At 71.7% G+C, this 56408-nt stretch carries 55 protein-coding genes (2 of these 55 only partly in view); 27 read left to right on the forward strand and 28 right to left on the reverse strand.

The features are described 5' to 3' along the window. From HDA43_RS17735 to HDA43_RS17825, 19 genes are all read right to left on the reverse strand, one after another. Positions 1-181, reverse strand: the 5' portion of a protein-coding gene (locus tag HDA43_RS17735) for a hypothetical protein (protein ID WP_179822171.1). Its footprint begins 26 nt before the window's first position; only the first 181 of its 207 coding nucleotides appear in the window; its start codon is at positions 179-181; its stop codon lies beyond the left edge, outside the window. Positions 182-247: 66 nt separating this feature from the next. Continuing rightward, complete coding sequence (locus HDA43_RS17740; protein WP_179822174.1) at positions 248-2077, reverse strand: CDGSH iron-sulfur domain-containing protein; 1830 nt, start codon at positions 2075-2077, stop codon at positions 248-250. A gap of 45 nt (positions 2078-2122) precedes the next feature. Continuing rightward, complete coding sequence (locus HDA43_RS17745) at positions 2123-3541, reverse strand: IS701 family transposase (RefSeq protein WP_281395127.1); 1419 nt, start codon at positions 3539-3541, stop codon at positions 2123-2125. Between the two features lie 327 nt (positions 3542-3868). Beyond that, a complete protein-coding gene (locus HDA43_RS17750; RefSeq protein ID WP_179822185.1) occupies positions 3869-4600 on the reverse strand; it encodes a MinD/ParA family ATP-binding protein in 732 nt (243 codons plus the stop codon). Positions 4601-4605: 5 nt separating this feature from the next. Further along, positions 4606-5841 (reverse strand): PP2C family protein-serine/threonine phosphatase, encoded by a 1236-nt coding sequence (locus HDA43_RS17755; protein ID WP_179822187.1) that lies wholly within the window; start codon positions 5839-5841, stop codon positions 4606-4608. Then, positions 5829-6269, reverse strand: a complete 441-nt coding sequence (locus HDA43_RS17760; protein WP_179822190.1) for an ATP-binding protein — start codon at positions 6267-6269, stop codon at positions 5829-5831. The genes HDA43_RS17755 and HDA43_RS17760 overlap by 13 nt, the downstream gene beginning before the upstream one ends. A gap of 26 nt (positions 6270-6295) precedes the next feature. Beyond that, positions 6296-6613 carry an STAS domain-containing protein gene (locus HDA43_RS17765; RefSeq protein WP_179822192.1) on the reverse strand — a complete coding sequence of 106 codons (318 nt, stop codon included), beginning with the start codon at positions 6611-6613 and terminating at the stop codon, positions 6296-6298. A 26-nt stretch (positions 6614-6639) separates the two neighbouring features. After that, positions 6640-8733 carry a glycogen debranching protein gene (locus HDA43_RS17770; protein ID WP_179822195.1) on the reverse strand — a complete coding sequence of 698 codons (2094 nt, stop codon included), beginning with the start codon at positions 8731-8733 and terminating at the stop codon, positions 6640-6642. Continuing rightward, positions 8730-9086, reverse strand: coding sequence for an STAS domain-containing protein (locus HDA43_RS17775; RefSeq protein ID WP_179822198.1), 357 nt, complete (start codon positions 9084-9086; stop codon positions 8730-8732). Before HDA43_RS17775 ends, HDA43_RS17770 begins: the two co-directional genes overlap by 4 nt. Positions 9087-9100: 14 nt before the next feature. After that, positions 9101-10930, reverse strand: a complete 1830-nt coding sequence (locus HDA43_RS17780) for an AGE family epimerase/isomerase (RefSeq protein ID WP_179822200.1) — start codon at positions 10928-10930, stop codon at positions 9101-9103. Next, a complete protein-coding gene (locus tag HDA43_RS17785) occupies positions 10920-11336 on the reverse strand; it encodes a VOC family protein (protein ID WP_179822202.1) in 417 nt (138 codons plus the stop codon). Before HDA43_RS17785 ends, HDA43_RS17780 begins: the two co-directional genes overlap by 11 nt. After that, positions 11333-11926 (reverse strand): DJ-1/PfpI family protein, encoded by a 594-nt coding sequence (locus tag HDA43_RS17790; protein ID WP_218911759.1) that lies wholly within the window; start codon positions 11924-11926, stop codon positions 11333-11335. The genes HDA43_RS17785 and HDA43_RS17790 overlap by 4 nt, the downstream gene beginning before the upstream one ends. Next, on the reverse strand, positions 11919-13517 hold the full coding sequence (locus HDA43_RS17795; protein ID WP_179822205.1) for a GMC family oxidoreductase: 1599 nt from the start codon (positions 13515-13517) through the stop codon (positions 11919-11921). The genes HDA43_RS17790 and HDA43_RS17795 overlap by 8 nt, the downstream gene beginning before the upstream one ends. Continuing rightward, a complete protein-coding gene (locus HDA43_RS17800) occupies positions 13514-13894 on the reverse strand; it encodes a nuclear transport factor 2 family protein (RefSeq protein WP_179822207.1) in 381 nt (126 codons plus the stop codon). The genes HDA43_RS17795 and HDA43_RS17800 overlap by 4 nt, the downstream gene beginning before the upstream one ends. After that, positions 13891-14334, reverse strand: a complete 444-nt coding sequence (locus tag HDA43_RS17805) for a nuclear transport factor 2 family protein (RefSeq protein WP_218911760.1) — start codon at positions 14332-14334, stop codon at positions 13891-13893. Before HDA43_RS17805 ends, HDA43_RS17800 begins: the two co-directional genes overlap by 4 nt. Before the next feature lie 4 nt (positions 14335-14338). Then, positions 14339-15967 carry a thiamine pyrophosphate-binding protein gene (locus HDA43_RS17810; protein WP_218911761.1) on the reverse strand — a complete coding sequence of 543 codons (1629 nt, stop codon included), beginning with the start codon at positions 15965-15967 and terminating at the stop codon, positions 14339-14341. Positions 15968-15970: 3 nt separating this feature from the next. Next, positions 15971-16795 carry a type 1 glutamine amidotransferase domain-containing protein gene (locus HDA43_RS17815; RefSeq protein WP_179822210.1) on the reverse strand — a complete coding sequence of 275 codons (825 nt, stop codon included), beginning with the start codon at positions 16793-16795 and terminating at the stop codon, positions 15971-15973. A 97-nt stretch (positions 16796-16892) separates the two neighbouring features. After that, positions 16893-17231, reverse strand: a complete 339-nt coding sequence (locus HDA43_RS17820) for a nuclear transport factor 2 family protein (protein ID WP_179822213.1) — start codon at positions 17229-17231, stop codon at positions 16893-16895. Between the two features lie 169 nt (positions 17232-17400). Beyond that, positions 17401-18540 carry a low temperature requirement protein A gene (locus HDA43_RS17825; protein ID WP_179822215.1) on the reverse strand — a complete coding sequence of 380 codons (1140 nt, stop codon included), beginning with the start codon at positions 18538-18540 and terminating at the stop codon, positions 17401-17403. 194 nt (positions 18541-18734) lie between these two features. On the opposite strand from HDA43_RS17825, the gene HDA43_RS17830 reads away from it, so the two are divergent. The 7 genes from HDA43_RS17830 (at position 18735) to HDA43_RS17860 (ending at position 26031) form a co-directional block, all read left to right on the forward strand. Then, positions 18735-19481 (forward strand): type 1 glutamine amidotransferase domain-containing protein, encoded by a 747-nt coding sequence (locus HDA43_RS17830; protein WP_179822217.1) that lies wholly within the window; start codon positions 18735-18737, stop codon positions 19479-19481. 5 nt (positions 19482-19486) lie between these two features. Then, positions 19487-19948 (forward strand): (2Fe-2S)-binding protein, encoded by a 462-nt coding sequence (locus HDA43_RS17835; protein ID WP_179822219.1) that lies wholly within the window; start codon positions 19487-19489, stop codon positions 19946-19948. Then, complete coding sequence (locus HDA43_RS17840) at positions 19945-22323, forward strand: xanthine dehydrogenase family protein molybdopterin-binding subunit (RefSeq protein WP_179822222.1); 2379 nt, start codon at positions 19945-19947, stop codon at positions 22321-22323. The genes HDA43_RS17835 and HDA43_RS17840 overlap by 4 nt, the downstream gene beginning before the upstream one ends. A gap of 2 nt (positions 22324-22325) precedes the next feature. Continuing rightward, positions 22326-23153: an FAD binding domain-containing protein gene (locus HDA43_RS17845; RefSeq protein WP_179822224.1), complete on the forward strand. Its 828-nt coding sequence runs from the start codon at positions 22326-22328 to the stop codon at positions 23151-23153. Positions 23154-23363: 210 nt separating this feature from the next. Continuing rightward, a complete protein-coding gene (locus HDA43_RS17850; RefSeq protein WP_179822226.1) occupies positions 23364-23657 on the forward strand; it encodes an antibiotic biosynthesis monooxygenase family protein in 294 nt (97 codons plus the stop codon). 198 nt (positions 23658-23855) lie between these two features. After that, a complete protein-coding gene (locus HDA43_RS17855) occupies positions 23856-25130 on the forward strand; it encodes a phytase (RefSeq protein WP_179822228.1) in 1275 nt (424 codons plus the stop codon). Positions 25131-25503: 373 nt separating this feature from the next. Further along, on the forward strand, positions 25504-26031 hold the full coding sequence (locus tag HDA43_RS17860) for a DUF4158 domain-containing protein (protein ID WP_281395393.1): 528 nt from the start codon (positions 25504-25506) through the stop codon (positions 26029-26031). Here HDA43_RS17860 and HDA43_RS17865 read toward each other — a convergent pair. From HDA43_RS17865 to HDA43_RS17880, 4 genes are all read right to left on the reverse strand, one after another. Continuing rightward, entirely contained in the window at positions 26012-27232 is a 1221-nt protein-coding gene (locus HDA43_RS17865) for an alpha/beta hydrolase family protein (protein ID WP_246424023.1), read from the reverse strand. The two genes, HDA43_RS17860 and HDA43_RS17865, sit on opposite strands and share 20 nt — an antisense overlap. 130 nt (positions 27233-27362) lie before the next feature. Further along, positions 27363-28373, reverse strand: coding sequence for an ABC-2 membrane transporter-related protein (locus HDA43_RS17870; protein ID WP_179822230.1), 1011 nt, complete (start codon positions 28371-28373; stop codon positions 27363-27365). Next, complete coding sequence (locus HDA43_RS17875; RefSeq protein ID WP_179823397.1) at positions 28373-29281, reverse strand: ABC transporter ATP-binding protein; 909 nt, start codon at positions 29279-29281, stop codon at positions 28373-28375. The genes HDA43_RS17870 and HDA43_RS17875 overlap by 1 nt, the downstream gene beginning before the upstream one ends. A 2-nt stretch (positions 29282-29283) precedes the next feature. Continuing rightward, the gene (locus tag HDA43_RS17880; protein ID WP_179822233.1) at positions 29284-29751 is read right to left on the reverse strand and encodes a GntR family transcriptional regulator; all 468 of its coding nucleotides are present in this window, start codon (positions 29749-29751) and stop codon (positions 29284-29286) included. 224 nt (positions 29752-29975) lie between these two features. On the opposite strand from HDA43_RS17880, the gene HDA43_RS17885 reads away from it, so the two are divergent. After that, positions 29976-30917, forward strand: a complete 942-nt coding sequence (locus tag HDA43_RS17885) for a tyrosine-type recombinase/integrase (protein WP_179822235.1) — start codon at positions 29976-29978, stop codon at positions 30915-30917. A 112-nt stretch (positions 30918-31029) separates the two neighbouring features. Here HDA43_RS17885 and HDA43_RS17890 read toward each other — a convergent pair whose 3' ends face one another. After that, positions 31030-32202 carry an ABC transporter substrate-binding protein gene (locus tag HDA43_RS17890; protein WP_179822237.1) on the reverse strand — a complete coding sequence of 391 codons (1173 nt, stop codon included), beginning with the start codon at positions 32200-32202 and terminating at the stop codon, positions 31030-31032. A 208-nt stretch (positions 32203-32410) separates the two neighbouring features. On the opposite strand from HDA43_RS17890, the gene HDA43_RS17895 reads away from it, so the two are divergent. The 15 genes from HDA43_RS17895 to HDA43_RS17965 all read left to right on the forward strand — a co-directional run bounded on the left by HDA43_RS17895 (position 32411) and on the right by HDA43_RS17965 (position 48491). After that, positions 32411-33154: a GntR family transcriptional regulator gene (locus HDA43_RS17895; protein WP_312873352.1), complete on the forward strand. Its 744-nt coding sequence runs from the start codon at positions 32411-32413 to the stop codon at positions 33152-33154. A 174-nt stretch (positions 33155-33328) separates the two neighbouring features. Beyond that, complete coding sequence (locus HDA43_RS17900) at positions 33329-34300, forward strand: Gfo/Idh/MocA family protein (RefSeq protein ID WP_179822239.1); 972 nt, start codon at positions 33329-33331, stop codon at positions 34298-34300. Then, positions 34297-35136: a TIM barrel protein gene (locus tag HDA43_RS17905; RefSeq protein ID WP_179822242.1), complete on the forward strand. Its 840-nt coding sequence runs from the start codon at positions 34297-34299 to the stop codon at positions 35134-35136. The genes HDA43_RS17900 and HDA43_RS17905 overlap by 4 nt, the downstream gene beginning before the upstream one ends. Further along, on the forward strand, positions 35133-36155 hold the full coding sequence (gene iolC / locus HDA43_RS17910) for a 5-dehydro-2-deoxygluconokinase (RefSeq protein WP_179822246.1): 1023 nt from the start codon (positions 35133-35135) through the stop codon (positions 36153-36155). Before HDA43_RS17905 ends, iolC begins: the two co-directional genes overlap by 4 nt. After that, entirely contained in the window at positions 36148-37023 is an 876-nt protein-coding gene (locus HDA43_RS17915; protein ID WP_179822249.1) for a Cgl0159 family (beta/alpha)8-fold protein, read from the forward strand. The genes iolC and HDA43_RS17915 overlap by 8 nt, the downstream gene beginning before the upstream one ends. Next, on the forward strand, positions 37020-37868 hold the full coding sequence (gene iolB / locus HDA43_RS17920) for a 5-deoxy-glucuronate isomerase (RefSeq protein ID WP_179822251.1): 849 nt from the start codon (positions 37020-37022) through the stop codon (positions 37866-37868). Before HDA43_RS17915 ends, iolB begins: the two co-directional genes overlap by 4 nt. After that, positions 37865-39703, forward strand: coding sequence for a 3D-(3,5/4)-trihydroxycyclohexane-1,2-dione acylhydrolase (decyclizing) (iolD, locus tag HDA43_RS17925; RefSeq protein WP_179822254.1), 1839 nt, complete (start codon positions 37865-37867; stop codon positions 39701-39703). Before iolB ends, iolD begins: the two co-directional genes overlap by 4 nt. Beyond that, positions 39703-40683: an inorganic phosphate transporter gene (locus HDA43_RS17930; RefSeq protein ID WP_179822256.1), complete on the forward strand. Its 981-nt coding sequence runs from the start codon at positions 39703-39705 to the stop codon at positions 40681-40683. Before iolD ends, HDA43_RS17930 begins: the two co-directional genes overlap by 1 nt. Further along, a complete protein-coding gene (locus tag HDA43_RS17935) occupies positions 40680-41339 on the forward strand; it encodes a DUF47 domain-containing protein (RefSeq protein ID WP_218911762.1) in 660 nt (219 codons plus the stop codon). The genes HDA43_RS17930 and HDA43_RS17935 overlap by 4 nt, the downstream gene beginning before the upstream one ends. A gap of 180 nt (positions 41340-41519) precedes the next feature. After that, a complete protein-coding gene (locus HDA43_RS17940; RefSeq protein WP_179822261.1) occupies positions 41520-43346 on the forward strand; it encodes an ABC transporter permease in 1827 nt (608 codons plus the stop codon). Continuing rightward, positions 43347-44492, forward strand: coding sequence for an ABC transporter ATP-binding protein (locus HDA43_RS17945; RefSeq protein ID WP_179822264.1), 1146 nt, complete (start codon positions 43347-43349; stop codon positions 44490-44492). After that, complete coding sequence (locus tag HDA43_RS17950; RefSeq protein ID WP_179822266.1) at positions 44489-45253, forward strand: HAD family hydrolase; 765 nt, start codon at positions 44489-44491, stop codon at positions 45251-45253. Before HDA43_RS17945 ends, HDA43_RS17950 begins: the two co-directional genes overlap by 4 nt. After that, positions 45244-46047, forward strand: a complete 804-nt coding sequence (locus tag HDA43_RS17955) for an inositol monophosphatase family protein (protein ID WP_179822269.1) — start codon at positions 45244-45246, stop codon at positions 46045-46047. The genes HDA43_RS17950 and HDA43_RS17955 overlap by 10 nt, the downstream gene beginning before the upstream one ends. Then, positions 46044-46829, forward strand: coding sequence for a Cof-type HAD-IIB family hydrolase (locus tag HDA43_RS17960; RefSeq protein WP_218911763.1), 786 nt, complete (start codon positions 46044-46046; stop codon positions 46827-46829). The genes HDA43_RS17955 and HDA43_RS17960 overlap by 4 nt, the downstream gene beginning before the upstream one ends. Positions 46830-46982: 153 nt before the next feature. Then, positions 46983-48491: a CoA-acylating methylmalonate-semialdehyde dehydrogenase gene (locus HDA43_RS17965; RefSeq protein WP_179823401.1), complete on the forward strand. Its 1509-nt coding sequence runs from the start codon at positions 46983-46985 to the stop codon at positions 48489-48491. Between the two features lie 50 nt (positions 48492-48541). Here HDA43_RS17965 and HDA43_RS17970 read toward each other — a convergent pair whose 3' ends face one another. Beyond that, positions 48542-48874: a hypothetical protein gene (locus HDA43_RS17970; protein ID WP_179822274.1), complete on the reverse strand. Its 333-nt coding sequence runs from the start codon at positions 48872-48874 to the stop codon at positions 48542-48544. 129 nt (positions 48875-49003) lie between these two features. Next, the gene (locus HDA43_RS17975) at positions 49004-49582 is read right to left on the reverse strand and encodes a sugar O-acetyltransferase (protein WP_179822277.1); all 579 of its coding nucleotides are present in this window, start codon (positions 49580-49582) and stop codon (positions 49004-49006) included. 103 nt (positions 49583-49685) lie between these two features. On the opposite strand from HDA43_RS17975, the gene HDA43_RS17980 reads away from it, so the two are divergent. Together HDA43_RS17980 and HDA43_RS35985 are read left to right on the forward strand one after the other, a co-directional pair. Further along, positions 49686-51524 carry an ABC transporter ATP-binding protein gene (locus HDA43_RS17980; protein WP_312873355.1) on the forward strand — a complete coding sequence of 613 codons (1839 nt, stop codon included), beginning with the start codon at positions 49686-49688 and terminating at the stop codon, positions 51522-51524. Between the two features lie 70 nt (positions 51525-51594). Beyond that, positions 51595-51720, forward strand: coding sequence for a hypothetical protein (locus HDA43_RS35985; RefSeq protein WP_281395140.1), 126 nt, complete (start codon positions 51595-51597; stop codon positions 51718-51720). Positions 51721-51799: 79 nt separating this feature from the next. Here HDA43_RS35985 and HDA43_RS17990 read toward each other — a convergent pair whose 3' ends face one another. Both HDA43_RS17990 and HDA43_RS17995 read right to left on the reverse strand, forming a co-directional pair. After that, positions 51800-52993: an MFS transporter gene (locus HDA43_RS17990; RefSeq protein ID WP_312873357.1), complete on the reverse strand. Its 1194-nt coding sequence runs from the start codon at positions 52991-52993 to the stop codon at positions 51800-51802. 109 nt (positions 52994-53102) lie between these two features. Further along, a complete protein-coding gene (locus HDA43_RS17995) occupies positions 53103-53528 on the reverse strand; it encodes a carboxymuconolactone decarboxylase family protein (protein WP_179822281.1) in 426 nt (141 codons plus the stop codon). A gap of 136 nt (positions 53529-53664) precedes the next feature. Here HDA43_RS17995 and pdxR point away from each other — a divergent pair, with 136 nt between their 5' ends. Both pdxR and HDA43_RS36435 read left to right on the forward strand, forming a co-directional pair. Next, positions 53665-55062, forward strand: a complete 1398-nt coding sequence (gene pdxR / locus HDA43_RS18000) for a MocR-like pyridoxine biosynthesis transcription factor PdxR (RefSeq protein ID WP_179822284.1) — start codon at positions 53665-53667, stop codon at positions 55060-55062. Between the two features lie 156 nt (positions 55063-55218). Beyond that, positions 55219-56408, forward strand: partial view of a helix-turn-helix transcriptional regulator gene (locus HDA43_RS36435; RefSeq protein WP_179822287.1) — the beginning only. 1507 nt of this gene lie beyond the right edge of the window; 1190 of the gene's 2697 nt are visible here — the first part of the coding sequence; it begins with the start codon at positions 55219-55221; its stop codon lies beyond the right edge, outside the window.

The raw sequence follows: 56408 nt of genomic DNA on the forward strand, positions 1-56408 counted from the left end.
CCTTCAGCCGCATGAAGTCGGCTTCGTTCATCTCCGTGTCACCGGCGGATCCGGTGCCGGACGCGGTCTCCGCGGCCGGGCCTCCGGTCCGCCGCTCCTCCGCCTGCTCGCCTTCCTCCCGGGCGGCGTCCAGCAGGTGTTCGGTGTCGGTCTTCGGCTGGTTCTCGTCTGGAGTGCTCATGGCCTGGCCATACCCACGGCGTCCGGGCGGAACCGGGGTGACCTGGGGGGTCGCGGGGACGGCGTCCTACTCGGCCATGCCGGTCTCGGTCCACCGCTCGAAGGCGGTGATCCACTCCGCCGGCCACGCCCCGTCACACGGCATGCTCCCACCGCGCAGCCGCTTCAGGATCTCCTCCGCGTGCGTCCGCACGTCCTCGCAGGACCACAGGTCGAACGCGAACCGCATGGCGTTGCGGTCCTGCGGCCGGAACAGGGATCTGATGTGGGCGCCGTAGGAGACGGCCTCGCCGTCGGCGGGCAGCGTCACCGGCTCCTTCTCCTCCGGTACGGCGAGGGCCGAGGGTCGGGCTCCCGGGGTGGCGTCGCACACCCACCACCAGCGGGGCACCGGCATGTGCGCGGGCGGCTGGGCGTCGTGCTGGGAGTTCTCCAGCGCGATCCGCGACCCCCACTCCAGATAGGCGACGAAGGCGGCGCGGAACTCGGCGTCCTGCGGCACCCCGGCCTGGTCCGCGGCCCGGCACATGAGCGCCACCCAGCGCGCCCGCTGCTCCTCGGTGAGGCACCTCCCCACGTGCTGGGAGATCATCCGCTCGTACCCGCCGTACCCCTCGCTGTAGGCGTGCGGGCCGCCGAAGACCTCGCCGAGCCATTTCGCGACCCTGATCGGGTGGTCGGGCGACATGCTCGCGAACAGCGGGCCGATCAGCGGGTCCTCGGGGACGAGCTTGCCGTAGAACAGCCGGGTCATCCGGGTGAGCGCGGGCAGCCCCCCGGTCCACTCGAACAGCGTCACCTCGCCGTCGGGGTCCGGCACCGGGTCCTTGAACGAGGTGTTCCAGTGCATGCCGCTGCAGAACGGCTTGTTGAGGGAGTGCCCGCACCGGCACAGGCTGTAGTGCTCCGGCGAGGCGCCCCGGTTGCGCGGTACGGCGGCGCCGCCCTCGCCGGTCAGGCGGATGCCCCCGGTGACGCGGTACGGGCCGTCCTTGGACACCTCGACGGCCGGTTCCCTGACCGGGTCGGCAACCTCGCGTGCCTCCCGGCCGTCGATCGCGAGGCCCAGCGCGCCGGACGGGCAGGCGCGCACCGCCGCGATGATCTCGTCCACCCGTCCGCCGCTGGGCGCGACGAAGGGTTCCCGGCCGAGCCGGAACACCGAGGCGAGCCGGTCGGTGCAGAAGCCCGAGTGGGCGCAGAGCCCCCGGTTGTCCAGCACGGTCACGCCGACGCCGGGGTAGGAGTCCTCCTGGTCGGGCACCCGCTTGGGGTCCTTGGCGCCGGAGAAGCCGATCCGGGAGTGGCTCCCGTCGCACAGGGGCTTGGTCTCCGACGCGCCGCACCGGCAGAGGGCGACCTGGGGGCACGTGGCGATCCTCTCTCCCAGCCAGGAGTAGAGGGTGACGTTGGCCGCGAGGTAGGGGCCGTCCTCCGCGACCTCGATCCCGCTCTCGACCCCGGCCATCAGGCGGCGCAGCTCCGCCAGGCGCTCGGCCCCGTTTCCGTCCCCGTCCTCGCCTCCGGCCGCCGGGAGGGAGAGCGCCTGGAGCGCGGCGGTCGCCTCCTGCAGCCCGGCGCTCGCCGTACCGGCGGCCCGCGCCCGCTCGGCCGTCGCCGCCACGGTGAGGGTCCACAGCCGCTCCGCGGGCGTGCCGCCGGCGCCCTCGCCCGCGCCGCCGTCACCGCCCGCACCGCCGCCCGCGTACACGCCGCCGTCCGCGCCATCGCCGTCCGCGCCGCCGTCCCCGCCGGCGGCCCTGTGCAACGGGGCGATCACACTGTCGCGCAGCCGCCGCGCGACGTCCTCGCCGAGATCCGGCCCCTCCCCGCTGCGGATGTCGTGTTCGAGGCGCGACGCCTCCCGCAGCAGCGCGCTCAGCCTGTCGTCCGTCATCACGTGACCTCGATCCTCAAGTCAGGTCTCCTGTCAGGAGATGAGTCAGGTCTCCTGCCAAGGAGATTTCGCGTTCCGCGTCGTGGTGGCGCTCCCGGCGCGGGGGGTCTCGCCCAGCAGCGTGTGCAGGCGGTTGAGGACGATGAAGGCGTGCGCGGCCGACACGAGGGTGACGTGCCGGTGCCAGCCGCCGAACGACCTGCCCTCGAAGTCGTACAGGCCGACGAGCCTGCTGATGCGCTCCTGGTCCCGATAGACCTGGCGGCCCAGATTGGCGCAGGCCAGGAGGGACGGCACCGACATGCGGGTGAGGTTGGACACCCAGAAGCTGGGCCTGCCCTGGACCGAGTCGCGCCACTCCGCGATGAGGACGAACGCCCGCCGCCCCGGCGGCAGGTCGGTGCTGACCGGCGTGAAAGGGGAGGGGGCGGGATCCGGCTCCGTGTCGGCGCCGGGCACGTCGACGTGCATCGCGGCGGCCAGGATCCCCTGGTGGGCGCTCTGCTCGGTGTCCTGCCACTGAACCACCCTGCGTTGTTCCTTGAGGTACCTGGCCAGGGACTCGGCCGACTGCCCCGTCTCCTCGTGCCGCCGGCCGTCGCCCCATCCCGTCCGGGTGAACCGGGTCGCGCGGTTCACCCGGACGATGAACGGGATGCGCAGCCGGTGCAGTTCGGCGATCGCCTCCGCGGCGTCGGCCTCGCGGGCGTCCAGGACGACGGGCCGTACCGGCAGTCCCCAGTCATTGATGATCGTGACAAGCGCGTCGAGGCCGATTCCCCACGGTGAACCGCTCTTGACATCGGACGGAATGGCGGCCGAACGGCGCCGGAACGTGTCGTCGGTCCAGCTCGGCGGCAGGACGAGATGCCAGTCCATCGGGCAGCTCATCCCGGGCTGTGCCAGCCATATGCCGAGCGCCCGCTGACAGTTGACGGACCTTCCTAAATGGGAGACAAATTGCGTGTCAACTCCGACGGTATTGCTGCCCGCCTTGGGAATGACAAGCGGTGAGATGACCCACGAGGTGACCTTGAGATTTCCGCAGATAATCCTGGCCAGTCGCCGGCGGACTTCCATCCATTGCCAGGTGGAGTTGCTGACGAACTGCTGGAGGTTCTGCTGGGAGGCGGGCTGGCGGCAGGTCGCGGCTATGCTGCGCATTGATTTCCGCCCGTCGGAGACGAGAAGTCCCCGAATATACATCCACCCCCACCTGCGCTGATCTCGTCGGCTCAGCGATCCCAGAAGTTCTCTACAGAACTCCTCCAAGATCTCCTCCCTGACAAGGGCGGCGATATGGGAAGATGATCCAAGCCGGCTTTGCCCCTGTTTTGCTGACGGCACCCGTGACCCCTTTCGTGCCCTTTGGTGCGTCTTGCCGATGCCGGATCGGCCACAGATCAAAGTACATCTGTGATCTGTCCGTGTCGAGAAGCGCGAAAAACTTTCCAAATCGATCATCGATCGTCACTGTGGCCCGGGGTGCGGCGACGTTCTGTTGTTTTGGGTCCTCTTCCGAACGGGAAACCGGCCCGGCCTTATTCTTCGGGAAATACGGAACGGAACCGGATTACCGACCGTGACACGGACGGTGACAACCGGTTGAATCAACGATGTGAATCATTTTCCGAAGGACCGTGAAGCGGAAGGCCCGCGGCGGCCCGCCCGGCGCCGCGCACCCGGCTCCCCCTCACCCGGGCTCCCGCCCGGTGCCCGCCGGGTGTCCGCCCGGTGTCCGCCCGATGTCCGCCCGATGTCCGCTCGTCCCCGCTCCCGCCCGGCGTCCGCTCACCCGGGCGCCGGGCCCGGGAACGGCTGCCCGGTCAGCGCCCGCGCGACCGCCCGGATCCGGGAGGACAGCCCGTGCTCGGGGTGCGCGATGACGAACGCCTCCCCGGCGCCGGCGAGCGCGAACTCCGGGGAGTACGGCAGGACCGCCATGGGCACGTCCCCGTGGACCGACCGGGCCTGGCGCAGGACGTCCGGCTCGGCCAGCGACGCGGGCACCATGTTGATCACCAGGAACGAGGGCGAGAGCCGCAGGGGCGGCCTGCCGCGGATCCGGTCCACGTGCAGGCTGACGTCGGCGATGCCGGCGCAGACCACCGCCTCCGTGGTGAGCCCGGCGGGGGTGTCCAGCAGGAGCAGGTCGAGGTCGAGCGCGTCGACCAGCCGCCGGCACCCCTCGACGAGCAGGCCCGGGTCGTAGCCCCCGACCAGCGCGCCGGCCGCGTCCTCGTGGCCGCGGATCGCGGCCACCGCGAACAGCGCCCCCTCGCCGCCGGCCGCCCACGGCGGGAGGTGGTGGACCGCGCGCGCGATGTCGCAGTCGCCGCACAGGTAGTCCGCGAGCGACCAGGTCGCCGGCACGGCGAGCGCGTCGGCCAGGCCGGGCGACTGCATGGCGGTGTCCACGATGGCCACCCGCAGACCGCTCCGCGCCGCCGCGACCCCGACGTTCACCGCCAGCGTGGTCTTCCCCGTCCCCCCGTACGAGGAGGAGACGCTCACGATCCGCATCCCCGTCACCGGCTCCTCCGCAGCGCCAGCATGGTGATGTCGTCCGACTGCGGCGCCCGGCCGGTGTGCGCCTGGACCTCCGCGAGGGTCCTGCCGACCATGTCGCCCGCCCCGGCGCCGGACATGCCGCTCAGCAGCCGAACCAGGCGGGGCAGGCCGAACAGCTCCCTTTCCGCGTTCCTCGCCTCGGTGACGCCGTCGGTGTAGAGGAAGAGCGTGTCGGACGGCCCGAGGGTGACGCTGGCGATGGTGAAGACGGCGTCGGGCCAGAGCCCGACGGCCGGCCCCGTCGTCCGGAGCAGCCGGTGCCCCCCGGAGGCGCGCAGCAGCACCGGCGGGTTGTGCCCGGCGTTGATGTAGAGGAGCCGGCCGGAGTCCGGGTCGGTCACGCAGAAGAACAGCGTGACGAAATACGCCTGCTGGAGGTGGTTGGCGGTGAGGTAGCGGTTGGCGCCGTGCACGGTGGACAGCAGCGGCAGGGCGCCGATGCTCGGCGAGCTGAGAAAGACCTGCTGGGTCGGCAGCAGGAACGGCGCCAGGGCCCCGCCCGCCCACAGGTTCTGCGCCGAGAACCGCAGCAGGGTGCGTACCAGCGCCATGAACAGGGCGGCCCCGATGCCCTTGTCGCAGACGTCGGCGACGAGGAACGCCGCCCGCCGCCCGCCGGCCATGAAGAACCCGTCGTAGAAGTCGCCGGAGACCTCCCGGGCGGGCTCGAACCCCGTCGCCACCTCCCAGCCGTCGGGGCAGGGCAGCTCCGGCGGCAGGAACCCCTGCTGGATCTGCCTGCCGATCTTCAGGTCGCGGTCGTGCTGAAGGAGGCTGAGGGAGGGGTAGGGGTCGAGTTCGGCGGCGGTGCGGGCCAGCCGCCTGCGCTGATGCCCCCGTTCGAGCCGGTTGCGGACCAGCGTCGGGGTGAACGGCGGGACGAGGAAGTCCATCTCGTGGTCGAGGTGCGCGTCCAGCGGGATGTGGTCGGGCCCGCAGAACAGCAGCACCCCCGGAGGCGTGCGCAGGTGCTGCCACTTCTGGCCGAACAGCGCCACCTCCTTCGCGGTCAGCGAGGCGTGCAGCAGCAGGAGGTCCGGTTCGAGGGCGTCGTGCGCCCCCGCGAGGACCTCCGGACCGGAGGAGAGCACCGGCCGGTTGCCGCACTCCGCCAGCGCCCTGGTCAGCTCGTGCGTCTCGGCGGCGGCGTTCTCCTCCGGTCCTTCCACGACCAGGAGCGTCAGCTCATCCATGGCGGCCGGCGGTCGTCATGGGCGACCAGGTCGCGGCCGGAGCGGCGGACGACGACGATCGTCCGGTTCAGCCCTCCGACGCGCTCGTAGATGAGCCGGTCGGCGCTCATCCTGGCGAGGCTCAAACCGAACCCTCCCACCGGCAGGTCGTCGGGGTCGACGACGGGGATCGGACGGTGTCCGGACGTCGGGTCGAACTCCGTCCCGAAGTCGACGATGAGGAACAGCACCCAGCCGTCGCTGACCGAGGAGTGCAGTTCGATCTCGCCCGCCGAGGCGGGCGGATAACCGTGCGTGATGACGTTGGTGATCAGTTCGTCGACGGCGAGCCGCAACCGGTAGGCGTCCTTGTCGCCCAGGCCGGCGACGGCCACGGCGCCGCCGATGAACTCCGCGACCGCCACCAGCGAGGCGACGGTCGCGGGCACCCGTAAGGTCTCCATGCGGGTGCGCGTCAGGCGGAGAACGACTCACGGATCGTGATCGCGTGCTGCAACCCCGTCATACGGATGGTCTCGGCGACGTTCTCGTTGGCGCCCTCGACGACCACCTCCATGTCGTCGCCCATCTTCTGCCGCGCGAAGACGAGTCCCCGCACCCCCGCGGAGGAGATGTAGGAGAGGCCGTGCATCGCCAGGCACAGCTTCTTGGGCGAGCGGGTGGCCACCTGCTGGAGGATCTCGTGGAAGCTCGGCGCGGACAGCGCGTCGAGGTCGCCGCTCATCTGGATGGTGACGGTGTCTCCACTGGTGATCAGATCTGCCTGGAACATGTCGTATCCCCTGTCATCCGGGTTGATCACACGGTCTGCGCGCAGAGCACGACCGTCGAGCGGGGGCCGACGCGCAGGACGTGCTGGTCGTCCAGGGCCGGTTCCTCTCCCAGCGGGAAGCTGCAGTCGGCCGCCCCGGTGTCGGCGGCCAGGCGCCACAGCGCGCCGTCCGGCAGCAGGGGCAGCTCGACGTCGTGCTCTTCCCAGTGCGTGTTCGCCACGACGTACACGCAGTCGACGGCGTCGCCCATCGGGGCGCAACGCATGACGGCCATCAGCCGGCTGCCGTCCGACCAGTCGGGCGCGTAGGCGGTCACCCCGTGCCAGCTGATCTCCGCCAGACCGGGCCGTACCTCGCGTCCCGTCGGGTGCTCGGCCGTACGGACGGCCGGGTGGGCGGCGCGGAACCTGACGAGATCGCCGGTGAACCTGACCAGCTCGTCGGTGAGCGGGTTGGGCGTCCAGTCGACCCAGCTCAGGTCGCTGTCGTGGCAGTAGGCGTTGTTGTTGCCCCACTGCGTGCGGCCCCGCTCGTCACCGGCGAGGATCATGGGGACGCCCTGGCTGGTCAGCAGCAGCGCGAGGAAGTTCTTGACCTGGCGGCGGCGCAGGTCGTTGATCTCCTTGTCGTCGGTCTCGCCCTCGGCGCCGCAGTTCCAGCTGTTGTTGTCGTTCGCGCCGTCCCGGTTGTCCTCGCCGTTGGCCTCGTTGTGCTTGTCGTTGTAGGAGACCAGGTCGTAGAGGGTGAAGCCGTCGTGCGCGGTGACGAAGTTGATCGACGCGGCCGTCGCCCGCCCGGCGTAGAGGTCGGGGGAGCCGACGTAGCGGGTGGCCATCTCCCCCACCATCCCGGTGTCGCCCTTGACGAACCGGCGGATGGTGTCGCGGTAGCGGCCGTTCCACTCCGACCAGCGGTGGTAGTTGGGGAAGGACCCCACCTCGTACAGGCCCGCCGCGTCCCACGCCTCGGCGATGAGGACGCAGCCGCGCAGCACCGGGTCGAAGGCCAGCTCCTGCAGGATCGGCGGGTTGGGCAGCGGCGTGCCGTCCACGTCCCTGGACAGGATGGCCGCGAGGTCGAAGCGGAAGCCGTCGATGCGGTACTCGACGGCCCAGTAGCGCAGGCAGTCGAGGACGAACTTGCGGACCACCGGGTGGTTGCAGTTCATCGTGTTGCCGGTGCCGCTGAAGTTGTAGTAGTACCCCTCGGGGGTCATCATGTACCAGACGTCGTTGTCCAGTCCCTTGAACGAGATCGTCGGGCCCTCGTGGTTGCCCTCGGCGGTGTGGTTGAAGACCACGTCGAGGATCACCTCGATGCCGTGGCTGTGGCACTCGCGGACCAGGGCCTTCAGCTCGTCGCCGGCCATGCCGTACTTGCCGCTGGCGGCGTAGCCGGACTTCGGGGCGTAGAAGGAGACGGTGGAGTAGCCCCAGAAGTTGTACAGCCGCTCGCCGGTGTCGGCGTTGACCCGGCTGTTCTCGAACTCGTCGAACTCGAAGATCGGCATGAGCTCGATGGCGTTGATGCCGAGTGACTTCAGGTAGGGGAGCTTCTCGCGCAGCCCCGCGTACGTCCCCGGCGCGGTCACCGCGGAGCTGGGGTGCCGGGTGAACCCGCGGACGTGCGCCTCGTAGATGACGAGCTCCTCGCGGGGGATGCGCGGCGCGGTGTCGTCGCCCCAGTCGAAGTCGTGGAACATCAGCCTCGACCTGTGCTGGTAGGGCTCGGACCAGTCGGGCTCCCGGCCCCAGACCTCCCGGCCCGCCACGAGCTTGGCGTAGGGGTCGGACAGGACCCCGCCCGGCTCGCCGGCCGGCCCCTCGCAGCGGTAGCCGTACTCCAGGTCGTCCAGGCCGTCCAGCTCGTAGACGACGATCGCCCAGATGTGCCCGGTGCGGAAGGAGTCGGGGATCGGCAGCTCGGCGTACGGCTCGCTGTCGCCGTGGTGGTAGAGCACCAGGCTGACCGCGGTGGCGTTCTCGGAGCAGACGGCGAAGTTCACCCCGCCGTGCAGGAAGGTCGCGCCGGGCAGCAGCGGGTTGCCGTGCCGTACGGGGAACCCGGAGACGCGGTGGGTGGGGTAGGAGTCGATCCGGTCCAGCATCGGACTGGTCATGGTGTCTCCGTCAGCAGTTCGGCCGCCTTGCCGAGGTCCTCGGCGACGGTGAAGAAGTTGAGGAAGCCGACGGCGCTCATGAGCATCCGGAGTTCCTCCGACAGTCCCACCACGGCCATCTGGCCGCTGGCGCACTGCGCCTGCCGGTAGGACAGCAGCATGACCCTCAGGCCGGCGCTGGACATGTAGCGCAGGTTCGACAGGTCGAGCGCCAGCAGCCGGTGCTCGGCCAGCGCCCTGCCGACATGTTCCTGGACCACGGGGGCCGTCCTGCTGTCCAGGTCGCCGGTGAGTGCGACCACCGCCAGCTCGCCCTCTTTCGAGACCGTGACGTCGAGTGTTCGCGTGGGCATCTCGTCTCTCGTCCTTACTTCTCTGACACGGGGGACAGGGTGACGCGGACCGGGAGCCGGTCCTGCGTGTCGGGGAGGTCCACCTGGAGCTCCTCGGCGTCGAACCGGTGGTACGGGCTCCCGTCGACCTCCACGGACTCGATCCGGATCGAGCCCTGCGGCAGCAGGTCGGGGGCGACGCGCAGCGTGCGGTCGGGGAAGGCGCCCGGCATGGGCTTGAACCACAGGTTGAGCGGTTCCTTCTCGACGAGCAGGTTCGTGTAGACGGTGGCCAGGTAGCACAGCTCGGAGGAGTGGTACATGCTCATCGAGTGGCTGCCCTTGAAGCGCTCGGTGCCGAGGAGGTAGGGCATGCCGTCGGCGAGCACGTTGAAGTAGACGGCTCCCTCGTCGTGGTCGAGGAAGAAGGCGTTGTAGAAGGCGGAGGCGCGCCGGGCCTCCTGGAGGAACTCCCGGTCGCCGGTGACGCCGGCCAGGATGAGGTAGGCGAGGATCGCCTGCTCCTGCTGCCACCAGGCCTTGCGGTCGTGCCAGGCGAACCGGTACCAGCGGTCCCCGGCGGGCTTGGTCCGTTCCACGACGTCGTACCAGCCGCCGCGCTGCTGGTCGCTGCCGACCTCGGGCATGCGCCGGGCGATCCGCTCGGCCAGCTCCCGGTAGTCCTTCTTGGCGCGCAGGGAGTTCATCCGCATGAGGTTCCATGCGATCTTGAGGTTGTGGCCGACGACCGCGCGGTCCTGTTGCCAGGTGTGGCCGCGGTCGGGGCTCCAGTCCTCGTTGAAACGTTCCTGGACGAACGGGCTGTAGTCGTCCTCGGGGAAGTGCTCGGCGATGGTGTCGAACGTGCGCTCCAGGAAGTCGGCGTACTCCTCGCGGCCCGTCGCGAGGTAGAGGTTGATCAGGTAGGCGGGCGCGTGGTCGCCGACCGAGTTCCAGTTCTTCCTGGCGTCGTTGGGCGCGATGGAGGGGTGCCGCGGATCCATGAAGATCGGGTCGATGTGGCTGAAGTAGCCGCCGCCCTTGGTGTCGCGGAAGTGGTTCTCGAACAACCTGATCGTGCCCTCGGCGTCGCGCAGGATCGCCGGGTCCCCGTTGACCCGGTAGGTCTGCGTCGGCCCGGCCAGCGCGTAGATCTGCTCGTACATCGGGATCGCGTCGTAGTCGTCGGAGAACTCGGAGGTGAAGAGCTTCTTCTCCGGCCGGTCCTCCTGCACCTCGATGCCGTGGTACCAGTAGGTGACGTCGTGCATCGGGTCGGCGAACCGCATGTGCTCGCGCAGGTAGTCCACGCCGCGCTCGGCGACGTCGAGATACCCGTCCTTCCCGGTGAGCATGTACGCCGAGGCCATGCCGTACACCAGGCGGGAGATGGTGTCGGTCTCCTGCACGTGGCTTGAGGTCTTCCGCCCGTCGAGCCGCAGGACGGTGCGGTAGTCGCGGTAGTCGACGGGGCCGGCGCCGAACTGCGCCCTGCGGTAGAAGGCGGCGATCCGGTCGAGCTGGTGGATCCACCAGTCCGGCTCCTCGAAGCGGTACTCGCCGGGCCGGCGGCCCACGAAGACCAGCCGCTTGGCGTCGAACTCCCAGCCGCGGTCCTGCGGGGCGTGCACGCCGTAGGCGAAGAGGTCCTGACCCGGCCTGATCATGTCGTCGCGGTGGTCGGCGGCGTCGAGGTAGGGGTGTTCGAGGTTGCGCAGCACCTCCGCGGAGGTGGTGTCGTCCACGGTGACGTCGAACTCGCGGCCGTCGGCCGTGGTGAGCCCGAACGTCCCCTTGGCGTCCAGGGGGGTGGTGACCCTGCCCGCGATCAGGTCGCTGAACCGGAAGCCAACATCACTGGCCATCTGCTCCGCCTTCGGAAGTCTGGTCCTTGAAACCTTGCGTTATCTCCACGACCGTGCCGTCGGGGTCCTTCACCCACACCGTGCGCCAGCCCGGGATGAAGTCGTCGAAGCACAGCGGGCCCAGCGACACCTGGGCCTGCGGGCCCATCCCGGCCAGGGCCTCGTCGATGTCGTCGGTCTGCAGGGCGATGTGCCGCAGCGTGCCGGCCGCGGTCGGCCCGTCGCCGCCGGGCGCGCCGTCCCCGGCCTGGAACAGCTCCAGGTAGACGTCGCCCTTGCGGAGGAAGAGGATCTTGGAGTCGCCCACGGGGAAGCTCGCCGCGCGGGCGAAGCCGAACCACCGGCAGTAGAACTCGGCGGTCACGTCCACGTCATTGCAGTTCAGCGCGGTGTGCGACCACCTCATGCGGCCCTCTCCCCGTTCCTCCGAGCGGCCAGTTCGCCGAGCAGGGCGCGCGCGAACAGGTGGCAGTGGGCGCCGCTGCGGCCGGTGACGAGGTCGCCGTCGACCACGACGTCCTCGTCGCGGTACTCGGCGCCCATGTTCAGCACGTCGCCGACCAGGTTGTTGTGGCAGGTGACGGGGCGTCCGCGGACCGTCTCCGGCGCCTTGGCCAGCAGCCACATGCCGTGGCAGATGACGCCCTTGAGCACCTCGGGCAGGGCGAACGCCCGCCGCATCAGCTCGGTCGCCGGGGAGGGGTCGAGCGGCTTCTCGCTGAAGCGGAGCCGGTCGGCCACCATGCCCGACGGCACGACGATCGCGTCGTAGGAGCGCAGCGCGTCGTCGTCCAGCCCCTCCAGCGACCCGTTCACCGTCAGCGGCGCCCGGTACTCGTGGCCGGTGAAGGTGATCTCCGGCTGCCCCCACAGCCGGGTCAGCAGGTCGAGGCGGATGCCCTCCTCGGCGAAGCGGCGCTGGTAGTAGAAGATCTCGGGCTCGTAGTAGTCGCTCTCCATCAGGACCGCGACGCGCGCCCCGCGCAGGTCAGCCACGGGAGCCTCCCAGGACGAAGTCGGCGCACCGTTCGGCGATCATCTGGATCGCGGCGTGGGTGTTGCCCGAGGTCACCGCCGGCATCACGCTCGCGTCGGCGACGCGCAGCCCCTCGACGCCGCGTACCCGCAGCCGGGGGTCCACGACGGCGTCGTCGTCGGTCCCCATGCGGCACGAGCCGACCTGGTGGTGGTAGGTGTCGGCGCGCTCGCGGACGAACGCGGTGAGCGCCTCGCGGTCGGCCGCCGCCGGTCCGGGCAGGAGCTCGTCGCCGAGCACCTCGCCGAAGGCGCGGGTCGCGAAGATCTCCCTGGCCAGCTCGACGCCCTGGACCAGCCGGTCGACGTCGGAGCGGTCGCCCAGGTAGTTGGGGTTGACCAGGGGCGGTGCGAACGGGTCGGCGGAGGCCAGCCTGACCCAGCCGCGCGAGGCGGGCCGTACGACGCCCGGCAGGATGCTGACCGCGTTGGGGTGGCTCTGCCCGACGATGATGTCGAAGGGCACGTGGACGAACGCGATCTGCAGGTCGGGGGCGGGCAGGCCGCTCTGCGAGAAGGTGAACAGCGCGGCCTCCGACAGGTTGTTCGCCCCCGGCGGGACCGCCTCCCTCGTCTCCCGGATGACGCCGGTGAGCACGTGGTTGTGGAAGTTCGCCCCGACTCCCGGCAGCGGGTGGCGCACCTCGACGCCGGCCTCGCGCAGGTGGCCGGGGTCGCCGATGCCCGAGAGCATCAGGAGCTTGGGGGACTCGATGGCCCCGGCGCACACGATGACCTGGCGGCGGGCGCGCACCCGCCGCAGGCCGGTGCCGCCGGACTCGTCGAGCGCGCGCCCGGCGAGCCTGCGGCCCTCGCCGCTCTCCGGGACCGGCGCCTCCTGGGCGTACTCCACGCCGGTGCACCTGTCGCCCTCGAAGAGCAGGCGGGTGGCCCGCGCGCGGGGCCGCAGGGTGAGCCGCTCGTCGTTGAGGATCGGCTCGACGAAGCAGTGCATCGCGCTCCGGCGGCGGCCCGCCTCGGCGTTGATGTGGTGCCAGCCCGCGCCGGCCATGGCGGGCCCGTTGAAGTCGGGGATGATCGGGTGGCCCAGCTCGGCGCAGGCGTCGAGGAAGGTCCGGGAGTAGGGGTTGGGGTCGTGCAGGCCGGCGTTGACGACGGTCTGCGGGCCTCCGCTGCCGGTGCCCTCCCAGGTCTTGTCCTCCTGGTCCTCCATGCGCTGGAAGTACGGCAGGACGTCGGCGTACGACCAGCCCGCGGCGCCCTGGTAGGCCCAGTTGTCGAAGTCCGACTGGTGGCCGCGGATGTGCATCATGATGTAGAGGTTGCTGCTGCCGCCGATGACCTTGCCGCGCGGCTCGTGGGTGCTGCGCCCGCCCAGTCCCGGCTGGGGCACGCTGCGGTAGTCCCAGTCGATGTCCGAGCCGAGCAGCGTGAACCACAGCGGCGCGGCGTCCACGCCGGAGGGGATCCAGCTCCCGCCGGCTTCCAGCAGCAGCACCGATCCCTCGCCCGACTCGACCAGGCGGCGGGTCAGCACCGAGCCGGCCGCGCCCGCGCCGACGACGACGTAGTCGAACTCCTCCGTCGTCATCGGCCCTCCATCCCGAGGGGCCCGCGGAAGGGCAGCGTGTCGTGGAAGTTGGCCATGTAGGAGATCCGGCCGCCCTCCAGCCGGAAGTAGTTCATGACCTCGGCCTCGATGGGCTCGCCGCCGGCGGTGACCGCGCTCAGGTGGGACACCACGCCGGCCTGGTCGCCGTCGACGACGACGTGGCGGGGGACGTTCTTGAACGAGCGGTACATCTCGGGGAAGCCGGCGACGGCCTCGCGCAGGGTGTCCTGGCCCTCCAGGCGCCCGGCGAGCTGCTCGTCGACCACGGCCTTGTCGGCGAACAGGTCGCACCAGCTCGACCAGTCGCCGGCGTTGGCGTACTCGTAGTAGAGGTCGATCGTCTCTCGTGTGCTCACAGCTCCGCGCTCCCCGGCATCGGCTCCAGACGGTCCACGACGTACTTCCTGATCCGCGGGTGGTCGGGCCCGTCGGCGACGATCTCCCAGGTCTGGTAGGCGTCGAAGCCGAGCCAGAGGCTGGTGGGCGCCGGCGGGTTCCAGACGCGGGCCTGCCAGTTCACGACGACCTCGATGGTGGCCGCGCCGTCCCGCCACGCGCCGACCTTCACCGAGGTGACCCGGTGCTGCTCGTCGAAGAAGCGGTTGGTGACGGTCTCGTACCACTTGCGGAAGTCGTCGTGCCCGCGGGCGGTGGCCTCGGGGAAGACCATGACGAGGTCCTCGTCGCCGGCCAGGTGGTACCAGAGCCGCTCGATGTCGTCGTGCCGGTCGAGGGCGCGGTACCAGTTGGCCACCCATTCCTCGACCACCCAGTCGGGCGGGGTCATCTGCTTCACGTGCTCAGTCCTTTCCGTTCGGCGGAAGGGGGACGTCCACCGCGACGTCCACCAGGAACGGCTCGTCGTCGGCGAGCATGCGCTTGACGGCGGGGCCCACGTCCTCGGGCTCGGCCACCCGTACGGCCTGCACGCCCATGCCGCGGGCGAGGTCGGTGAACCCCAGGGGCAGGCCGCTCAGGTCGAAGGAGGAGGGGAAGGGGTGCGGCGCGACGCCGCGCTCCCTCCAGTACACGGAGATGTTCTCGTTGAGCAGCTCGTACCTGCCGTTGTTGCAGATCACGAACTTCGCGCCGATCCGCTGGTGCGCCGCGGTCCACAGCGCCTGGATCGTGTACATGCTGCCGCCGTCGCCGGTGAAGCCGATCACCGTCTCGTCCGGCATCGCGAGCTTGACGCCGATGGCGCCGGGGATGCCCACCCCGAGCGAGCCGCCCCGGGTGAGGAAGTACCGGCCGGGGCGGCGCGGCGGGAAGTGCCGCACCAGCGCGGGGCTCGACGTGAGCGCCTCGTCGAAGACGACCGCGTCGGGCTGCTGCGCGGCCAGTTCGGCGAGGAACAGCTCGTAGACGCTGTCGCCGGCCGGGGCCGCCTGGGCGCGGGGGCGGGCGGGCGCCGCGGGCGCGCCCCGCCGTTCCAGGTCGGCGGCCAGGGCGGTGAGCGTGGCCCGCGGGTCGGCGACCAGGCCGAGGTCCACGGGGTGGTTCTTGCCGATCTCGTAGGCGTTCAGGTCGACGTGCACGACCCGCGCGCCCGCCGCGAACGGGGAGCGCATCGAGGGGAAGACCTCGGGGAAGACGTAGGTGCCGACGATGAGGACCGCGTCCGCCTCCCGGACGGCCGCCGCGCTCGCCTCGCCGAACATGTGCCCGAGCGCCCCCCGGTGCAGGGGATGGCCGGCGTCGATGTTGACCACGGAGCTGTCGGCCAGCCAGACCTCGGCGCCCAGCAGCTCCGCCACCCGGGCCAGCTCGTACTGGGCGTCGGACTCGGCCACCCCGTCGCCGGCCACGATGATCGGCCGTTCGGCCCCGGCCAGCAGGCCGGCGGCGCGCGCGACCAGCTCGGGCACGGGGACCGTGCGGGTGTCGGGGATCACCGTGGGCAGCGCGGGCTCGTCGTTGGGCGCGTCCAGCACGTCGAGGGGCAGGGAGACGAAGACGGGGCCGCACGGGGGAGTGGCCGCGATCTTGATCGCCCGGCGGAGGACCCGCAGCACCGACCCCGGATCGACGACGCGGGTGGCGAACTTGGTCACCGGCCGCGCCATGCCCACCAGGTCCGCGGCCATCTGGGCGTCGAAGGCGTCGTAGCGCACGCCCGCCTCACCGGCGATCACGACGAGCGGGGCGTGGCCGCGCATCGCCTGGTACATCATGCCGATGCCGTTGCCGAGGCCGACGCCCGAGTGCAGCTGCACCAGGGTGGGCCTGCGGGTCGCGCGGGCGTAGCCGTCCGCGAGGCCGACGACGGGGGCCTCGGCCAGGCCGAGGACGTAGCGGAAGTCTCCGGCGGAGCTCAGCGCGTCCAGGAGACCCTGCTCGACGGTGCCGGGATTGCCGAAGATCGTGGTCATCCCGTCGGCGCGGAGCTGCTCCAGGAGCGCTGAGGTGCCGGTGCGCGTGGCGGCCACGGGTTACCAGCCGTAGCGCCGCAGGCCGTGCTCCAGGACCGCCACCATCTTCTCGCCGGTGGTGACGGAGTCCGGGGTGGAGCGGCCGGTGACGAACGGGTAGTCCACGATCACCGAGACGGGGTGGCCGACGTTGCCGTGGTAGCGGCCCTCGGGGCCGGTGGCGTCGCGCAGGATGTACTCCAGCGGGTACGGCGGCGGCCCCATGTTGAAGTCGACGCCGATGAAGCCGGTGCCGTCCTTGTAGTCGTACTCCTTGCAGTGCCCGGTGACGTGCTTGCCCCAGATGATGCTCTTGCGGTCGTCCCAGTCGCGGGCGAAGGCGAGGCAGGCGACGCCGTAGCACTCGGCGCCGACGGGCTTGCCGGCCTCCAGGAAGGCCAGGATCAGGGCGTGCACCCGCTCGTTGTTGGCGAGGTCCACGATCGGGCCGCTGCCGCCGACGATGAGGATGGCGTCGTAGTCGGCGACGGTCGCCCGCAGCTCGGTGAGGGCGCGGTGGTAGGCCTCCAGCTCGCGCAGGTAGCCGGGCGAGCTGAGGTAGGGGCGCTCGGGCACCCAGGAGGAGATGTCGACCGGCTTGGCCAGGCGGTCGGACTCGTCCACCTCGCGGACGCGGCGGGCCATGTCCTCGCTGGTGACCGACCGGCCGAGCGGCGGGTCGAGGAAGCCGGGGTCCATGCTGGGCGGCAGTGCCCTGGGCCGCCCGCCGGTGGGCGTCGCCATCACGGTCTCGTACCCGTGGTCGTCGAAAACGCCGAGTGGTCCGACGAGTTCCTCGCCCCAGTAGCCGTACTCGGAAAGGATGATCAGGATCTTCTTGGTCACGGTGGACTCCGCGTGTCGGTGGACTTCCGGGCAGGGCTCACCAGGCGGGGCCGGTGGTACGGTCCCGCCCGGAGAGCGGAGTGGGGTGCCTGCTGCTCTAGTCCTCGGAGACGAGGACGGCGGTCTGCCGCCAGATCAGGCCGTCCCTGAGCACCCAGGTGCCCACGTCCTTGTGGGCCTGGTCGCCGATCCTGATCGTCGCGTAGTAGAGGATGATGTCCTCGGTGCCGTCGGCGGTCATGATGTCCTCGATCTGCGGGTTCATCTTCAGGTATTCGGCGAAGAAGTCCCTGATCTCCTCGCGGCCCCGGGCGACGGCGCCGGGCCGCATCACCACGGCGTCCTCGTGGTAATTGTTCATCATCGCGTCGAGGTCGTGCGCCTTGAGCTGTCCGATCTGCTTGTCGAGCAGCGCCGGAAGTTGCGTAGCAGACATTTCTCTCCCCTACCTGTCAGTGGGTACCGCGCTTCACGCCGGTTGACACCGGAACCGGCGGCGCTTCGAGATGGCCGTTCTTCACATCGGCCGTGCTTCCTCACGGAAACGCGGTTTAGGGGAGGTTGTCTAGAAATAGGGGGATACTTCTGGAAGTTTGCCGCCACATTCACACAGGTTGCAGGCGGTCGGCCCGCTCCTCCACGGCGAGCGCGACCGCCAGGAGCACCGCGACGAGGCCCAGCTGGAGCACCGCGGACACCCCGCCGACCGGGATCGTGACCAGCGCCAGGAGCCCGGTCAGCGCCCGCGCCCGCCCGCCCGGCAGCCCCAGGATCGCCCGGAACGCCGCCGACCCGAGCAGGAAGGCGGCCACCCCGCCGGCCAGGGCGAGCCGCGCGCCGATGGACAGCGGGTCGCCGGGGTGCGCGACCGCCTTCTTCACCCCGGCCGACACCGCGATGATGCCCAGCAGGATCGGCATGTGGGCGTAGAAGAAGCCGAACAGCACCAGGCGGGTGCGCCGTACCTGTTCGGTCACCACGACCAGCGCCTGCTCCGCCCGTTCCAGGTCGGCGTGGAAGTACGCCCACCACAGGCTGGCGCTGAGCGCCAGCCCGATCAGCGCGGTCCCGATCGTCGGCGCGTCCAGCGGGCCGTGCCCGTTGCCGATGCCGACCGCGATGGCGACGACGGACTCGCCCAGCGCGATGATGACCACCAGGCCGTGCCGCTCGGCCACGTGGCCGGGGTGCAGCGGGAACCCCTCCTGACCGGTCAGGTACGGCGAGATCCACATCACGAGCAGGGCGGCCGCCCACAGGGCGTACTTCAGCCCGCCGTCGGCCTGCGCCGCGAGCAGGATCAGCACGGCGCCGGTCAGGTTCGTGGTGAACATCCGCAGGAAGCGCCAGGTCGACTGCAGGTACATCAGGCCGTGCACGACGACGATCACGAACAGCCCGATCGCGAAGCCGGTGCCCTTCTCGGCGAAGGCCCCGGGCACGGCCAGCGCGATGATCAGCCAGCCGGCCATCGCCAGCAGCATGAAGAACCGGCGGGCCACCCGCAGCGGGGGGACGGCGTTGGTCACCCAGGCGTAGCTGGCGAACATCCACCAGATGACGCCGAACATCAGCAGCACCTGGGGCAGGCTGCCGAAGTCGGCGGCCAGCAGGACCGTGAGCTGGGTGGCCGTGAAGACGAAGACCAGGTCGAAGAAGAGCTCGATCGTGGAAACCCGCAGCTCTTCGTGGTCGGGGACGGGGTCCACCCGCTCGGTGAACCATTGGGGGAGTGGAAACTTCATGGGGACGATTGTCGATGGGCCATCCCTCCGGGACCACACCTGTCCACGCCATTCCCGGCAGTATTTTGCCGAGGTCATGAAGTCCGGCGTTCTAGCTAATCAAGTGCGCCCGCCGCTCCGTCCCGCCATTGCCGCCTTTCGGAACTGCCGCCATCGTGTGCTTGAAATGCCCGGAAAGAGAAGGAGTGACCGAGATGGCCGACGTCCTCATTCTGATGACCAAGGCGAAGACCCTCGGCCTGCTGGACGGCAGGCAGCACGCTTCCGGGTTCTGGGCCGAGGAGTTCGTCGTACCGTACGAGCGCCTCGTCGCCGAGGGCCACAACGTCGACATCGCCACGGTGGGCGGTGAGGCGCCCACCCCGGACGAGGGCAGCCTCACCCCGTACGTGGTGGGCCTCACCAGGCCCCAGGGCTCACCCGACCACGACGAGGAGAACGTCGAGCACTACAAACAGGTGATCGGCTCCCTGCCGGCGCTGAAGGCGCCGACGGACGTCGCCGGCATCACCCGCGAACGGCTCGCCGGATACGCGGGCGTCTACATCTCCGGCGGGCACGGCGCCATGGAGGACATGCCGCACAGCTCCGACCTGGCCCGCGTGGTCCGCTGGATCCTCGAACTCGACCTGCCCCTGGCCGTCGTGTGCCACGGCCAGTCGGCGCTGCTGCCGCTGCGCGACTCCAGTGGCCGCTGGCCGCTGGAGGGCTACCGGATGACCGCCTTCTCCCACGACGAGGAGATGGTCACGGACATGGCGGGCCAGCTCCCCTTCGTCCTGCAGATGGAGCTGGAACGGCTCGGCGCCCGCTACGAGAAGGCGGAGGCGATCTGGGACTCCCACGTCGTCGAGGACCGCAACCTCATCACGGGGCAGAACCCCTACTCGTCGTCGGCGCTGGCGGACGCCTTCGCCAAGCGCCTGGCCACGGCGCAGTGACGACCATGCGGATCACCCTGACGGTGAACGGAGACCGCGTCGAGCAGGACGTCCCGCCGAACGTCCTCCTCGTGGACCTGCTCCGCGACACCTGCGATCTGACCGGCGCGAAGGTCGGCTGCGACACCGGCCAGTGCGGCACCTGCGTGGTACGGCTCGGCGACCGCTCGGTCAAGAGCTGCCAGATGCTGGCCGTACAGGCCGACGGGGCCGAGGTCACCACGGTCGAGGGCCTCTCCGGCGACGGGGAGCTGACCCCCCTGCAGGAGGCCCTGTGGGAGGAGCACGGAGCGCAGTGCGGTTTCTGCGTCCCCGGGATGGTCATGTCCCTGACCGACCTCCTGGAACACGACTCCGCACCGGACGAGCAGGCGATCCGCGCCGGGATCGCGGGGAACCTGTGCAGGTGCACCGGGTACGGCGCCGTCGTGCGCGCCGTGCAGAAGGCGGTGAAGGACAAGTCATGACCACCGAGACGTTCGGCGCGGGCCTCAAGGACCGCGACGTCCCCGCGATGCTCCGGGGCGACACGACGTTCACCTCCGACCTCCGCCTCCCCGGCATGCTGCACATGGAGTTCGTGCGCAGCGAGCACGGCCACGCGCGGATCGACGGGATCGACACCGCCGAGGCCCGCCGGATGCCCGGCGTGGTCACCGTCGTGACCAGTGAGGACCTCGCCGGCAAGCTCATGCCGATGCCGTGCATCTGGATCCCCGGCGGGGTGGAGAGCCACTTCCCGCCCCACCCGTACGGCGTGCCCGGCGCCGGCCCCGTCCTCGCCGAGGGCGTGGTGCGGTTCATCGGCGAGCCCGTCGCCGCCGTGGTCGCCGAGACCGCCGAGCAGGCCAGGGCCGCGGCTCGGAAGGTCGCCGTCGCCTACACGCCCCTGGCGGCGGTCACCACGCCGCGGCAGGCGCTCGCCGAGGGCGCCCCGCAGCTCCACGAGGCCGTACCCGGCAACCTCAATGCCCTGTGGACCTGCGGCGACGCCGAGCGCACCGACGCGGCCATCGCCGAGGCAGAGGTCGTCGTCGAGCTCGACCTGTACAACCAGCGGACGATCAACAACCCGATGGAGCCCCGGGCCGCCATCGGCGACTACGACCCGGTCAAGGACGAGTACACCCTCTACGCCACCACCCAGTCGCCGCACAACCACCGCTTCCTGCTGTCCGCGCTGGTCCTCGGCATCCCGTTCAACAAGCTCCGCGTCATCGCCCCGCCCATCGGCGGCAGCTTCGGCACCAAGGGCTACCTCTACCCCGACATGCCCCTGGTGCTCCTCCTCGCCCGCACGCTGGGCCGGCCGGTGCGGTGGGCCGACACCCGCGAGGGCCTGATGCGCTCCACCGTGCAGGGCCGCGACCACCTCCAGCACGTCACCCTCGCCGGGACCCGCGACGGCCGGATCACGGCGCTGCGCTGCACCAGCTACGCCAACCTCGGGGCCTACCCCTCCACCATCGGCCCCGGCGTCGCCACCGCGCTGATGGGCCGGAGCGTCACCGGCCCCTACGCCATCCCGAACGCCTTCTGCGAGGTCCACGCGGTCTTCACCAACACGGTCCCGCTGGGCGCGCAGCGCGGCTCGGGCCGCGCCGAGGCGACCACGATCACCGAACGGGTCCTCGACCTGTACGCCAAGGAGATCGGCGCCGACCCCGCCGAGGTCCGGCTGCGCAACATGGTCCCACCGGACCGGTTCCCCTACGAGAACGGCCTGGGCTGGACCTACGACTCCGGCGACTACGCCGCCGCGCTGCGCCGCGCCCTGGAGCTCGCCGACTACTCCAAGCTGGAGGTCCTCCGGCGCGAGGCGCGCGAGCGCGGCAAGCTGCTCGGGGTCGGCATCGGCTCGTTCGTGGCGATCTGCGGGGTGGGCCCCTCCACCCGGATGCAGGCCGAGGGCATGCTCGGCGGCACCTGGGAGAGCGCCAACGTCCGCGTCCACCCCAACGGCGAGGTCGCGGCCACCATCGGGTCCACCTCCACCGGGCAGAGCCACACGACGACCTTCGCGCAGATCGTCGCCTCCGAGCTCGGCATCGACCCGTCCGCCGTCACGATCTTCCAGGCCGACACCCAGAAGGCCCCCTACGGCCAGGGCACCTACGGCAGCCGCTCCTACAGCGTCGGCGGACCCGCCCTCGCCCTGGCGGCCCGGCAGGTCATCGCCAAGATGAGGACGGCCGCCGCCCACTTCCTCGGCGTGCCCGAGGACCAGGTCGAGTACGCCGACGGGACGTTCTCCGTACCGGGTAGGGAAGGGGCGTCGAAGACCTTCCAGGACATGGCCATGGCGCTGTGGTACGGCTGGAGCCTGCCCCCCGGCATGGAGCCCACCCTCGACGTCACGACCTTCTTCGACCCGCCCGACTTCAACTACCCGTACGGCTCGCACCTGGCCGTCGTCGAGATCGACGAGACCACCGGCGAACTGGAGATCGTCCGCTACGTCGCCGTCCACGACGTCGGCCCCGTCGGCAACCCGCTGGTGGTGAACGGCCAGTTCGAGGGCAGCATCGCGCACGGCCTCGGCCAGGCCCTGATGGAGCGGGCCCGCTACGACGAGACGGGCGCCCTGCTCACCGCCGACCTGACCACCTACGCCATGCCCCGCGCCCACGACATCCCGCGGTTCGTGATGGACACCACGGAGACGCCGTCGCCGCACAACCCGCTCGGCGTCAAGGGCGCCGGCGAGATCGCGACGGTGCCGGTGACCGCGGCCGTGGCCAACGCCGTGTGCGACGCGCTGCGCGAGGCGGGCGTCCGGCACCTCGACATGCCGTACACCCCCGAGAAGATCTGGCGGGCCATCCGAGAGGCCAAGGGTTGATCATGGAGTTGCTGGACTACACGGCACCGGCCACCCTCGACGAGGCGCTGGAGGCCCTGCGCGCCACCCCCGGCGCCCGCCCCATGGGCGGCGGGCACCGGCTGATCCTCGACATGAAGCGGCGGGCCCGGCGGATCCCGCTGCTGGTCGACCTCGGACGGCTGGACGAGCTGCGGGGCGTGCGCCGCGGCCCGGACGGCGGGCTGGAGATCGGCTCCACGACCACGATCGCCGACCTGGTCGCCGATCCGCTGGTGCGCGGCTCCCACGCCGGGGGACTGCTGGCGGACGCGGCGGCGGCCATGCCGGACGCCCAGGTCAGGAACCGGGCGACGGTGGGCGGCGCGGTGGTCGCCGGGGCCGACGTGGCCGCGGCGCTCATCGCCCTGGAGGCCGGGCTGCACCTGCGCAGCGGCGGCGCGCGGTCCCGCCGCGTCTCCGTCGAGCGGCTCCTCGCCGGTGAGGGACCCGCGGGCGACGAGGTGATCGTCGCCGTGGAGATCCCCGCGACGACGGCCCAGGGCGCCTACGAGAGGCTGGCCGAACCCGCGGCGCTCTCCTCGCTCTGCGGCGTGGCGGTCGGCGTGACCTTCCGCCCCGGCGGCGCGGTCGGCGCCTGCCGGGTGGCCGTCTGCGGCGGGCCGGGACCGGCCCGCCGGGTCCCCGCGCTGGAGGACGCCGCGGCGGCCGCCCCGGGCAACGGCGCCGAGCCCCGGCTCGACGGCGTCTTCGAGTCCGACGACGTCGCCTCGGGCGAGTACCGGGCCCACCTGGCACGGGTGCTCACCCGGCGGGCCGTCACCCGCGCCCGCGACCGTGACCCGGCCTGACCGGCCATCCCGGGTCACGGCCGGTTCCCCGGGCGCGGGGACGATCTGTTCGTTAGGGTGACGGGGTCGGTCGCACGTCCGTTGACGACGAGGTGCCGGGCGCGCCGGCCGCTGTACTCCACGCTCGCGCCCCGCCGGGCCGTACGACCCGGACACGCGGATCTCCCACCGGGTCGCCGAGGCCGCTCCGCATCCCACCGGAGGTTGAACATGATCGTCGAGTACATCCGCTACCGCGTCCCCGACCCCGGGGAGTTCGAGGCGGCCTACCAGCGGGCGGTCGTGCCGCTGGGCAAGTCGCCCTGGTGCCTGGACTACGAGCTGTCGAAGTGCACCGAGGCGGCGGACGCCTACATCCTGCGCATCGTCTGGACCTCGGAGGAGGACCACATGCAGGGCTTCCGCCGGAGCGAGTTCTTCGGGGAGTTCTTCACCGAGATCCGGCCCTACGTGTCGGACATCGAGGAGATGCGCCACTACCGGCCGGTGATCACGAAGGCGTGACCCGCGGGGCCACCGGCCCGCCCGGCTTCCGCGGGCGGGCCGGTGGCGTTCCGGCGACCGTCATGCCCACTCCGTCGCCCTGTTCGCCGGGAATCAGCTTGCGTCATTATGTCCTGACATATGTACGTCCTATTGATTTGAAGTAAATCTGTCGTTACGTTCGTGGGGCAAGAACTTCCCCCCAATCGAGGAGGCGCAATGCGTCCCCTGTCCCGACTTCTTCTGGCGGCCCTCACCTGTTCGCTGGCGGGAGGGCTGGCGGTGCCCGCGTCCGGCCTGGCCGTCCCGTCGGTGGCTCCGAAGGTGGAGACCCCCGCCCTGTACGACGACGAGGCCGGCGGCGACGCCAACGGTGACGACCCCGCGATCTGGGTCAACCCCTCAGACGACGACGAGAGCGTGGTGATCGCCACCGCCAAGAAGGCCGGACTCTTCGTCTACGACCTCGGCGGGCGGCAGCTGCAGCACATTCCCGCCCCCGCGGCCCCGGGACCCGACGACGAGGCCGGGCGGTTCAACAACGTCGACGTCACCTACGACTTCGGCAGGCGGGACCTGGCCGTCGTCTCCGACCGCGGCCAGGACAAGCTCCGGATCTACGCCATCTCGGACGGCCGGCTCATCGACGTGACCGACCCCGCCGCGCCGTTCGTGTTCAACGCCACCCAGCAGCAGGTCAACGACGCCGAGACCGCCTACGGCCTGGCCACCTGGAAGGACTCGACCGGCACCTACGCGCTGGTCAGCCGCCGCCACAAGACCTCGGTCGGCCTGGTCAAGCTCCTCTCCAAGCCGGGCGGCAAGATCGGATACCAGCTCGTCAGGACGCTGGACCTCCCCACGTCGTTCACCCTGCCGAACGGCCGGACGTGGACGCCCTGCCTGGAGCCCGGTGTGCAGCCGCAGGTCGAGGGCATGGTCGTGGACCAGGAGAAGGACGTCCTCTACGCGGCCCAGGAGGACGTCGGCATCTGGCGGATCCGGGCGGACCTCACCGGAACCCCCACACTGGTGGACAAGGTCCGGGAGTACGGCGTGCCGGGCACCTACGACCCGGCGACGGATGAGTGCACCCCCGGCGCGGACCCGGGCTACGGCGGCCGGCACCTGACCGCGGACGCCGAGGGACTCACGATCTACTACCGGGAGGACGGCAAGGGCTACCTGCTGGCCTCCAGCCAGGGCGACAGCACCTTCGCCGCCTACCGCAGGGAGGGGACGAACGCCTACCTGGGGCAGTTCCGGGTCGGTGACCACAACGGCGTCGACGGCGTCGAGCACAGCGACGGCTCGACCGTGCTGAACGTCCCGCTGGGGGACTTCGACGAGGGACTGTTCGTCGCGCACGACGGTGAGAACACGCCGGCCGAGCCGGGCCGGGAGATCACGAACTTCAAGTTCACCCCCTGGGAGGACATCGCCGAACCGCTCGACCTGGACGTGGACACCGACGGCTGGGACCCGCGTGACTGAGTGACCTGAATGACGGACGGCCCCCGGTGCCCGGCACCGGGGGCCGTCGCGTGCCCGCCCCGGCTCCGGGCGGGCGCCGGGAGCCGGGACCGGGCTCCGGAGACCCGGGCCGGGCGCCGGGGATCCGCCGGGAGGTCAGGGCCGGACGCCAAGAGGGCCTGGACCTCCTGAAGCTACGGCGAGCCGCCACCCAGCCAGTCCTGAGGGTCGATGAGGATATATGCGAAGAGTTAGCTACCGGTTTCAACACGTAGTTATCTCAGGTAGTGCATACCTTCCGGTGACCCCCCGAACTCCTCAATGGTGATCGGGCCGCTGATAGCGCCGGCCTGGGGAGAAACTCCGAGGCGCGTACCGACTGGAACAGGATGAGCTGATCAGCGCGTGGACGCTGGTCGAGGGTGATTGGGGCCTGGTCGGGGAAAAGGTGGGGGCCGGCAGGCTCGGTTTCGCCTTGATCTCGAAGTTCTATGAGGTCGAGGGGCGGTTTCCCGACTATCCGGAGGAGATACCGGCGGCTGCGGTGGAGTACGTGGCGTCGCTGGTGGAGGTCGAGCCGGAGTCACTGGCGAAGTACTCCTGGCGGAGCCGGACCATCGAGCGTCACCGGGCGCAGATCCGCAAGCGATTCGGCACCCGCCCGGCGACCGAGGACGATGAGGAGCGGCTGGCGCGGTGGCTGGCCGCCAAGCCTCCACCCACGCCGGCGTCGGTTTCGGCGCTGCGCCCTTTCCCCGGCCTGTCCGCCTCGACCGGGCGAACTCGCCGCCGGCAACCGGCGGTCGGCAGCAGAACTTCAGGTAGTTCTACGGTCGCGGAGGAAGCGGGGGATGCTGTCGCGATCACCCCGATACGGCACCTCCTCGCCATGCTGGTGGGGATCAGGGGTTGTGGAAGTTGATCTCCGGATTGGCCGGTGATGGTCCGGTGAGCAGGGGTTGTGGGATGCCTTTGAGGTGCAGATCGAAAAAGGCGCCGACATAGGTGCGGGTGATCTGTTCCGCACGCTGGGGGGAGAGCCCTGGGCCGGGTTTGCCCGCCCATGCGGAGAGGATGGGCATGTCGGTGAACGTGCCGTGGTCGGAGCCGGTGACGGTCAGCCAGCGCTTCCAGCCGTTCAGGCTCGTCCATGCCTGCTCCCAGGTGGGGTCCATGCCCGGGCTCTCGTGCTGGGCGCCGAACAGCAGGAAGGGGCGGTGGTCCAGGCCGGTGGCGGGGACCGGTGTGTAGAAGGTGCCGTCCATGTTCACCCCGGCCCGTACCCGGTGGTCGGTGGCCATGGTCGTGGCGGCGGCGTTTCCTCCGATGGAGTGCCCGGCCATACCGATGCGCTTGGGGTCGATCATACGGGCGTACTGCCAGACCGGATGGTGAGTGGTCAGTTGGTCGATCACGAAGGAGATGTCCTTGGCCCGGCTCGCGGCGATGGCCGCGGGCCCGCCCGCCGGGGGCTTGTCGCAGATGACGCAGGCGAGGGTGCGTCCGTCAGGGAAGGTCGTGCCTGAGGTCTCGTAGGTGTGGTCGACCAGTGCGACGACGTACCCGCGGCCGGCCAGGTCCTCTGCGAGGCCGGTGAGGGTGGCACGCGGGAACGCGAGGCCGGGTGAGAGCACCACCAGCGGGAACCTGCCGCGCGTGGGGTGTGCGTCGGTGTGCGCCCATGTGCGGGCGCTGCTGAGCTTGTCGGGCGGGATGTTGGCGTCGGGCGCCTTTGCCTGCAGGAACAGCCGGGCCTCCTCGGTGGTCATGTACGGTGCCGGTCCACCGGTCTTGGACCGGGCGGGGTAGTACATCGACACCATCAGCTGCCGCGGACCCGCCGACGGCACCCAGGGATCTGGACGGCGGGCGTCGAGGAGGTGCAGGGTCGTGCGACCGACCGCGTGCGGGCCGGTCGGGCGAGGCAGTACCGCGGTCCCGGAGGAGTACGAGACCGTGGAAGGAGCGGCATGTGCCGCTGCCACTATCTGGGCCGGCGAAGCGGCGCACGCCGTCGCGGTGGTGAAGCCCAGCAGGATGGCGGCCAACCGCGGCAGCCGGCCGCGCCGGCCCGTCAGAACGCGGCCGAGCGGCCGGGCCATATCGGTGTTTCCTGGTTTCATCAGGTTCCTTAGCACTGTTCCCGGAAGGATGGGGGCGTGCGTCGTCGGTGGCACCGGGGCAGGCCGGTGCCACTGAACGAGTGCGGGAGAGCGCGCGCCAAGCCGGCCCATGCGGCGGCGCGGCGTCGAGTCAGCCGATCCGGCGGCGCAGCAGCCAGACGGTGGCGATGCCCAGCAGCAGGATGAGCAGGCCCATCCAGCCGGCCTCGATGAACTGGAACGGCCAGAACCGGCCGGCGGGATGGTAGCTCGTGACGACGGTGTAGTGCTGGGCCCGGAGCCAGTTGCCGAAGGTGACTGCGGGAAGCCCGTCGCCGGACGACGAGAGCAGCGCCCATTTCGAGTGCAGGCTTTGGCTCTGAGCGTCGCTGAGCAGGTGACCGGCGGGGTCCACGTACGCCGTGGCGACCGCCCAGTCACGCGGGCCGATCTGGCCCGCTGTGACCAGAGGTGTCATGTAGTGCTGACGAAGTTGGAAGACGGTTGCCGCGACGAGGCCGAACGAGGCGAGGAAGACCGTGCCGACCGTGATCATGGTGCGGCGGATCAGCAGGCCCGCGAACACCGCGGCCGTGAAGGCCAACAGCGTCTGGACCGGGAAGGCGATGCCCTGGAACTCGAAGCCGAGGTAGTTGCCGAAGGCCATGGACATGACGTGGTCCAAAGGAGCGTTGTACCAGGTGTACAGGACGCCGTAGGCCGCCGTCACCACGACCAGCACGACGGCGATCAACAACAGCTTGGTCAACAGCCAGCGGGTACGCCCGGCCCCCTGGGTCCAGGCGAACCGGTAGGTGCCCATCTCCAGCTCACGCGCGATCAGCGGCCCCCCGATGAAGGCGCCGAACGCCCCGGGAAGCAGCAGCAGGAACATCAACGGCCAGCTCGGCGAATAGGAGCTGAACAGCTCCTGGGCGAGTTGCTTGCAGGTGCCGCTGGAAAAGGAAGCGCACCGCGCCAGCCCGAGCTGGTCGTAGGTCGAACGGGCCCGCAGGCCCTCGACCACCATCAGGATGGCGAAACCGGCCAGCATTCCCAGCAGGCCGTAGAAGGCGAACCGGTGCTGGCGCCAGGTGATCCAGGCCAGGCCGAGCCGGGGCAGTGAGCCGCCATGGGGGCTGGGCGGTGAACAGGTCGTCATCAGCATGCCACCTGTTCGCTACGGGCTCGTGCCGGGCCAGGGAGCATCGAGGCCGAGGGCTCCCGCATGTAGGCCAGCACCAATTCCTCCAGGCCGACCGGGTGCCGTTGCCAGCCCGGCGGCGCGGCGGAGAGGTCACCGGTGCGGATCAGCAGGTGCGCCTGCGCGGAAGCGCGCCGGTCCCGGACCACCGGGAAGCGCTGGGCAATGGCATCGACCTGCTCGGCCGGGCCGGTCAGGACGTGATGCCCGGCCGTCAGGTCCTCGACTTCGCCGGCGACCTGCACCTGCCCGCCCTGGACGACGACGAGGTAGTCGCAGACGCGCTCCAACTCGGCGACGACATGGGAGGAGAACACCACAGAGACGTCCTCCTCGGCCACCGCAGCCATCAGGGCCGCCATGAAGTCATGCCGGGCCACCGGATCGAGGGCGGCCAGCGGCTCGTCCAGGATCAGCAGCTTCGGACGTTTGGCGAGAGCGAGCGTGAGCGCGACCTGAGACCGCTGACCGCCCGACAACGCACCGACCTTCTTGTCCAGCCGGATTCCCAGCTCCGCCAGCCGGCCCTGAGCGCGTGCGGTGTCCCACCGCCGGTTCAGGTTGCGCCCCACCCGCAGCATGTCGGCGACGGACAGATTGCGGTAGAGAGCGGCGTCCTGGGCCATGAAGGCGACCCCGTCCAGCGCGGCCGGCGATCCCGCCGGCAGGCCACCCAGCACCCGCACCTCGCCGGCCGTGGGCGTGGCCAGGCCGACGGCGAGACTCAGCAACGTGGTCTTGCCCGCGCCGTTCGGGCCGACCAGCCCGACCACATGCCCGGCGGGGATCGCCAGCGAGCAGTCCCGCAACGCCCAGGTCCGCCCATAGCGCTTGCCAAGCCCGGACGTCTCGATCGCGATGCCCATGCTCACGCGACCACCCCAGCTCGGCCGCCGCCGTCTTCCTCGTCAACCAGGACGTCACGACTCTGGCGCAAGTCGTGCAACGCGGCCGTGAACAGCGCGGCCATGCCGTCCTCATCCAGTCCGGCTTTGCTCGCCGTACGCATCCAGGCCAGCATGCTCTTCTGCAGAGCGGCCTGCTCGCGCAACCCCACCTTGCCCAGCGTGCCCTCGACGAAGGTGCCGACGCCGCGCCGCCCGACCACCAAGCCACGGTGCTCCAGCTCTCGGTAGGCCTTCAGCACCGTGTTCGGGTTGATGGCCAGCCCGGCGACGATGTCCTTGACCCTCGGCAGCTGATCACCCTGCCGTAGATACCCCAGCCGCAGCGCCTGCTCCACCTGCTGGACCAGCTGGAGATAGGTCGGCACCCCCGAGCCGGGATCGAGCCGGAACTCGATCGGCGACGGCGAACCATCTTTATCTATATCCATAGTTATTGAGTTAAAGGGATTTGGTCGCCATCGTCAACTTCACACACTGGCGCCCCATGAGTCGCTACGCGCTCATGTACGTGATAATGATCTATTATCACGTACATGAGCGATCATGGCGGCGCGGCGACCAGGAGAACCCTCCGACGGGGCGATGCGCGACTCCGGCACGTTATCTGGTACATCACCCGGACCGGTGCAACGACCGCCGCCCGGCGACCGGCATGAACGCCGTGCCGAAAGTCGCCGCCCTTCGCGGCGGGCACATCACGCTCGCCGCGGCCGCCGACGCCTTTCTCGCCACGCCGCGCACGGCCAACCCCAACACCCACCGCGCCTACGCCTCGGCCATCGACCGCGTCATCGCGCTGCTCGGCCGAGACCGGCCGCTCGCCGAGGTCGCCGACGCCGAGATCGGCGCCGCGCTCACCGAGCTGTGGGGCCGATGCGCGCCGGCGACCTGGAACCGCAACCGCGCCGCCGTCACCTCCTGGCTGATCTGGTGCCAGACCAAGAAGCACTGGGCAGCGCCTTCGGTCCCGGCCGACGCCGAACGCCGCAAGGAAAGCGCGGATGAGACCCGCGCGGTCGCCAAGACCACCATCCACCGGCTGCTGTCCCGCCGCGACATCCCGCTGCGCGAGAAGACCCTGTGGCGGATGCTCTACGAGACCGCGGCACGGGCCACGGAGATCCTGGCGCTCAACGTCGAGGACTTGGACCTGGAGCACCGTCGCGCCCCTGTCCGGTCCAAGGGCGGCGCGATCGAGTGGGTGTACTGGGACAGCGGCACCTCCCACCTGCTGCCCCGCCTGCTCCGGCTGCCCGACGGCAGCACCCGCACCCACGGGCCGGTGTTCCTGTCCGAACGCCGCCCGGTCCCCGCCCGCCGCCCGGGCGCCGGCGACATCTGCCCGCACACCGGCCGCGCCCGCCTCGGCTACGACCGCGCCCGCGTCCTCCTCGACACCTACGCCGGGCTCGACCTGCACCAGCTGCGCCACAGCGCCGCCACCCACCTCGGCGAAGCCGAAGTCCCGCTACAGCTCATCATGGGCAAGACCCGCCACAAGAACCCCCGCACCGCCATGCGCTACGTCAAACCCGGCCCTGAGGCCATCGCCAAGGCCACCGAGGTCCTGGCACCCCGCCGCCGAACCCACTGATCAACTGAGTGGCGGCCTGCCGGAGCTTTAGGAGTTCCGGGCCAAGAGGCAAGAGGGGAGTACCCCCACCGGGGTGCTCCCCTCGCGCGTGCGCCGCCCGCCCGCCGTCGGATCAGCCGTGGTTGACCCGCCAGAAGTCGGAGACGGTCTGACGGCCGCGCAGGTCGCCGAGGAGCGAGGCGGGGTCGGTGTGGAAGAGCTGTCCCTGCCAGTCGGGCAGACCGGGTGGGACGACCAGCGGCTTGACCGTGCTGTTGCCGGAGACGCCGCCCTCGCCGATCTCGTGCTTGACGCCCTCCTCGGTCATGATGAAGTGGACGTACAGCTTGGCCGCGTTGGGGTGCTTGCTCTTGGCGGCGATCCCGACGAACTTGGGATAGCTGAAGCCCACGAACGGCGCCATGCCCTCGCACGTCTTCTGGGCGTACCCCTTGTCCTCGTTGTTGCGGAACTTGGAGATCGACATGAAGCCGATCTTCTTGTCGGTGGCGTTGGGCGCGCCCAATGCTCCGGAGATGTCCTCGTCGGAGCCGGTCAGCACCGGCCGGTTGCCCGCCACCCGCTTGATCCACTCGTAGGCGGCACTCTTCTCCTTGATCTCCAGGGGCTTGCCGTACTTCGCCTGGTACGCCTCCTGGAGGGCCTGGTTGCCGTGCGCGTCCAACTGGGTGAAGAACGACAGCACGGTGGGCTTGCCCAGGGGGTCCTGCATCACCAGCTTGCCGGCCCACTCCGGCTCGGTCAGGTCCCACACGTTCTTCACCGGGCACCCGCCGGGCGAGAGCTTGGGGTTGTAGGCGAAGACCGTCGCCTTGGAAAGGGCGAGCAGCGGATTCCGGCTCTCGGCCGGGATCTGGTCCTTCAGGTCGGCGGGCACCCAGGTCCGCGCCACGCCCTGCGGGATCAGCTGGCCCACCAGGACCCCGCCGTCCTCGTACATCGCCGCGTCGATCGTGACGTTGTCCGCGGCGTGCTCTCTGATCATCTTCTCGGCGGTCTGCGGGGTGTCGGACTTGACCCCCTCCATGGCGATGCCGTATTTCGCGGTGAACGCCTTGGCGACCTCCTCGATGTCACCGCTGGAGTCGTAGACCAGCAGGCTGCCTTCCTTCTTGGCGGCGGCGACCAGGGCGTCCAGGTCGAGGGTCGCGTCCATCGAGGCCGCGGGAAGCGGCTGGGCGGCCGTCGCCGCCGACGACGGGGCGTCGGTGGCGGTGGAGGGGGCGCAGGCCGCGACGGCCAGCGCCAGCAGTGCCATGGGCACGATCTTCCGGGTACGCCTCAAGTGGCGTCACTCCTCTTGCCTCTCGGGGTGGTGGGCGCCGCCCAGAGCCCCCGATCCGGCGCCGCGGTTGCTCAACGATGAACGTCATGTGAATAATTTGTCAAGACATACTTACTTAGCTGCGGCATCCGGAACACTTCCGTGACCGGGCGAGGTCGAGCCATTTGACCATTGGTCAGGACATTCTGATGTCAGTTACCGTTTTCCTGTGACTGTGACGAAATTGGACATCGACCTCGATCGATCGAGCCCCGTTCCGCTCTACTTCCAGATGGCCGAACGGATCGCGGAGGCCATCCAGAACGGTGAACTGCCGTCGGGCACCCGGCTCGACAACGAGGTGCAGCTCGCCGACCAGCTGGGACTGTCGCGCCCCACCGTCCGCCAGGCCATCCAGTACCTCGTGGACAAGGGGCTGCTGGTCCGCAAGCGCGGCGTCGGCACCCAGGTCGTGCACGGCCAGGTGAAGCGGGCGGTCGAGCTAACCAGCCTCTACGACGACCTCCGCCGGGCCGGTCAGCAGCCGGAGACCCGGGTGCTGTCGATCGAGACGGTCCCGGCGGAGGAGGACGTCGCCGGCGTCCTCGGTGTCGCGCCGGGCACCCCGGTGCTCCGGCTGGAGCGGATCAGGTACGCCTCGGGGGAACCGCTCGCCCTGCTGCACAACTGGCTGCCGGCCGGTGCGGCGTCCCTGACCGCCGAGGCGCTCCAGGCGCGGGGGCTCTACGAGCTGCTGCGCTCGACCGGTGTCCGGATGAGGGTCGCCAACCAGCGGATCGGCGCCCGTACCGCCACCCCGGCCGAAGCCCGTCTGCTGGAGGAGCGCCGCGGCTGCCCGCTGCTGACGATGGTCCGCACGACCTACGACGACCAGGGCCGGGCCGTGGAGCACGGCTCGCACGTCTACCGGGCCTCCCACTACGCGCTGGAGGTCACGCTCGTGGAGCGCTGAGGGCGCGGGGGTGCGGGGCGCCGGGGGCGGCCGGGCGGGGCGCCGGCCGCGCGGCGCTCGGCGCTCGGCGCTCGGCGGCTCCGCCGGATGTCAGTTCATCCGAATGTCAGGACAAAGTATTGACTAGTGCTTGATGGTCGTTTAGAACTGGAGTCCCCTGGACGAGGAGCCAACATGCGTGTGGGTTTGCTGGGCCTTGGTCGGATAGGCCTCTTCCATGCCACCACCCTCTCGACGCTCGCCGACGAACTCGTCGTCTCCGACGTCGACCGGGCCAGAGCCGAGGACGTGGCGGCGCGGCTCGGGGCCCGGGTCGCCGACCCCTTCGACGCGGACGCGGTGGTGATCGCCACCCCGACGTCGACCCACGCGGAGGCGCTGCTCCGGGCGTGCGAGCTGGGAGTCCCGGCGTTCTGCGAGAAGCCCGTGGCACCCGGTGTGGCGGAGACCCTGCGGGTGGTCGAGGCCGTCGAACGCAGCGGCACCCTTGTGCACATCGGATTCCAGCGGCGCTTCGACGCCGGCTACGCCGCCGCGCGCGAGGCGCTGCGCGGCGGCGAACTGGGCGACGCGCACCGCGTCCACCTGGTGACCGCCGACCCCGCGCCGCCGCCCGCCGAATACGTCGCGCTCTCCGGCGGCATCTTCCGCGACTGCCACATCCACGACTTCGACATCCTGCGCTGGGTCACCGGGCGCGAGGTGGACGTCGTCTACGCGACGGGCGCCAACCGGGGCGAGGACTTCTTCGCCGAGGCCGGTGACGTCGACACCAGCTCCGCGCTGATGACCATGGACGACGGCACGCTGGTCACCCTGCAGGGCTCACGCCACAACGGCGCCGGATACGACGTGCGGATGGAGATCGCCGGCACCCGCGCGACCTGGGCGGTCGGGCTCGGCGACCGGACCCCGCTGCGCTCGGCCGAGGGCCTGACCCCGGACGGCGAGCCGTGGCCGGACTTCCTCACCAGGTTCGACGCGGCCTACGTCGCGGAGATGGAGGCGTTCCTGGCGGCGGCGCGCGGCGAGCGCGAGAGCCCCTGCACGGTCCAGGACGCCCTGGCCGCCCTCTACATCGCCGAGGCGGCGGACCTGTCCCGCCGTACCGACCGTCCGGTCCGTCTCCTGGAGGTCGCCAAGTGAGGATCGCCGCCGCCCCCATCTCCTGGGGCGTGTGCGAGGTGCCCGGCTGGGGCCTCCAACTCACCCCGGACCGGGTGCTGGCGGAGATGGCCGAGTCGGGCCTGACCGCCACCGAACTGGGCCCCGACGGGTTCCTGCCCCCGGAACCGGAGGACCGCACCCGGCTGCTCGACCGGTACGGCCTGCGGGCGATCGGCGGATTCGTCCCCGTCGTCCTGCACGACCCCGACCGGGACCCGCTCGCGGAGCTGCGCGCCGTACTGACCTCCTTCCCGGCGGACGCGGTGGTCGTCCTGGCCGCCGCCACCGGCGCCGACGGCTACGACGCCCGCCCCGTCCTGGACGCCGAGGGCTGGCGGACGCTCCTGGGCAACCTGGACCGGATCCACCGCGAGACGCCCCGGCCGGTCACCCTGCACCCGCACATCGGGACCATGGTGGAGACCCGCGCGGAGGTGGACCGGGTGCTGGACGGCAGCGAGGTCCCCCTCTGCCTGGACACCGGCCATCTCCTGGCAGGCGGGACCGACCCGCTGGACGTCGTCCGCCGGGCCCCCGGCCGGATCGCCCACGTCCACCTCAAGGACGTCGACGCCGCGCTCGCCGGGCGGGTCCGGGCCGGTGAGATCACCTACACCGAGGCGGTGCGGGCGGGGATCTACCGCCCGCTCGGCCGGGGGGACGTCGACGTCGCCGGCATCGTCACCGGCCTGACCGCGGCCGGATACGCCGGCTGGTACGTCATGGAGCAGGACGTCGTCCTCACCTCCGAGGACGCGGACCCGGCCGGCGACGTCCGCGCGAGCCTGGCCTTCCTACGGGGGATCACCGCATGAGCGCCCCCGCGCACGGGCCCGGGACGCCGCCCCCCGCCTTCGAGGTGCTGACCATGGGACGGGTCGGGGTGGACGTCTACCCGCTGCAGGTGGGCGTGCCGCTGCGGAAGGTCACGTCCTTCGGCAGGTATCTCGGCGGCAGCCCCACCAACGTGGCCGTGGCCGCGGCCCGGCTGGGCCGCTCCAGTGCGGTGATCACCCGCACCGGGGCCGACCCGTTCGGGGAGTTCGTCCACGACGCGCTGGCCGAGTACGGCGTCGACGACCGCTACGTCACGGCGGTGCCGCACCTGCCGACCCCGGTGACGTTCTGCGAGATCCGCCCGCCGGACGACTTCCCGCTCTACTTCTACCGCCACCCCAAGGCCCCCGACCTGGAGATCCTCCCGGAGGAGCTCGACCTGCCCGCGGTCACCGCGTCGGCGCTGTTCTGGGCGACCGTGACCGGGCTGTCGGCCGAGCCGTCGCTCGGCGCGCACCTGGCCGCCTGGCGGGCGCGAGGCCGGGCCCGGCACACCGTGCTCGACCTCGACTACCGGCCGATGTTCTGGCCGGACGAGGAGACCGCCCGGGAACGGGTGCGCGCGGCACTGGGACAGGTGACCGTCGCGGTCGGCAATCTGGACGAGGCCGAGGTCGCCACCGGCACGCGCGATCCCCACGCGGCCGGGCGGGCGCTGCTGGACGCGGGGGTGGAGTTGGCGATCATCAAACAGGGAGCGGCCGGGGTGCTGGGCATGACCGCCGACACGACGGTGGAGATACCACCCGTCGAGGTCGAGGTGGTCAACGGGCTGGGGGCGGGCGACGCCTTCGGCGGCGCCCTCTGCCACGGTCTGCTGGCGGGCTGGCCGCTCGCGCGGACGCTGCGCTTCGCCAACGCGGCCGGGGCGATCGTGGCCGGACGGCTGGCGTGCGCCCCCGCGATGCCCACGGCGGAGGAGATCGAGGCCGTCCTGGCGGGCGGATCCCCGGACTCGCCGGCCGGCTCCCCGCGAGGAGGCGTCGAGGATGCGTGAGGACCACTACCGCCGCCTGCGCGACGAGCGGGCCTGGCACCCGGAACGGGTGGCCGAGGCGGCCGCCGCGCGCCGGCGCAGACCGCTGCTGACCGACCGGGACCGCCTGCTGATCATCGCGGCGGACCACCCGGCCAGGGGGTCCCTCGGCGCGGCCGGCCACCCGATGGCCATGGAGAACCGGACCCTCCTGCTGGACCGGCTCATGACCGCGCTGGCGCGGCCGGGTGTGGACGGGCTGCTGGCCACCCCCGACATCGTCGAGGACCTGCTGCTGCTCGGCGCCCTCGACGAGAAGATCGTCATCGGTTCGATGAACCGGGGCGGTGTGCAGGGGGCGGCGTTCGAGTTCGACGACCGCTTCACCGCCTACGACGCCGACTCGCTCGTGGAGATGGGCCTCGACGGCGGCAAGATGCTCTGCCGGATCGCGCTGGAGGACACCTCGACCGCGGCGACGCTGGCGAGCTGCGGGCAGGCCGTCACCCGGCTGGCCAGGCACGGCCTGATGGCGATGGTCGAACCGTTCTGGTCCAAGCGCGTCGAGGGCGTGGTGCGGCACGACCTGTCGCCGGAGGCGATGATCCACGCCATCAGCGTCGGCCAGGGGCTCGGCGCGACCTCCGCCCGCACCTGGCTGAAGATCCCGGTCGTCGAGGACATGGAACGCGTCCTGGCCGCCACGACGCTGCCGGTCATGCTGCTCGGCGGCGACCCCGGGCCCGACCGGATGCTCGACACCTGGGACAAGGCGCTGCGCCTGCCCGGCGTGCGAGGCCTGGTCGTCGGCCGGGCACTGCTCTACCCGCCCGACGACGACGTGGCGGCGGCCGTGGACGCCGCGGTGAGCCTTCTGGAGGCGGCATGACGTACATCCCGAGCGGCTCCGCCGCCGCGCCCCCGTGGACGGTGGAGATCACTCCCGGGACGGCCGGCTGGACCTACGCGGGACTGCGGGTCGCCGACCTGGCGGACGGTCCCGTGGAGTTCGACACCGGCGACGAGGAGATGCTGGTCCTGCCGCTGTCGGGTCCCTGCGAGGTCGTCGCCGCCGGGCGGCGGCTGTCGCTGTCCGGGCGCGCGTCGGTCTTCGACGGGGTGACCGACTTCGCCTACCTGCCGATCGGGACGTCCGTACGGATCACCGGCTCGGGCCGCTTCGCGCTCCCCGCCGCCCGCGCGCGGCGCAGCTTCCCCGTCCGGTACGGCGCGGCGCGCGACGTCCCCGTCGAGATCCGCGGGGCCGGGCAGGCCACCCGGCAGGTCAACAACTTCTGCGCGCCGGACGCCTTCGACTGCGACCGGCTGGTCGCGGTGGAGGTGCTGACCCCGGGCGGCAACTGGTCGTCCTACCCGCCGCACAAGCACGACACCGCCTCCGCGTGCGAGGCGGTGCTGGAGGAGATCTACTACTTCGAGGGCGGTCCCGGCTACCAGCGGGTCTACGGCGGTCACGAGACGCTGACGGAGGTGGCGGGCGGCGACGTGGTGCTCGTCCCGCGCGGCTACCACGGCCCGTCGATGGCCGCCCCCGGCTACGACCTGTACTACCTCAACGTCCTGGCCGGGCCCGCCGAGAAGCGGACCATGGCCTGCGCCGACGATCCCCGGCACGCCTGGGTCCGCTCCTCCTGGGCCGAACAGGCGATCGACCCGCGCGTGGCGCGCCGCGTCACCGAGATCCGGAGCGGACTTACCGGAGGTACCCCATGAGGCTCACCACCGCGCAGGCGCTGGTGCGGTTCCTCGCGAACCAGTGGACCGAACGCGACGGCGCCGAGCGGCGCCTGATCGCCGGATGCCTGGGCATCTTCGGCCACGGCAACGTGGCCGGCATCGGTCAGGCCCTGGCCGAGCAGGGCGCCGGCACCGGCGGAGCGCTGCCGTACTACCCGGCCCGCAACGAGCAGGCCATGGTGCACACCGCGGTCGGGTTCGCCCGCACCCGCGACCGGCTGTCCACCCTGGCCTGCACCACCTCGATCGGGCCCGGCGCGACCAACATGGTCACCGGCGCGGCGCTGGCCACGATCAACCGGCTGCCGGTGCTGCTCCTGCCCGGCGACGTCTTCGCCACCCGGGCCGCCGGCACGCTCCTGCAGGAGCTGGAGGACCCCCGCAGCCCGGACGTGTCGGTCAACGACACCCTGCGGCCGGTGTCGCGGTTCTTCGCCCGGATCGACCGGCCCGAGCAGCTGCCCGCGGCGCTCCTGGCCGCGATGCGGGTGCTGACCGACCCCGCCGAGACCGGCGCGGTCACCCTGGCCCTGCCGCAGGACGTGCAGGCCGAGGCGTTCGACTGGCCCGAGGAGCTGTTCACCCGCCGGGTGTGGCACGTGGCCCGGCCGGTGCCCGAACCCGCCGCGCTGGACCGGGCGCTGGAGATGCTGCGCCGCTCCCGGCGGCCGCTCGTCGTGGCCGGCGGCGGGGTGAAGTACAGCGGGGCGTGCGAGACGCTGGCGGCGTTCGCCGCCCGGCACGGCGTGCCGGTGGCCGAGACCCAGGCGGGCAAGGGCGCGCTGCCGCACGACCACCCGTGCGCGGTCGGCGCGATCGGGCACACCGGCACCGCCGCGGCCAACACCCTGGCCCGTGAGGCCGACCTGGTCATCGGGGTGGGCACCCGCTACACCGACTTCACCACCGCCTCGCGCAGCCTGTTCGGCCGGGCGGCGTTCCTCAACGTCAACGTCACCGCCTTCGACGCCGCCAAGCACAGCGGGGAGACGCTGGTGGCCGACGCCCGCGAGGCGCTGGGGGCCCTGTGGCCGGACGGCTGGCGGGCCGAGGCCGACTGGACCGACCGGGCGGCGAGCCTGGCCGCCGGCTGGCGGGCCGAGACCGACCGGATCTACGGCGGGGCCGAACTGACCCAGCCGGTGCTGCTCGGCGTGCTCAACGAGATCGCCGCGGACGGCGTGGTGGTCAACGCCGCCGGGTCGATGCCCGGCGACCTGCACAAGCTGTGGCGGGCCGCCGACCCGGGCAACTACCACGTCGAGTACGGCTACTCATGCATGGGATACGAGATCGCCGGCGGCCTGGGGGTGAAGCTGGCCGCGCCGGAGCGGGAGGTGTTCGTGCTGGTGGGCGACGGCTCCTACCTGATGATGGCCCAGGAGATCGTCACCGCCGTGCAGGAGGGCGTCAAGCTCGTCGTCGTCCTGGTGGACAACCGCGGCTTCGCCTCCATCGGGAACCTGTCGGAGGCGGTCGGCGCGCACCGGCTGGGCACCGCCCACCGGACGCGCGGCCCCGCCGGGGAGCTGGACGGCCCCTACCTGCCGGTGGACCTGGCGGCCAACGCCGCCAGCCTCGGCGCCGACGTGCTGCGCGCCACCGACCGGGAATCGCTGCGCGAGGCGCTGGTCAAGGCGCGGGAGGCCGACCGGACCACCGTCGTGTACGTCGAGACGGTCCCCGGCCCGGCCCCGGACACCACCGCCTGGTGGGACGTCCCGGTCGCCGAGGTGTCGCGGGACCCGGTGACCAGGGCGGCGCGGGAGCGCTACGAGGACGCCAAACGCGACCAGCGCCCCTACCTGTGATGGGCTGGACGGCGGCGTTCGCCGCGACGGCGATCCTCTTCGTGCTGATCAGCGGGGCCAACGACGGGGCCACCCTGATCGGGCTGGGGCTGCGCTTCCCCCGCGCGCCGGGATGGGCGGTCACCGCGCTCCTCGCGGCGGTGCTGTTCGCCGGGCCGTACGTCATGGGCGTCGCGGTCGCGCGGACCTTCACCGGGAGGCTCACCGAGCTGAACGCCCCCGGCGGCGCGGCGGCGTTCCTGGCCGGAGTGGTGATCGCGGTGGCCGTGGTCGCCGTCCTGTCCGGCCGGGGACTGCCGACCAGCCTGACGCTCGCGGTGATCGGCGGCATCACCGGGGCGGGGCTCGGCTCGGGACTGCCGGTGTCGTGGTCGGGGCTGGCCGCCGTGCTGGCGGTCGGGCTCGGCGCGCCCCTGGTCGGCCTGGCCCTGGGCTACGCGCTGGGGACCGTCTCGCGCCGGGCGCCGTCCAGCAGGCGGATGCCCCGGCTCGTGCTCGCCGCCCACCTGCTGGCCTACGCGGCCCAGTGCGCGGCCTACGCGGTGAACGACGGCCAGAAGATGATCGCGGTGGTGAGCGTCGCGGTCCGTGTGGGCCACGACGGGCCGGGAGCGGTCGGGCCCGTCGAGGTCCCCCCGGCGTGGATGGCCGTCCTGGTGGCGCTGTTCCTCGCCGGCTCCCTGAGCAGCCTCACCCGCGTGGGGGAGCGGCTGGGCCGCGGGCTGGTCATCACCCGGCCGCTGCACGTCGTCTCGGCCGAGGCGGCGGCCACCAGCGCCGTCCTGGGCAGTTCCGCCCTCGGCAGCCCGGTGAGCATGACCCAGTCCATCACCGCCGGAGTCGTCGGCGTGGCGGCGAGCGAGGGAAGCAGGAGGGTGCGATGGCAGAGCGTGCTGAGCATGGGCACCGCGTGGCTGGTCACGCTCCCGGCGTCGATGACGCTGGGTTGCCTGGCCGGGCTCGCGCTGAGGCTGCTGTGAGCGAAGCCGCCGGGCGGGCCCGGCGGTTCGCCCGGGCCTGGGACGACCTGCGGGGCCGGTCGGGACGGCGGGTGATGGACCTGGTCCGCGGGCAGGTCGCCGTCGCGCGGGCCGGGGCCGTACTCGCCTGCTCGACGGCCTCCGGCGAGATCGACCGGTCCGCCGCGCGCACCCGGATGGCCGAGGTGGAGCACGAGGGCGACGCGGCACGGGCCGAGCTCGTCCGGGCCCTGCTGCGTACCCTGGCCACCCCCATCGACCGGGAGGACCTGTTCCGGCTCTCCCGCTCGGTCGACGACGTCCTGGACCACCTGCGCGACTACGTGCGCGAGGCCGACCTGTTCGGCCCGGCGGACCTCTCCTTCGCGACCGAGCCGCTGCAGGCGGTGATCGGCGGACTCGACGAGCTGGACCGGGCCCTGCCGAAGGTGTTCGACGACCCGGGCTCGGTCACCGTGGCCGTGCTGGCCACGCGGAAGGCGTGCAACCGGGTCCGCCAGCTCTACCAGGCCCGGCTCACCGAGCTGTTCGCCGGACCGCTGGAGATGGACACCCTGCGCGAGCGCGAGCTGCTCTCGCGCCTGGACGCGGTGGGCCGGCGGCTGGGCGAGTCCGCCGACGCGCTCGCCGACGCGATGCTCAAACGAAGTCACTGACCACGCGACCACGGAGCCGCCCACGGCGCCGCCCACGACCCATCCACGACCTACCCACGACCCACCCACGACACGCGGACGAAGCCGCCGACCACGACAGACCCCGCGAGGGAGCGAAGTCCGCAAGACGGGCGGACCACACACCGCGGTGCCCCCCGTGACCCCCCGAAGGAAGTGTCCATGGCTGTTCTCACCAAGACAGAGCCGCCGCCCGCCCCGCCGAGACGGCGCAGGCTGGTGTACCGGCTCCGCGTACTGCGCCACGACCCCACCGCCGCGCTCGGCCTGATCCTCGTCATCCTGCTCGCCTACCTCGTGGTGGCGCCCCTGGTCGCGGTGATCTCCGACGCCTTCCGCCTGCAGTACGGCGACGACGTGCACGCCGGGCAGCGGGCCGGCGAGTGGACCGGCTACTACCTGTGGCGGGTCTTCCGCTCCCAGATCAGCGGCCTGCTGTTCTGGGAGCCGCTGCTCAACACGCTGGTCGTCGCGGTGGGCACCACGCTGTTCGCGCTGGTCCTCGGCGGCGGCATGGCGTGGTTGGTGACGCGGACCAACGTGCCGGGCCGCAAATGGCTCGCCGGCGCGCTGGTGGTCCCCTACATGCTGCCGTCGTGGACCTTCTCCCTGGCCTGGCTGTCACTGTTCAAGAACGAGCGCGCCGGCGGGCAGGTCGGCTTCCTGCAGGCCCAGGGCGTCCACACGCCCGACTGGCTCGCCTACGGCGCGCTGCCGATCATCGTCACGCTGGGGCTGCACTACTACCCGTTCGTGCTCCTCCTGGTCGGCAACGCGCTGCGCCGCATCGACGTGCAACTGGAGGACTCCGCGAGGGTCCTCGGCGCCCCGCGACGCGTCGTCATCCGGCGGATCGTGGTGCCGCTGATGCTCCCGGCACTGTCGTCGGCCGTGCTGCTGGTGATCGGCCGGGTGCTCGGCACCTTCGGCACGCCGTACGTCCTGGGACTGCCCGCCGACTACCGGGTGCTGTCCACCGGGCTCTTCCAGTCGATCCGGGACCGCAGCACCGGTGTGGCCTCCGTGATCGCCACCGTCATCGTGGTCATCGGGGTGCTGATCGTCTTCACCGACATGCGGCTGATGCGGGAGCACCGCCGGTTCGTCACCGTGGGCGGCAAGGGCGCGATGGACCGGCTGAGCGACCTGCGCGGCCGGCGCTGGCCCACCTTCGCGCTGGGTCTGCTGGTCTTCGCGGTGAGCGTGCTGGTGCCGGTGCTCACGCTGCTGCTGTCCACGGTCACCCGCACCCCGCTGGACCTGTCGACCTTCACCCTCGACTACTGGTTCGCCGAGCGGCTGCCCGGAGCGGTCGGCTTCCCGCACGGGGTCCTGCGCGGCTCCGAGCTGTGGGAGGCGGCCTGGAACTCGCTGCGCGTCGTCGGCCTGGCCTCGCTGATCTGCGCGGTCGCCGGCCTGCTGGTCGGGTACGTCGTGGTGCGCGGGACGGCCCCGCGGATCGTCGGCTTCCTGCGCCAGGTCTCCTTCCTGCCCTACCTCGTCCCCGGCATCGCGTTCGCCGCCGCCTCGCTGTCGCTGTTCGCCGTCGCCCGGGGCCCGGTCCCCGCGCTGTACGGCACGACGTTCCTGCTGATCCTGGTGATGGCCGTGACGCACCTGCCGTACAGCTCACGCTCGGGCATCGCGGCGATGACGCAGCTCGGCCGGGAGCCCGAGGAGGCCGCGCAGATCGCCGGGGCGTCCTGGTGGCAGCGGATGCGCCGGATCGTCTTCCCGATCCAGAAGGGAGCCCTCGTCACCGGCATCGTGCTGCCGTTCATCTCCGGGCTCAAGGAGCTCAGCATCGTGATCATGCTCACCACCACCGGGACGCAGCTGCTGACGACGCTCTCGATCGGTCTTGTGGACTACGGATACACCCAGCTCGCCAACGCGGTCGTACTCATGATCGCGCTGGTCTCCTTCACCATGACGTACCTGACCCAGCGCCTGACCAACAGCAGCCTGGCGTCCGGCCTAGGAGGATAGATGCCGGCCATCACGTTGCGCGGAGTCGCCAAGAGCTACGGCGGCGGCGACTACGCCGTGAAGAACCTCGACCTCACCGTCCCCGACGGCGCGTTCATGTGCCTGCTCGGCCCGTCCGGCTGCGGCAAGACCACCACGCTGCGGATGATCGCGGGACTCGAACAGCCGACGGCGGGCACCATCGCCGTCGGCGACCAGGTCCTCGACTCCGTCGAGGGCGGCCTCTACGTCCCCCCGGAGAAGCGCGGCATGGGACTGGTCTTCCAGAACTACGCGCTCTGGCCGCACCTCTCGATCCGGGGGAACGTCGAGTTCGGCCTGCGCATGCGCAAGGTCCCCGCCGCCGAGCGGCGGTCGCGGGCCGAGGCGGCGCTGCGGATGGTCCACGTCGACGCCGCCATGGACCGCTACCCCTCCCAGCTCTCCGGCGGCCAGCAGCAGCGCGTCGCGCTGGCCAGGATGCTGGCGGTCAACCCCTCGGTGCTGCTGCTCGACGAGCCGCTGTCCAACCTCGACGCCCGGCTCCGCCTGGAGATGCGCGCCGAGCTCAAACGCATCCACGAGGAGTCCGGCGCGACGATCGTCTTCGTCACCCACGACCAACTGGAGGCCCTGACCATGGCCACCGACATCGCCGTCATGAACGACGGCGAGCTGCAGCAGCTCGCCGCCCCGATGGACATGTACGCCAGGCCGGCCAACCGGTTCGTCGCCGAGTTCGTCGGCAGCCCGCCGATGGCGATCGTCGACGTCGGCCCATCGCCCACCGGGCTGGCCGCCTCCCTGCTGCGCTTCACGGAGTCCCGTTCCACGCGGGTCCCGCCCGCCGCCGTCGGCATCCGGCCGGAGGCCCTGCGGCTGGGCGCGCCGCCCGGCTCCGCCTGGCACGAGGAGGCGCTGGTCGAGGCGGTGCTGCCGGCCGGCTCCTCCTGGACGGTACGGCTGCGCGTCCTGGACACCGAGCTGTACGCGCTCTCCTACACCCCGGTCCAGGCCGTCCCCGGCGACGTGCTGACCTGCTGGACCGAGGAGATGCACCTGTTCGACGCGGACGGCGTGCGGATCCCCTCCGAGGGCTCCTCCGCCGACCCCTCCGGCGACTCCTCCGAGGGCTCCTCCGAGGACAGGGTGGAGGCCGGCGCATGATCCGGCCCAAGGCGCTGCTGCTGGACTTCGGCGGGGTGATCGTGGAGACCGCCAGGCGTCCCTCCTGGGCGGCCGAGCTCGCCGCGGAGGTGCACGAGATGCTCGGCCGGGCCGGTTTCACCGGCCTCCGGGCCGACGAGGTCGAAAGCGACATCAGGGCGGGCGCGCGCGCCGACTCCTACTGGAAGGACTCCACCTCCCGGCAGCTCGCCCCCCGGGAGATGACGCACCGCGGGTTCTGGGCCGACTACGTCGCGGCCGACTGGCCGGAGCAGGCCCGCGCGCTGGTGACGGCCGAGGCGACCCCGCTGTGCCGGCGGATGGGGGAGCTGCGCAGCGACCGGAAGGTCCGCCCCGGCATGGAGGACCTCCTGGCCGCCTGCCGGGAGCACGACGTCCGGCCCGCGGTCGTCAGCAACGCGCTGTGCGGGACCGTTCACCGCGACTACCTGGCCGGCAGCGGCCTCGACCGCGAGATGGCCGTGCAGGTCTACAGCGACGAGGTCGGCGTCCGCAAACCCAACCCCGAGATGATCTGGATCGCCTGCCGGGCGCTGGGCGTCGACCCCGGGGACGTCTGGTACGTCGGCGACAACCACGACCGCGACGTCGTCTGCGGCGCCCGCGCCGGGGCGGGGGCCACCGTGCTGATGGTGTCCCGCAGCACGGAGAAGGTCCCGTACCCGGTGCGGCAGCGCCCCCACGCCACCGTCGAGAACCCGTACGGCCTGCTGAGCCTCCTGGAGGAGACATGGATGTGAACACCTCGCGAGAGCTGGCCGCCATCGCGGTCGAGGCGGCCAGGGCGGTCGGCGACCGGCTCAGGGGCGCCTTCCGCTCCCGCCCCGAGGTGCGGACCAAGCGCGACTTCCACGACCCGGTGACCGAGCACGACAAGGCGGCCGAGGAGCACGTCCGCGAGGTCCTCGACCGGCGCTGCCCGGACAGCGTCGTGGTGGGCGAGGAGGGCGGGTCCCGGGGGGACGGCGAGATCAGCTGGTACGTCGACCCCATCGACGGCACCGCGAACTTCGCCGCCGGCCTGCCGTTCTTCTGCACCTCCATCGCGGCGGCCGTGGACGGCGAGGTGGTCGCGGGCGTCGTCTACGACCCGGTCCGCGACGACGAGTTCACCGCCTGGCTCGGCGGGGCCTTCTGCAACGGCGAGCCGATCCGCAGCTCCGGGGCGCGCACGGACCGGGAGGCGATGCTGCTGTCGAGCTACCCCAGCCCGCGCGACCTGGGATGGGAGGGGGATGCGGCGCTGCACCGCTTCGCCCGGATGGTCGGAGCCTTCGCCTCCACCCGCCGACCGGGCAGCGCGGCGCTGAAGCTGGCGCACGTCGCCGCCGGATGGGCCGACGTCGCCTACGGCACGCACGTCAACGCCTGGGACGTGACGGCCGGGTCGCTGCTGGTCAGGCAGGCCGGGGGCGTCTACATCCCGCTGTCCGGCAGCGTCTTCGTCCCCGGCGGCTACCTCGCCTGCGTCGGCGGGTTCGACCTCGCGGGCTCGGTGATGGCCGAGGTCGTCCCGGCGGGGTGGGACGCGTGATCCGCTGGATCGTCACCGACCTGGACGGCACCCTCGTCGGGCGGGACCTGGCCATGGTGCCCGCCAGCAGGGACGCCCTGCGCCGCTTCCGCGAGGCGGGCGGAGAGGTGATCATCGCGACCGGGCGGATGGAACCGTCGGCGCGCCGCTACTACGACGAACTCGGTCTGGAGGGGGCCGCGATCCTCTACAACGGCGCGCGGACCGTGAACCTCGCCATGGGATCCGTGCTGCGCTCCCGCCACCTGCCGGAGGCGGCCTGGAAGACGCTGCTCGGACTGTTCGAGGAGCTTCCGGAGGGCGTCCACCCGGTGGTGTTCTCCGGCGGTGAGGCGCTGGCCGTGCACGACGCGCCAGAGCTGCGCGACTACGCCCGGCGGGACGGGATCACGCTGCGCGACCCGGGCGACTGGACGGCGGTGCCGCCCGGTGGGGTCACCAAGTGCATGCTGATCGGCGACCCGCTGCCCGGCTGGGAGATCGAGGGAACCGTCATGGTGCAGTCCGAGGCGACCTACCTGGAGGTGCTGCCGCCGGACGCGACCAAGGGAACCGCCCTCCGGGAGCTGGCCGCGCTCCGGGGCGTGCCGATGGAGCACATCGCGGCCGTCGGGGACAACCCCAACGACATCGACATGATCGCGGCGGCCGGACTCGGGGTCGCGGTCGGCGACGGGCACCCCGACGTCCGGGCGGCGGCCGACGCCGTGGTCGGGGCGTGCGCGGACGGAGCCGTCGCCGAGGTGGTGGAGATGGCGCTCAGGGCCAACGCGCGGCCCTGAGGCCGGGCCCGGCACCGGCCACCGGCCGGCCCCGGCACCGGGGCGGCGGGCACCGGCCGTCGCCCCGGCCCCGGCATCCGAATTCGTCAACGTGGAGACCGGCGCGCCGCGGGCGCGCGGAGGACAGCGTGCCGTGGGCGCGCGGGAAGCGGGATCGTGAAGAACATCACCCACTGGATCGGCGGAGCCGCGGTCGAGGGCGGCGGCCGTACCGCCGACGTCTTCGACCCGGCGACCGGGACGGTCGCCGGACGGGTCCACCTGGCCGCGGCCGAGCAGGTCGATGAGGCGGTGGCCGCCGCGGCGGCGGCCTGGCCCGCCTGGCGCGACACCTCGCTGGTCAGGCGCGCCCGGGTGCTGTTCCGCTTCCGCGAGCTGGTGGACGCCCACGCCGGCGAGCTGGCGGCGCTGATCAGCGCCGAGCACGGCAAGGTCCACTCCGACGCGCTGGGCGAGGTGGCCCGCGGCCTGGAGGTCGTGGAGTTCGCCTGCGGCATCCCGCACCTGCTCAAGGGCGGCTTCTCCGAGGGCGTCTCCACCCGGGTCGACTCCTACTCGATCCGCCAGCCGCTGGGCGTGGTCGCCGGGATCACCCCGTTCAACTTCCCGGCCATGGTGCCGATGTGGATGTTCCCCATCGCGATCGCCTGCGGCAACGCCTTCGTCCTCAAGCCGTCGGAGCGCGACCCGTCGGCGTCGCTGCTGATGGCCCGGCTGTGGAAGGAGGCGGGCCTGCCCGACGGCGTCTTCAACGTCGTGCAGGGCGACAAGGCGGCGGTGGACCGGCTGCTGGAGCACCCGGACGTGCGCGCGGTCTCCTTCGTCGGCTCCACCCCGATCGCCCGGTACGTCTACGAGGCCGGCACCGCGCACGGCAAGCGGGTCCAGGCGCTCGGCGGCGCCAAGAACCACATGCTGGTGCTGCCCGACGCCGACCTCGACCTGGTGGCGGACGCGGCGGTGTCGGCGGGCTTCGGCTCGGCCGGTGAGCGGTGCATGGCGATCTCCGTCGTGCTGGCCGTCGACCCGGTCGGTGACGAACTGGTCGACAAGATCGTCTCCCGGGTGGCGGAGCTGACCGTCGGCCCCGGCGACGACCCCGCCTCGCAGATGGGCCCGCTGGTCACCCAGGTGCACCGCGACAAGGTCGCCTCCTATCTCGACCTGGGCGTGGCCGAGGGCGCCAAGCTCGTCATCGACGGCCGCCGCACCCCGATCCTGGGCGGCGGCGCCGCCGCCGACACCCCCGGCTTCTGGCTCGGGCCCACGCTGCTGGACCACGTGCCGGCCGGCTCGCGGGTGCACACCGAGGAGATCTTCGGGCCGGTCCTGGCGATCGTGCGGGTCTCCTCCTATGAGGAGGGGCTGAAGCTGATCAACGACGGCGAGTACGGCAACGGCACCGCGATCTTCACCAACGACGGCGGCGCGGCCCGCCGTTTCCAGAACGAGGTCGAGGTCGGCATGATCGGCATCAACGTGCCGATCCCGGTGCCGATGGCCTTCTACAGCTTCGGCGGCTGGAAGGCGTCCCTGTTCGGTGACACCCACGTCCACGGCACCGAGGGCGTGCACTTCTACACCCGGGGCAAGGTCGTCACCTCCCGCTGGCTCGATCCCAGCCACGGCGGCGTCAACCTCGGCTTCCCCACCAACGCCTGAAACCCCGTCCGGGCCGGAGACCCGGCCCGGACGGGATCGCCGAGAACCGGTCAGATGCCCTGGTAGTGCAGGTCGTTCAGGTCGTTGCCGGGGTTGTAGGTGCAGTAGTAGTTACGCCACGAGTATTGGTACTCCAGCGCGAGCTCAGCCGTGCGGCAGCTCTTGCAGTTGCTGTAGCTGCGGACGAACGTGCTGCCGGGGCGGGCGGACGTCGGGTAGCCGCAACTGTTGGACAGGATCGACACGCTCCCCGAGGCGCCGGCCGCCGTCGCCGCGGCCGGGACCGAGGCGGACGCGGGCGCCGCCGTGAGGGCGTGGGCGCCGAGCAGGGTCGAGGCGGCCAGCGCGGAGCCGGCCAGCATCCTGCCGAGTCTCTGTCGCATTCTTCCTCCCGATAGGGATTCCACTGGAAATCGACGGTCCTCATCAGCCCGTGGAGGCAAGGCTGCTCCAGCCGAATCCCGGTCACAACGCCTTTCAGCCCTGGCCGAAAAGGGCTGCCCGGCCGTCGCTCAGAGGTGGCGGACCACCCTGGCCGGGTTGCCCACGGCGACGACGTTCGCGGGGACGTCCCTGGTGACGACGGCGCCGGCGCCGATGACGCTGTTCGCGCCGATCGTCACCCCGGCGAGCACGATGGCGCCGCCGCCGAGCCAGACGTTGTCCCCGATCACGATCGGCCTGGCGGCCTCCAGTTTCGCCCGCCGCGGCTCGGGTTCGACGGGATGGGTGGGGGTGAGCAGTTGGACGTTCGGGCCGATCTGCACGTCGTCGCCGATGGTGATGGGGGCCACGTCCAGGGCGGTCAGCCCGTAGTTGGCGAACGTGCCGGAACCGACCGTGATGTGGGAGCCGTAGTCGACGTACAGCGGCGGCCGGATGTGGGCGTCGGGGGCGATCGAACCGAGCAGCTCCGCGAGGACGGACCGGGCGGCCTCCTGGTCGGTGTGGTAGAGCTCGCCGTACCGGTGGGCGAGGGCGGCGGCGCGTCCGAGGGCGGCCCCCAGCTCGGGGTCGTCGGCGATGTACAGGTCTCCGGCCAGCATGCGCTCACGGTTGGTACGGGGATCCCCGGCGAAGAAGTCGGTCATGGCGACGACCCTAGGCGGGGCGCCGGGAAAACCGCTCGCTCCTCCGCACGACCCTGAGGCAGCATGGCCGAGGCGGGGTAGGCATCCGGGGAGGGTGGCGGCGGTGCTCGGATCACGCGAAGGCTCTGAGGACGGTTCATCCGCGCGCAGGTCGGCGGTCCTGCTGGCGCTGCGCCACTACTGCGGTGAGCTGAGGCGCCAGTGGCCGGTCGCGGCGCCCGCGATGACGCTGCCGGCGATGGGCAACATCTGCCTGTTCTACCTGGCGCCGCTGATGGTGGCCGGGCTCGTGGGGCACCTGGCCGGCGGCGGGGACGGCACCCTCGACGCGCTGCTGCCGTACGTCCTCGGCTTCGGCGCGCTGCTGCTGGCGGGCGAGGTGCTGTGGCGGCTGGGGCTGCACTTCCTGAACCGCACCGACGCCCGGGGCATCGAGCGGCTCGGCGTGGTCGGCATGGACGAGCTGATGTCAAAGGACACCGCGTTCTTCCACGACAACTTCGCCGGTTCGCTGACCAAGCGGGTCATCGGGTTCTCCTCCCGGTTCGAGGACTTCTTCGACACGCTCACCTTCTCGGTCATCGCCAAGGTGGTGCCCCTGGTCTTCGCCTCGGTGGTCCTGTGGCGGTACCACCCGCTGCTGGTTCTCGTCCTCGTGGGCCTCATCGCCGTCACCGGCCTCCTCGTCGCCCCGCTCATCCGCCGCCGCCAGGCGCTGGTCGACGAGCGCGAGGCCGCCAGGGTGCTGGTGTCGGGCCACGTCGCCGACGTGCTGACCAACATGGACACGGTCCGCGCCTTCGCCGCCGAGGAGCGCGAGGCCGCCGAGTACCGGGTCCGGGTCGCCGAGCAGCGCAGGCTGTCCCTGCGTTCCTGGGACTACGGCAACCTCCGGGTGGACACCGTCGTCGCCCCGCTGTCGGTGCTCACCAGCGCCCTGGGGCTGCTCCTCGCCGTGGCGCTCCGGGGCGGTCTCGGCGCGGAGGCCATCGTGGTGACGTTCACCTACTACTCGAACGCGATCAGCATCATGTTCGAGTTCAACCAGATATACCGGCGCATGGAGAGCCTGCTCACCGAGGCGGCCCAGTTCACCGAGCTGCTCCTCGTGCCGCCCACCGTGGTCGATCCGGCCGACCCGCAGCCGCTGCGCCCGGCCGACGCGGGCGTCCGCTTCGAGCGGGTGACGTTCGGGTACGGCGACGGCCCGCCCCTGTTCAAGGACCTGGACCTGGACATCCCCAGCGGCGCCAGGATCGGGCTGGTCGGCCAGTCCGGCGGCGGCAAGAGCACCCTCACCCGGCTGCTGCTGCGCCTCATGGACGTGGACGGGGGCCGGATCATGATAGGCGGCCAGGACATCGCCCGGATGCGCCAGGCCGACCTGCGCGGCCTCATCGCCTACGTCCCCCAGGAACCCGCCATGTTCCACCGGTCCGTGCGAGACAACATCGCGTTCGCCCGGCCGGGCGCGACCGAGGCCGAGATCCTCCGGGCCGCGGAGGCGGCGCACGTCACGGAGTTCGTCGAGGCCCTGCCGGAGGGGTTCGACACCCTGGTCGGCGAGCGCGGCGTCAAGCTCTCCGGCGGCCAGCGGCAGCGCGTCGCGCTCGCGCGCGCCATCCTGCGCGACGCGCCGATCCTGCTGCTGGACGAGGCGACCAGCGCCCTGGACTCCGAGAGCGAACTCCTCGTCCAGGAGGCGCTGTGGAAGCTGATGCAGGACCGCACCGCGCTCGTCGTCGCGCACCGCCTGAGCACCGTCGTCCGCATGGACCGGCTCGTCGTCCTCAACCAGGGACGCGTCGTGGAGCAGGGCACCCACGGCGAGCTGCTCCAGGCCCAAGGGCCCTACGCCCGGCTCTGGCACCACCAGTCCGGGGGCTTCCTGGCCGGTGACGACACCCCGGACGCGCTCCTGGAGGCGACGGGCGCCGACTGACACGGGCCCGGGCGACGGCCGCTGGATCGGCGGCTCCGTCGGCCAATGGGCCGAGGAACCGACCGGTGCCGTGCTGGAGCACGGTGCGTCGGGCTTCGTGCTCTTCTCCGCCGGCCACGGCGTCTCCGACCTCGCCACACTGGCCCGCTGGGCCCAGGAGATCGTCCCGTCCGTCCGCGAGGCGATCGCGAAATAGCGATGCTCCCCGGCTCCACGCGACCCGCGGGCCGTCCGGGGGATGCTCCCGTCCCCCGGGCGGACCTGGGCGGAGAGCCTCAGGGCGACGTGCGCCTCCCGAGGAGCGGGAGCACGAGAACGGCGAGTGCGCCGCCGATCCACAGCACGCTCACCGTCGAGACGGTGTCGACCGCGAGGCCGCCGACGAGGGCGCCCAGGGCGATGGACAGGTTGAACATCGACACGTACAGGGAGGACGCGGCCTCGGGGGCCGCCGGAGCGGCGTTCAGGATCCAGGTCTGGAAGGCGACCGGGACGGCGCCGTAGCCCAGGCCCCAGACGGTGAGGATTACCGCCGCCGGGAGGACGCCGGGGCCGGTCACGGCGAGAGCGGTCATGGCCACGGCGAGGAACACGGAGATGCCGCGCATGACCTGCCGGAGACGCGTGGTGACCAACGCGCCGACGATGAAGTTGCCGCAGATGCCGGCGACACCGAAGACCAGCAGCAACACACTGATCATGCCGTCGGGCACACCGTCCTCCTGGAGGAGGGGCCGGACGAACGTGTAGGCGGTGAAGTGCCCGGTGATGACCAGGAAGGTCATGGCGATCCCGATGCGCAGCGCGGAGTGCGCCCGGAACACCCGCGGCAGGTCCCCGAACGTCATCACCCGCTCCGGCTCCAGTTTCGGCATCACGATGACCATGCAGGCCAGCGAGATCAGGCCGAGGACGCCCACCGCCGCGAACGCGACGCGCCAGCCGCTGAGGTCCCCGAGCAGGGTGCCCGCGGGCACGCCCAGCACGGAGGCGGTCTCGACGCCGCCGAAGATGACGGCGGTGGCGCTCGCGACATGGTGCTTCGGCACCAGGCGCAGGGCGATGCCGCCGGCCAGCGACCAGAAGCCGCCGACGCCGACGCCGACCAGGAACCGGGCGAGGAGGACGACGGCGAAGCTCGTGGCGAACGCGGAGGCGAGGTTGGCCGCGCCCACCGTCCCGATCAGCAGGGCCAGCACCAGCCGGCGGTCGATCCTGCCGGTGGCCACGGTGACCAGCGGCGCCGCGACGGCGGCGACCAGTCCGGGCGCGGTGACCATGAGGGCGGCGGTGCCCTCGGAGACGTCCAACGCGGTGCCGATCGGGGTGAGCAGCCCCACGGGCAGCAGTTCGGAGGTCATCAGGGCGAAGATCCCCAGCGTCACGGCGAGGACCGCGAGCCAGCCCCGGAGCGGTGATCGGCTCGTGTCCTGCGGCGCGTCCGGTGCCGGGACGTCGACGGATGTCACGGTGTCGGCCTTTCTGAGAGGTCATGCGAAGGGCGGTGGCCGCGAAGGAACGGCCACCGCCCGGAGCCGGGGAGAACGAGGACAGGGGAGAACGAGGACCGGGGTCCCGTTACTCGGTTCCAGGGGTCTTGCGCGTGGTCACGTTCATGCGGTTCCAGGTGTTGACCGTGAAGATCAGCGCGATGAGCTGGGCGAGTTCCCTGTCGTCGAAGTGCCGTGCGGCCTCGTCGTACACCGCGTCCGAGATCCCCTGGGGGAGCAGGGTCATCGCCTCGGTCAGCGCCAGGGCGGCGCGCTCCTTGGCGGTGTAGAGGCTGGACTCATGCCAGGCGCTCAGCTGGTGGACGCGCGCCTCGCTCTCACCCGCCCGGTGGGCGTCACCGGTGTGGTAGTCGATGCAGTACGCGCACCGGTTGATCTGGGAGGCGCGGATCTGCACCAGTTCGAGCAGGGTCGGGTCCAGTCCTTCGCGGGCCGCGGCGTCCAAGGCCAGCACGGCCTTGAAGACCTTGGGGGCGACAGCCGAAAAGTTCATACGCGGGGAAATAGCGACATTCGTCATGCCAACGAACCTAAGGCGGCAGGTGACCCGGAGTATGGTGCATTCTCGTGGACGATTCGTGGGCCAATTCCCGACATGTCGCCTGTCCGGACCGGTGTGAGGGCGGACGATGAGCTCCGGCCCGGAAGGCGGCAGCGACCTGCACCTGGAGCTCACCGGTGAGGGCGGCGCTCGCGTACGGCTGATGCGGGCCCTGCGCGAGGCGATCGGATCGGGACGGCTGGCGCCCGGCACCCGGCTCCCGCCCTACCGCGCCCTCGCCTCCGACCTGGGCATCGCCCGCAACACCGTCGCCGCCGCGTACGCGGAACTCGCCGAGGAAGGCTGGCTCACCGCCCGTCAGGGTTCCGGCACCCACGTCGCGCACCGCGCCGCGCCTCTGGAACCCGGCCACCGGCGCTTCCCCGCGCGCCCGACCCGCCACAGGGTCACGTACGACCTGATGCCCAGTTCCCCTGACGCCTCCGCCTTCCCGCGTACGTCCTGGTCCGCCTCGGCCAGGCGCGCGCTGGCCGCCGCGCCCAGCGAGGCGTTCGGCGTCGGCGATCCCCGCGGCCGGCCGGAGCTGCGCGGAGCGCTGGTGGAGTACCTGGCGCGCACCAGAGGCGTGCGCACCGAAGCGGACCGCATCGTGATCTGCTCGGGCTTCGCGCACGGGCTGCGCCTGGTGTGCCAGGTGCTGCGCGGTCCCATCGCGGTCGAGTCGTACGGACTCGGCTTCCACCGCTCCATCCTCACCGACGCGGGCCTGACGACCATGCCGCTCACCGTGGACGCCCACGGAGCGCGGATCGAGGAGCTCCCGGCCACCGGCGCGCGAGCCGTCCTGCTGACGCCCGCGCACCAGTACCCCACCGGAGGCGCGCTGCACCCGCGGCGCCGAGCCGCGGTCATCGACTGGGCCCGCGCCACGGGCGGCCTGCTGCTCGAGGACGACTACGACGGGGAGTTCCGCTATGACCGCGAACCGGTCGGCGCCGTCCAGGGACTCGATCCCGACAGCGTCATCCACTTCGGGTCGACGAGCAAGAGCCTGTCGCCCGCCCTCCGGCTCGGCTGGATGGTGCTGCCCGGCCGGCTGGTGGACGACATCGTCGCGGCCAAGGGCTCGCGCGAACTGTGGTCGGGGGTGACGGACCAGCTCACGCTCGCCGACTTCATCGCCGGCGGCGCCTACGACCGCCAGCTGCGCCGGATGCGCGGGATCTACCGGCGCCGCCGCGACCTGCTCACGACCGTGCTCGCCGAACGCGCCCCGCACATCACGATCAGCGGTATCGCCGCGGGTCTGCACGCCGTTCTCGAGCTTCCCCCGGGCACCGAGCAGGCCGCCCTCCGCGCCGCACGCCGCCTCGGCCTCGCCCTGGACGGCCTGAGCCCCTATCTGCACCCCGACAGCACGATGCCACCGCGCGACGGCCTGGTCATCGGGTACGGCACACCGCCCGAGCACGCGTTCACGGCCGCGCTGGACGCCCTCTGCCTCGCCCTGCCCGACCCGGGGTAGCAGCGAGACCTCATCCACGCGGGCCGCGGCGCACCTCGCGGGCCCGTCGCACGGTCCCGGGCGGAGCGGACCCGTCACCGGACGGCCGCGGCGACGGTCGTGAGAAGCGGCTCCGCGGGGACGGGACGGTACGGGGGCCTTCTACAGTGGATTTTCGTGCTTTATGGCAGATCTGCGGAAATCAGCGCACTCGACGAGGTGATCGCGCGGGCCCGCGACGGCTCCGGCGGCGCGATGGTGCTGCGGGGCGAGGCGGGCGCGGGCAAGACCGCCCTGCTCGACGCGGCGGCCACGCGCGGCGGCGCGATGCGGGTGCTGCGGACCACCGGTGTCGAGTCCGAGTCCGACCTCGCGTTCGCGGCGCTGCACCAGGCGCTGTGGCCGGTGGCCGGCTCGCTCGACGCGCTGCCCGAGCCGCAGCGCGATGCCGTGCGCGCGGCCCTGGGACTCGCCGCGGGCGGTGCCGGCGATCGGTTCCTGGTGGGGGCCGGTGTGCTCTCGCTGCTGGCCGAGGCGGCCGTGCCGGACGGGCTGGTCTGCGTGGTCGACGACCTCCAGTGGATCGACCGGGCCTCGGCCGACGCGCTGCTGTTCGCCGCCAGGCGGCTGGGGACGGAACGGATCGCGATGCTGTTCGCCGTACGCGGGGAGGCTCCGGTCAAGGGCGTGCCGCTGACGGTGGACGTGCGGGGCCTGGCCGAGTCCGCCGCGGCCGAGCTGCTGGAGTCCCGCCACGGTACGCTGCCCGCCCAGGTGAAACGGGAGCTCGCCGCGCTCACCGGCGCGAACCCGCTCGCCCTGGGGGAGATCGCCGCCCGCCTGACGCCCGCGCAGCTCGCCGGGCGCGAACCGCTGCCCGATCCGCTGCCCGGTGGCGCCCGGCTCTTCGGCGATCGGGTGGCCGGGTTGTCCGACCCCGCCCGGCTGGTCGCCCTGGTCGCCGCCGTCGAGGCCGATCTCGACCTGGTCCTGCGCGCCGCCGGGCGACTGTCCGCCGGACGGCCGGCACCGCCCGGCACGGATACGGTGACCGGGCGGGCGGCGCTGGCCGAGCTGGAGGAGAGCGGACTGGCCGGGGTGTCGGGCACGAGCGTGCGCTTCCGCCATCCGCTCATCCGATCCGCGCTCCACGAGGCGGCCGCCCCCGCCGACGTCCGCCGCGTGCGCGCCGTCCTGGCGGAGCTGACCGAGGGCGACCGCCGCGCCTGGCACCTGGCCGGAGCCGTCCTGGGCCAGGACGAGCAGGTCGCCGCCACGCTGGTGGCCGCCGCGGAGCGGGCACGCGACCGCGGCGGGTACGGCGCCGCCGCCACCGCCCTGGCCAGGGCCGCCGAGCTGACTCCCGA

The sequence above is a fragment of the Streptosporangium sandarakinum genome (genome assembly GCF_013409935.1).
Lineage (GTDB): Bacteria > Actinomycetota > Actinomycetes > Streptosporangiales > Streptosporangiaceae > Streptosporangium > Streptosporangium nondiastaticum.

Coding starts and splice junctions, on each gene's coding strand:
- HDA43_RS17740 (WP_179822174.1), bottom strand. CDS start 2,077: ATGACGGACGACAGGCTGAGCGCGCTGCTGCGGGAGGCGTCGCGCCTC.
- HDA43_RS17745 (WP_281395127.1), bottom strand. CDS start 3,541: ATGATCGATTTGGAAAGTTTTTCGCGCTTCTCGACACGGACAGATCAC.
- HDA43_RS17750 (WP_179822185.1), bottom strand. CDS start 4,600: ATGCGGATCGTGAGCGTCTCCTCCTCGTACGGGGGGACGGGGAAGACC.
- HDA43_RS17755 (WP_179822187.1), bottom strand. CDS start 5,841: ATGGATGAGCTGACGCTCCTGGTCGTGGAAGGACCGGAGGAGAACGCC.
- HDA43_RS17765 (WP_179822192.1), bottom strand. CDS start 6,613: ATGTTCCAGGCAGATCTGATCACCAGTGGAGACACCGTCACCATCCAG.
- HDA43_RS17770 (WP_179822195.1), bottom strand. CDS start 8,733: ATGACCAGTCCGATGCTGGACCGGATCGACTCCTACCCCACCCACCGC.
- HDA43_RS17775 (WP_179822198.1), bottom strand. CDS start 9,086: ATGCCCACGCGAACACTCGACGTCACGGTCTCGAAAGAGGGCGAGCTG.
- HDA43_RS17780 (WP_179822200.1), bottom strand. CDS start 10,930: ATGGCCAGTGATGTTGGCTTCCGGTTCAGCGACCTGATCGCGGGCAGG.
- HDA43_RS17785 (WP_179822202.1), bottom strand. CDS start 11,336: ATGAGGTGGTCGCACACCGCGCTGAACTGCAATGACGTGGACGTGACC.
- HDA43_RS17795 (WP_179822205.1), bottom strand. CDS start 13,517: ATGACGACGGAGGAGTTCGACTACGTCGTCGTCGGCGCGGGCGCGGCC.
- HDA43_RS17820 (WP_179822213.1), bottom strand. CDS start 17,231: ATGTCTGCTACGCAACTTCCGGCGCTGCTCGACAAGCAGATCGGACAG.
- HDA43_RS17825 (WP_179822215.1), bottom strand. CDS start 18,540: ATGAAGTTTCCACTCCCCCAATGGTTCACCGAGCGGGTGGACCCCGTC.
- HDA43_RS17830 (WP_179822217.1), top strand. CDS start 18,735: ATGGCCGACGTCCTCATTCTGATGACCAAGGCGAAGACCCTCGGCCTG.
- HDA43_RS17835 (WP_179822219.1), top strand. CDS start 19,487: ATGCGGATCACCCTGACGGTGAACGGAGACCGCGTCGAGCAGGACGTC.
- HDA43_RS17840 (WP_179822222.1), top strand. CDS start 19,945: ATGACCACCGAGACGTTCGGCGCGGGCCTCAAGGACCGCGACGTCCCC.
- HDA43_RS17845 (WP_179822224.1), top strand. CDS start 22,326: ATGGAGTTGCTGGACTACACGGCACCGGCCACCCTCGACGAGGCGCTG.
- HDA43_RS17850 (WP_179822226.1), top strand. CDS start 23,364: ATGATCGTCGAGTACATCCGCTACCGCGTCCCCGACCCCGGGGAGTTC.
- HDA43_RS17855 (WP_179822228.1), top strand. CDS start 23,856: ATGCGTCCCCTGTCCCGACTTCTTCTGGCGGCCCTCACCTGTTCGCTG.
- HDA43_RS17865 (WP_246424023.1), bottom strand. CDS start 27,232: ATGAAACCAGGAAACACCGATATGGCCCGGCCGCTCGGCCGCGTTCTG.
- HDA43_RS17870 (WP_179822230.1), bottom strand. CDS start 28,373: ATGACGACCTGTTCACCGCCCAGCCCCCATGGCGGCTCACTGCCCCGG.
- HDA43_RS17875 (WP_179823397.1), bottom strand. CDS start 29,281: ATGGGCATCGCGATCGAGACGTCCGGGCTTGGCAAGCGCTATGGGCGG.
- HDA43_RS17880 (WP_179822233.1), bottom strand. CDS start 29,751: ATGGATATAGATAAAGATGGTTCGCCGTCGCCGATCGAGTTCCGGCTC.
- HDA43_RS17885 (WP_179822235.1), top strand. CDS start 29,976: ATGAACGCCGTGCCGAAAGTCGCCGCCCTTCGCGGCGGGCACATCACG.
- HDA43_RS17900 (WP_179822239.1), top strand. CDS start 33,329: ATGCGTGTGGGTTTGCTGGGCCTTGGTCGGATAGGCCTCTTCCATGCC.
- iolC (WP_179822246.1), top strand. CDS start 35,133: ATGAGCGCCCCCGCGCACGGGCCCGGGACGCCGCCCCCCGCCTTCGAG.
- HDA43_RS17915 (WP_179822249.1), top strand. CDS start 36,148: ATGCGTGAGGACCACTACCGCCGCCTGCGCGACGAGCGGGCCTGGCAC.
- iolB (WP_179822251.1), top strand. CDS start 37,020: ATGACGTACATCCCGAGCGGCTCCGCCGCCGCGCCCCCGTGGACGGTG.
- iolD (WP_179822254.1), top strand. CDS start 37,865: ATGAGGCTCACCACCGCGCAGGCGCTGGTGCGGTTCCTCGCGAACCAG.
- HDA43_RS17930 (WP_179822256.1), top strand. CDS start 39,703: ATGGGCTGGACGGCGGCGTTCGCCGCGACGGCGATCCTCTTCGTGCTG.
- HDA43_RS17940 (WP_179822261.1), top strand. CDS start 41,520: ATGGCTGTTCTCACCAAGACAGAGCCGCCGCCCGCCCCGCCGAGACGG.
- HDA43_RS17945 (WP_179822264.1), top strand. CDS start 43,347: ATGCCGGCCATCACGTTGCGCGGAGTCGCCAAGAGCTACGGCGGCGGC.
- HDA43_RS17950 (WP_179822266.1), top strand. CDS start 44,489: ATGATCCGGCCCAAGGCGCTGCTGCTGGACTTCGGCGGGGTGATCGTG.
- HDA43_RS17955 (WP_179822269.1), top strand. CDS start 45,244: ATGGATGTGAACACCTCGCGAGAGCTGGCCGCCATCGCGGTCGAGGCG.
- HDA43_RS17970 (WP_179822274.1), bottom strand. CDS start 48,874: ATGCGACAGAGACTCGGCAGGATGCTGGCCGGCTCCGCGCTGGCCGCC.
- HDA43_RS17975 (WP_179822277.1), bottom strand. CDS start 49,582: ATGACCGACTTCTTCGCCGGGGATCCCCGTACCAACCGTGAGCGCATG.
- HDA43_RS17995 (WP_179822281.1), bottom strand. CDS start 53,528: ATGAACTTTTCGGCTGTCGCCCCCAAGGTCTTCAAGGCCGTGCTGGCC.
- pdxR (WP_179822284.1), top strand. CDS start 53,665: ATGAGCTCCGGCCCGGAAGGCGGCAGCGACCTGCACCTGGAGCTCACC.